The 57621-nt window shown below is 50.0% G+C and carries 56 protein-coding genes (1 of these 56 cut by a window edge); 30 read left to right on the top strand and 26 right to left on the bottom strand.

Features of this window, described 5'->3' with window-relative positions:
* Positions 1 to 231, bottom strand: partial view of a bifunctional glycosyl transferase/transpeptidase gene (gene mrcB / locus ACJHYO_RS19085; protein ID WP_000918171.1) — the start only. The gene continues 2304 nt to the left of window position 1, outside the view; only the first 231 of its 2535 coding nucleotides appear in the window; its start codon is at positions 229 to 231; its stop codon lies off the left edge, out of view.
* A gap of 93 nt (positions 232 to 324) precedes the next feature.
* A complete protein-coding gene (gene hrpB, locus ACJHYO_RS19090; RefSeq protein WP_085455684.1) occupies positions 325 to 2754 on the bottom strand; it encodes an ATP-dependent helicase HrpB in 2430 nt (809 codons plus the stop codon).
* 73 nt (positions 2755 to 2827) lie between these two features.
* Between hrpB and thpR the strand changes: the two genes are divergently transcribed.
* The 15 genes from thpR (at position 2828) to panC (ending at position 16941) form a co-directional block, all read left to right on the top strand.
* Positions 2828 to 3358, top strand: coding sequence for an RNA 2',3'-cyclic phosphodiesterase (gene thpR, locus ACJHYO_RS19095; RefSeq protein ID WP_001294702.1), 531 nt, complete (start codon positions 2828 to 2830; stop codon positions 3356 to 3358).
* A 14-nt stretch (positions 3359 to 3372) separates the two neighbouring features.
* On the top strand, positions 3373 to 4077 hold the full coding sequence (gene sfsA / locus ACJHYO_RS19100) for a DNA/RNA nuclease SfsA (protein ID WP_000396051.1): 705 nt from the start codon (positions 3373 to 3375) through the stop codon (positions 4075 to 4077).
* Positions 4078 to 4254: 177 nt separating this feature from the next.
* On the top strand, positions 4255 to 4710 hold the full coding sequence (dksA, locus tag ACJHYO_RS19105) for an RNA polymerase-binding protein DksA (RefSeq protein WP_001155227.1): 456 nt from the start codon (positions 4255 to 4257) through the stop codon (positions 4708 to 4710).
* A gap of 66 nt (positions 4711 to 4776) precedes the next feature.
* On the top strand, positions 4777 to 5673 hold the full coding sequence (gluQRS, locus tag ACJHYO_RS19110; RefSeq protein ID WP_011076177.1) for a tRNA glutamyl-Q(34) synthetase GluQRS: 897 nt from the start codon (positions 4777 to 4779) through the stop codon (positions 5671 to 5673).
* 59 nt (positions 5674 to 5732) lie between these two features.
* Positions 5733 to 7130: a polynucleotide adenylyltransferase PcnB gene (gene pcnB, locus ACJHYO_RS19115; RefSeq protein ID WP_010723084.1), complete on the top strand. Its 1398-nt coding sequence runs from the start codon at positions 5733 to 5735 to the stop codon at positions 7128 to 7130.
* Positions 7127 to 7606 (top strand): 2-amino-4-hydroxy-6-hydroxymethyldihydropteridine diphosphokinase, encoded by a 480-nt coding sequence (gene folK, locus ACJHYO_RS19120; protein ID WP_000215151.1) that lies wholly within the window; start codon positions 7127 to 7129, stop codon positions 7604 to 7606. The genes pcnB and folK overlap by 4 nt, the downstream gene beginning before the upstream one ends.
* A gap of 362 nt (positions 7607 to 7968) precedes the next feature.
* The gene (locus ACJHYO_RS19125) at positions 7969 to 8559 is read left to right on the top strand and encodes a fimbrial protein (protein ID WP_001314434.1); all 591 of its coding nucleotides are present in this window, start codon (positions 7969 to 7971) and stop codon (positions 8557 to 8559) included.
* 108 nt (positions 8560 to 8667) lie between these two features.
* Positions 8668 to 9408, top strand: coding sequence for a fimbrial chaperone (locus tag ACJHYO_RS19130; RefSeq protein ID WP_000465919.1), 741 nt, complete (start codon positions 8668 to 8670; stop codon positions 9406 to 9408).
* Between the two features lie 34 nt (positions 9409 to 9442).
* Positions 9443 to 12031, top strand: a complete 2589-nt coding sequence (locus ACJHYO_RS19135; RefSeq protein ID WP_000153320.1) for an outer membrane usher protein — start codon at positions 9443 to 9445, stop codon at positions 12029 to 12031.
* 16 nt (positions 12032 to 12047) lie between these two features.
* Positions 12048 to 12614 (top strand): fimbrial protein, encoded by a 567-nt coding sequence (locus ACJHYO_RS19140; RefSeq protein WP_000591068.1) that lies wholly within the window; start codon positions 12048 to 12050, stop codon positions 12612 to 12614.
* A gap of 11 nt (positions 12615 to 12625) precedes the next feature.
* Positions 12626 to 13234: a fimbrial-like protein YadL gene (gene yadL / locus ACJHYO_RS19145; protein ID WP_001534902.1), complete on the top strand. Its 609-nt coding sequence runs from the start codon at positions 12626 to 12628 to the stop codon at positions 13232 to 13234.
* A gap of 26 nt (positions 13235 to 13260) precedes the next feature.
* Positions 13261 to 13857: a fimbrial-like protein gene (locus ACJHYO_RS19150; protein WP_001247914.1), complete on the top strand. Its 597-nt coding sequence runs from the start codon at positions 13261 to 13263 to the stop codon at positions 13855 to 13857.
* A gap of 25 nt (positions 13858 to 13882) precedes the next feature.
* Positions 13883 to 15172 (top strand): fimbrial-like adhesin, encoded by a 1290-nt coding sequence (locus ACJHYO_RS19155; protein WP_071590001.1) that lies wholly within the window; start codon positions 13883 to 13885, stop codon positions 15170 to 15172.
* Positions 15173 to 15283: 111 nt separating this feature from the next.
* A complete protein-coding gene (gene panB / locus ACJHYO_RS19160) occupies positions 15284 to 16078 on the top strand; it encodes a 3-methyl-2-oxobutanoate hydroxymethyltransferase (RefSeq protein WP_000805462.1) in 795 nt (264 codons plus the stop codon).
* Positions 16079 to 16089: 11 nt separating this feature from the next.
* Positions 16090 to 16941, top strand: coding sequence for a pantoate--beta-alanine ligase (gene panC, locus ACJHYO_RS19165; protein WP_410232545.1), 852 nt, complete (start codon positions 16090 to 16092; stop codon positions 16939 to 16941).
* Between the two features lie 81 nt (positions 16942 to 17022).
* Here panC and ACJHYO_RS19170 read toward each other — a convergent pair whose 3' ends face one another.
* Together ACJHYO_RS19170 and ACJHYO_RS19175 are read right to left on the bottom strand one after the other, a co-directional pair.
* Positions 17023 to 17226, bottom strand: coding sequence for a hypothetical protein (locus ACJHYO_RS19170; protein WP_000404125.1), 204 nt, complete (start codon positions 17224 to 17226; stop codon positions 17023 to 17025).
* A 68-nt stretch (positions 17227 to 17294) separates the two neighbouring features.
* Positions 17295 to 18227 carry an Rpn family recombination-promoting nuclease/putative transposase gene (locus tag ACJHYO_RS19175; RefSeq protein WP_000339906.1) on the bottom strand — a complete coding sequence of 311 codons (933 nt, stop codon included), beginning with the start codon at positions 18225 to 18227 and terminating at the stop codon, positions 17295 to 17297.
* 273 nt (positions 18228 to 18500) lie between these two features.
* Between ACJHYO_RS19175 and panD the strand changes: the two genes are divergently transcribed.
* Complete coding sequence (panD, locus tag ACJHYO_RS19180; RefSeq protein ID WP_000621515.1) at positions 18501 to 18881, top strand: aspartate 1-decarboxylase; 381 nt, start codon at positions 18501 to 18503, stop codon at positions 18879 to 18881.
* Positions 18882 to 18884: 3 nt separating this feature from the next.
* On the opposite strand, the gene ACJHYO_RS19185 is transcribed toward panD, so the two are convergent.
* The 4 genes from ACJHYO_RS19185 to ACJHYO_RS19200 form a co-directional block, all read right to left on the bottom strand.
* The gene (locus ACJHYO_RS19185; RefSeq protein ID WP_000277933.1) at positions 18885 to 20114 is read right to left on the bottom strand and encodes a polysaccharide deacetylase family protein; all 1230 of its coding nucleotides are present in this window, start codon (positions 20112 to 20114) and stop codon (positions 18885 to 18887) included.
* 63 nt (positions 20115 to 20177) lie between these two features.
* Positions 20178 to 20618, bottom strand: a complete 441-nt coding sequence (locus tag ACJHYO_RS19190; RefSeq protein WP_000902003.1) for a PTS sugar transporter subunit IIA — start codon at positions 20616 to 20618, stop codon at positions 20178 to 20180.
* 104 nt (positions 20619 to 20722) lie between these two features.
* The gene (locus tag ACJHYO_RS19195) at positions 20723 to 21493 is read right to left on the bottom strand and encodes an ABC transporter permease (RefSeq protein WP_000972203.1); all 771 of its coding nucleotides are present in this window, start codon (positions 21491 to 21493) and stop codon (positions 20723 to 20725) included.
* Positions 21490 to 22416: an ABC transporter ATP-binding protein gene (locus ACJHYO_RS19200; protein ID WP_000150638.1), complete on the bottom strand. Its 927-nt coding sequence runs from the start codon at positions 22414 to 22416 to the stop codon at positions 21490 to 21492. Before ACJHYO_RS19200 ends, ACJHYO_RS19195 begins: the two co-directional genes overlap by 4 nt.
* A gap of 108 nt (positions 22417 to 22524) precedes the next feature.
* Between ACJHYO_RS19200 and can the strand changes: the two genes are divergently transcribed.
* Positions 22525 to 23187 (top strand): carbonate dehydratase, encoded by a 663-nt coding sequence (gene can / locus ACJHYO_RS19205; protein WP_000651600.1) that lies wholly within the window; start codon positions 22525 to 22527, stop codon positions 23185 to 23187.
* A 40-nt stretch (positions 23188 to 23227) separates the two neighbouring features.
* Here the strand turns inward: can and hpt are convergent, their stop codons facing one another.
* Positions 23228 to 23764: a hypoxanthine phosphoribosyltransferase gene (gene hpt, locus ACJHYO_RS19210; protein WP_000683335.1), complete on the bottom strand. Its 537-nt coding sequence runs from the start codon at positions 23762 to 23764 to the stop codon at positions 23228 to 23230.
* Between the two features lie 205 nt (positions 23765 to 23969).
* On the opposite strand from hpt, the gene gcd reads away from it, so the two are divergent.
* A complete protein-coding gene (gene gcd, locus ACJHYO_RS19215) occupies positions 23970 to 26360 on the top strand; it encodes a quinoprotein glucose dehydrogenase (protein WP_001314426.1) in 2391 nt (796 codons plus the stop codon).
* A gap of 264 nt (positions 26361 to 26624) precedes the next feature.
* On the opposite strand, the gene cueO is transcribed toward gcd, so the two are convergent.
* Positions 26625 to 28175: a multicopper oxidase CueO gene (gene cueO, locus ACJHYO_RS19220; protein ID WP_001189641.1), complete on the bottom strand. Its 1551-nt coding sequence runs from the start codon at positions 28173 to 28175 to the stop codon at positions 26625 to 26627.
* 165 nt (positions 28176 to 28340) lie between these two features.
* Here cueO and ACJHYO_RS19225 point away from each other — a divergent pair, with 165 nt between their 5' ends.
* The 3 genes from ACJHYO_RS19225 to speD all read left to right on the top strand — a co-directional run bounded on the left by ACJHYO_RS19225 (position 28341) and on the right by speD (position 30470).
* A complete protein-coding gene (locus ACJHYO_RS19225) occupies positions 28341 to 28688 on the top strand; it encodes a YacC family pilotin-like protein (protein WP_001295568.1) in 348 nt (115 codons plus the stop codon).
* Between the two features lie 105 nt (positions 28689 to 28793).
* Complete coding sequence (gene speE / locus ACJHYO_RS19230; protein WP_000818414.1) at positions 28794 to 29660, top strand: polyamine aminopropyltransferase; 867 nt, start codon at positions 28794 to 28796, stop codon at positions 29658 to 29660.
* A 15-nt stretch (positions 29661 to 29675) separates the two neighbouring features.
* Positions 29676 to 30470: an adenosylmethionine decarboxylase gene (speD, locus tag ACJHYO_RS19235; RefSeq protein WP_000734301.1), complete on the top strand. Its 795-nt coding sequence runs from the start codon at positions 29676 to 29678 to the stop codon at positions 30468 to 30470.
* 37 nt (positions 30471 to 30507) lie between these two features.
* Here speD and yacL read toward each other — a convergent pair whose 3' ends face one another.
* Together yacL and acnB are read right to left on the bottom strand one after the other, a co-directional pair.
* On the bottom strand, positions 30508 to 30870 hold the full coding sequence (yacL, locus tag ACJHYO_RS19240) for a protein YacL (protein ID WP_000384306.1): 363 nt from the start codon (positions 30868 to 30870) through the stop codon (positions 30508 to 30510).
* Between the two features lie 174 nt (positions 30871 to 31044).
* Complete coding sequence (gene acnB, locus ACJHYO_RS19245) at positions 31045 to 33642, bottom strand: bifunctional aconitate hydratase 2/2-methylisocitrate dehydratase (protein WP_001295775.1); 2598 nt, start codon at positions 33640 to 33642, stop codon at positions 31045 to 31047.
* Between the two features lie 354 nt (positions 33643 to 33996).
* Here acnB and ACJHYO_RS19250 point away from each other — a divergent pair, with 354 nt between their 5' ends.
* Positions 33997 to 35754, top strand: a complete 1758-nt coding sequence (locus ACJHYO_RS19250) for a DUF3300 domain-containing protein (RefSeq protein WP_042022827.1) — start codon at positions 33997 to 33999, stop codon at positions 35752 to 35754.
* Positions 35755 to 35995: 241 nt separating this feature from the next.
* Here the strand turns inward: ACJHYO_RS19250 and lpdA are convergent, their stop codons facing one another.
* The 10 genes from lpdA to tssD all read right to left on the bottom strand — a co-directional run bounded on the left by lpdA (position 35996) and on the right by tssD (position 47044).
* The gene (lpdA, locus tag ACJHYO_RS19255; protein WP_000102485.1) at positions 35996 to 37420 is read right to left on the bottom strand and encodes a dihydrolipoyl dehydrogenase; all 1425 of its coding nucleotides are present in this window, start codon (positions 37418 to 37420) and stop codon (positions 35996 to 35998) included.
* Between the two features lie 207 nt (positions 37421 to 37627).
* Positions 37628 to 39520 carry a pyruvate dehydrogenase complex dihydrolipoyllysine-residue acetyltransferase gene (gene aceF / locus ACJHYO_RS19260; protein ID WP_000963500.1) on the bottom strand — a complete coding sequence of 631 codons (1893 nt, stop codon included), beginning with the start codon at positions 39518 to 39520 and terminating at the stop codon, positions 37628 to 37630.
* A gap of 14 nt (positions 39521 to 39534) precedes the next feature.
* Complete coding sequence (gene aceE / locus ACJHYO_RS19265; RefSeq protein ID WP_001682569.1) at positions 39535 to 42198, bottom strand: pyruvate dehydrogenase (acetyl-transferring), homodimeric type; 2664 nt, start codon at positions 42196 to 42198, stop codon at positions 39535 to 39537.
* Between the two features lie 160 nt (positions 42199 to 42358).
* On the bottom strand, positions 42359 to 43123 hold the full coding sequence (gene pdhR, locus ACJHYO_RS19270) for a pyruvate dehydrogenase complex transcriptional repressor PdhR (RefSeq protein WP_000331776.1): 765 nt from the start codon (positions 43121 to 43123) through the stop codon (positions 42359 to 42361).
* Between the two features lie 455 nt (positions 43124 to 43578).
* Positions 43579 to 43869: a bacteriocin immunity protein gene (locus ACJHYO_RS19275; protein ID WP_000543774.1), complete on the bottom strand. Its 291-nt coding sequence runs from the start codon at positions 43867 to 43869 to the stop codon at positions 43579 to 43581.
* A 53-nt stretch (positions 43870 to 43922) separates the two neighbouring features.
* A complete protein-coding gene (locus ACJHYO_RS19280; protein WP_000085117.1) occupies positions 43923 to 44111 on the bottom strand; it encodes a hypothetical protein in 189 nt (62 codons plus the stop codon).
* A gap of 166 nt (positions 44112 to 44277) precedes the next feature.
* Positions 44278 to 44568 carry a bacteriocin immunity protein gene (locus ACJHYO_RS19285; protein ID WP_000282221.1) on the bottom strand — a complete coding sequence of 97 codons (291 nt, stop codon included), beginning with the start codon at positions 44566 to 44568 and terminating at the stop codon, positions 44278 to 44280.
* Positions 44569 to 44808: a hypothetical protein gene (locus tag ACJHYO_RS19290; protein ID WP_001311381.1), complete on the bottom strand. Its 240-nt coding sequence runs from the start codon at positions 44806 to 44808 to the stop codon at positions 44569 to 44571.
* A gap of 167 nt (positions 44809 to 44975) precedes the next feature.
* Complete coding sequence (locus ACJHYO_RS19295; protein WP_000471928.1) at positions 44976 to 45260, bottom strand: bacteriocin immunity protein; 285 nt, start codon at positions 45258 to 45260, stop codon at positions 44976 to 44978.
* A 2-nt stretch (positions 45261 to 45262) separates the two neighbouring features.
* Positions 45263 to 47044: a type VI secretion system tube protein TssD gene (gene tssD, locus ACJHYO_RS19300; RefSeq protein ID WP_085455683.1), complete on the bottom strand. Its 1782-nt coding sequence runs from the start codon at positions 47042 to 47044 to the stop codon at positions 45263 to 45265.
* A gap of 527 nt (positions 47045 to 47571) precedes the next feature.
* Between tssD and aroP the strand changes: the two genes are divergently transcribed.
* A complete protein-coding gene (gene aroP / locus ACJHYO_RS19305; protein ID WP_000399019.1) occupies positions 47572 to 48942 on the top strand; it encodes an aromatic amino acid transporter AroP in 1371 nt (456 codons plus the stop codon).
* 42 nt (positions 48943 to 48984) lie between these two features.
* On the opposite strand, the gene ampE is transcribed toward aroP, so the two are convergent.
* Together ampE and ampD are read right to left on the bottom strand one after the other, a co-directional pair.
* Positions 48985 to 49839, bottom strand: a complete 855-nt coding sequence (ampE, locus tag ACJHYO_RS19310; RefSeq protein WP_000172010.1) for a beta-lactamase regulator AmpE — start codon at positions 49837 to 49839, stop codon at positions 48985 to 48987.
* Positions 49836 to 50387, bottom strand: a complete 552-nt coding sequence (gene ampD, locus ACJHYO_RS19315; RefSeq protein ID WP_000923733.1) for a 1,6-anhydro-N-acetylmuramyl-L-alanine amidase AmpD — start codon at positions 50385 to 50387, stop codon at positions 49836 to 49838. The genes ampE and ampD overlap by 4 nt, the downstream gene beginning before the upstream one ends.
* Before the next feature lie 87 nt (positions 50388 to 50474).
* On the opposite strand from ampD, the gene nadC reads away from it, so the two are divergent.
* The 4 genes from nadC to hofC all read left to right on the top strand — a co-directional run bounded on the left by nadC (position 50475) and on the right by hofC (position 54599).
* Positions 50475 to 51368 carry a carboxylating nicotinate-nucleotide diphosphorylase gene (gene nadC, locus ACJHYO_RS19320; protein ID WP_001135168.1) on the top strand — a complete coding sequence of 298 codons (894 nt, stop codon included), beginning with the start codon at positions 50475 to 50477 and terminating at the stop codon, positions 51366 to 51368.
* Positions 51369 to 51571: 203 nt separating this feature from the next.
* Complete coding sequence (ppdD, locus tag ACJHYO_RS19325; RefSeq protein WP_000360914.1) at positions 51572 to 52012, top strand: prepilin peptidase-dependent pilin; 441 nt, start codon at positions 51572 to 51574, stop codon at positions 52010 to 52012.
* Between the two features lie 9 nt (positions 52013 to 52021).
* On the top strand, positions 52022 to 53407 hold the full coding sequence (gene gspE, locus ACJHYO_RS19330; RefSeq protein WP_001025178.1) for a type II secretion system protein GspE: 1386 nt from the start codon (positions 52022 to 52024) through the stop codon (positions 53405 to 53407).
* On the top strand, positions 53397 to 54599 hold the full coding sequence (gene hofC / locus ACJHYO_RS19335; RefSeq protein WP_000157241.1) for a protein transport protein HofC: 1203 nt from the start codon (positions 53397 to 53399) through the stop codon (positions 54597 to 54599). Before gspE ends, hofC begins: the two co-directional genes overlap by 11 nt.
* Before the next feature lie 34 nt (positions 54600 to 54633).
* Here hofC and guaC read toward each other — a convergent pair whose 3' ends face one another.
* Both guaC and ACJHYO_RS19345 read right to left on the bottom strand, forming a co-directional pair.
* Positions 54634 to 55677 (bottom strand): GMP reductase, encoded by a 1044-nt coding sequence (gene guaC, locus ACJHYO_RS19340; protein WP_001217338.1) that lies wholly within the window; start codon positions 55675 to 55677, stop codon positions 54634 to 54636.
* Between the two features lie 155 nt (positions 55678 to 55832).
* Positions 55833 to 55877 carry a protein YacM gene (locus ACJHYO_RS19345; RefSeq protein WP_120795372.1) on the bottom strand — a complete coding sequence of 15 codons (45 nt, stop codon included), beginning with the start codon at positions 55875 to 55877 and terminating at the stop codon, positions 55833 to 55835.
* A gap of 24 nt (positions 55878 to 55901) precedes the next feature.
* Here ACJHYO_RS19345 and coaE point away from each other — a divergent pair, with 24 nt between their 5' ends.
* The 3 genes from coaE to yacG are packed head-to-tail and all read left to right on the top strand — an operon-like array spanning position 55902 to position 57472.
* Entirely contained in the window at positions 55902 to 56522 is a 621-nt protein-coding gene (gene coaE / locus ACJHYO_RS19350) for a dephospho-CoA kinase (RefSeq protein ID WP_001269524.1), read from the top strand.
* The gene (gene zapD / locus ACJHYO_RS19355) at positions 56522 to 57265 is read left to right on the top strand and encodes a cell division protein ZapD (protein ID WP_001194731.1); all 744 of its coding nucleotides are present in this window, start codon (positions 56522 to 56524) and stop codon (positions 57263 to 57265) included. The genes coaE and zapD overlap by 1 nt, the downstream gene beginning before the upstream one ends.
* Positions 57266 to 57274: 9 nt before the next feature.
* Positions 57275 to 57472, top strand: coding sequence for a DNA gyrase inhibitor YacG (gene yacG, locus ACJHYO_RS19360; protein ID WP_000005044.1), 198 nt, complete (start codon positions 57275 to 57277; stop codon positions 57470 to 57472).
* Positions 57473 to 57621: the final 149 nt, after the last annotated feature.

Genomic DNA, 57621 nt, shown 5'->3' on the forward strand with positions numbered 1-57621 from the left:
GGCAAAAACGATAGCCAGTTTTAGCAGCAGCCATAGCCAGCCGCGTTTGCCACGAGGCTTACGCCCTTTGCCTTTGCCCTTACCTTTGCGCGGCATCGGTTCTTCATCCTCATAGTCATCATAATCGTCGTAATCATCGTCATCTTCGTAACGACGACGGCTTACCTTTTGTTTGACCGGACGCGTCGGTTTCCCTTTGCGTCCAATTGGCTCGCGGTCATTCCCGGCCATGCTTTTTCTCCGCAATATTCAGGCGCAAAAGCCCGATTTTCTGTTCTTCTGTTGCAAGACAGAAGAAGATATCTCTCAAATTTGCTTTGGTCTTCACGAATACTTTTTCGTTCGTCGCGTCGGTGCGGTGTTTGCCGGGTCGTCCGGCCAGACATGTTTGGGATAACGCCCTTTCATCTCTTTTTGCACCTCACGGTACGCTCCTTTCCAGAAGGCGCTCAAATCACGCGTGATTTGCAGCGGCCTTTGGGCAGGGGAAAGCAACTCCAGCACCAACGGTACGCGCCCCTGGGCGATAGTCGGATTAGTGGCCTCACCAAACATCTCCTGCATTCTCACCGCCAGCGCGGGCGGGTTATCTTCATGGTAACGAATGGCGATCCGGCTTCCCGTCGGCACAGTGTAATGCGCAGGCAATTCACTATCCAGACGTTGCTGCATTACCCAATCAAGTAATCCACGCAGTGCCTGATAAATATCGAGTGATTTCAGGCCGCGTAGCGAATGTACGCCTGTCATATGCGGCAGTAGCCACGTTTCCAGCGTCGCCAACAAACTTTCATCATCAACCGCTGGCCAGTCATATTCCGGCAACCACTTTGCGGCGCATAACAAACGCAAGCGTAGCTGTTCCGCTTCCGCCGTCCAGTTGAGCACGCTTAAACCTTTATCACGAATGCCGTTAAGCATCGCCTGATGCAACTCGTCTTCCGAGGGTTTCGCCAGCGGTTGCACTTTAACCATCAACTGACCAATTTGCAGCCGACGCCAGGCTTTCAGCGTACCTTGCGCGTCATCCCACTCCACAGTGTCAGACTGCTGTACCAGCTGCGGGCAGCGTTGTACTAACTCATCAATATCGACCGGCAGCGCCAGTAAAATCCGCGCATCCGGCGAGGCGCTGCCCTGCAATAATAACGGTGCGATCAACCATTCGTGGCGGCTTAGCGCATCGTCGGCATCGAGCATCGCCCCCATGCCGTTCGCCAGTTGATAGCGTTCATCTTGCCCACGGCGACGAGCAATGCGATCGGCATACGCTCTGGCAAGTAGCGGCGCGATAAGCGAACTGTCTGCCTCACCGCCGCGTACGTTTAAGCGTTTTAACAGTTGCTGACTACGTTGCTGCCAGGCGGGTTGATTGCGCGAAAACGCCACGCCCAGGTCACTATTGCCCATCCGTGGCGGCTCTTCGAGAATGGCGGCAATTTTTGCCGCGGTAGCAGCTTCGTCGTCGTTCTTCGCGCTAACCAGCATTGCCGCTAAACGCGGATCGTGACCCAGCGTTGCCATTTTTTGCCCTTGCGCACTAAGCCGTTCACCGTCCAGCGCCCCCAGCATCCGTAACAGGCGTTTCGCGGCCAGTAGATTCACCGTTGGCGGTTGATCCAGCCAGCTCATCTGCGCCGGATCGCTGCATCCCCATTGCAGTAATTCCATCAGCAAACCGGAAAGATCGCTTTGTAATATTTCCGGTTCACTTTGCGCGGCAGCGCGTTCTGCTTGTTCTTTGGCGATTAAATGCAGGCAGATACCCGGCTCCAGACGCCCGGCACGCCCGGCACGTTGCGTCATCGACGCCTGACTAACGCGTTGAGTAATCAACCGCGTAAGCCCTGTACGCGGATCAAAACGCGCCACCCTTTCCTGGGCACAATCCACCACCAGACGAATACCTTCGATGGTTAAACTTGTTTCAGCAATATTGGTCGCCAGCACCACTTTACGCATCCCTTGCGGTGCCGGGAGGATCGCTTTTCGCTGATCGTTCAGCGACAACGCGCCATACAGCGGGCAGAGCAACACATCACTGCCGATGCGTGAAGTCAGTTGTTCCTGCACACGCTGAATTTCTCCGACGCCAGGTAAAAATAACAGTAATGATCCACTTTCCTGACGCAGCATTTCGGCGGTGGCAACCGCGACGGCTTCGTCAAAACGCTGATGAGCGGGCAGCGGCAAATAACGGCGTTCAACCGGAAACGAGCGCCCTTCTGAGATGACGACGGGCGCTTCTGGCAGCATTTGCTGCAAGCGGTCGTTGTCCAGCGTAGCCGACATAATCAGCAGTTTAAGGTCATCACGCAGACCTTGTTGCACATCGAGTAACAGCGCCAACGCCAAATCCGCCTGCAAGCTGCGCTCATGAAATTCATCAAGGATCACCAATCCAACACCGCTCAGTTCCGGGTCACGCTGGATCATCCGCGTCAGCACGCCTTCGGTAACCACTTCCAGGCGGGTATTCGGCCCGACGCAGTTTTGCGCACGCATCCGGTAGCCAACGGTATCGCCTGGCTTTTCGTTAAGCAGCTCCGCCAGTCGTTGCGCAACGTTACGCGCCGCCAGACGACGCGGCTCCAGCAGGATAATTTTCCCGTTAATGCCGGGATGCGCCAGCAGTTGCAGCGGCAGCCAGGTTGATTTCCCGGCCCCGGTCGGCGCACTTAATAACACCTGCGATGCACCATCGAGGGCAGCAAGTAACTCAGGTAAGACGGCAGCAACGGGCAACGACGACACAAAACGCTCCAGAGGGTTAACATTCTTCGCGCCACATTGTAGCATCGCGGTAATTCATAACCGAGTGCCTCACATGTCTGAACCGCAACGGCTGTTCTTTGCTATCGACTTACCTGCAGAAATCCGCGAACAGATTATCCACTGGCGCGCCACACACTTCCCACCTGAGGCGGGACGTCCGGTCGCCGCCGATAATTTGCATCTGACTCTGGCATTTTTAGGCGAAGTGAGCGCAGAGAAAGAGAAGGCGCTTTCTCTTTTAGCCGGACGGATTCGTCAACCTGGTTTCACACTCACGCTTGATGACGCCGGTCAATGGCTGCGTTCGCGTGTGGTGTGGTTAGGGATGCGACAGCCACCACGCGGCTTAATCCAGCTGGCGAATATGCTCCGTTCACAGGCTGCCCGCAGCGGTTGTTTTCAAAGCAATCGTCCGTTTCATCCACATATTACCTTATTGCGCGACGCCAGCGAGGCGGTGACAATCCCGCCGCCAGGTTTTAACTGGTCGTATACGGTGACGGAGTTCACCCTTTACGCCTCCTCGTTTGCCCGTGGACGCACACGCTACACGCCGCTAAAACGCTGGGCGCTAACGCAATAACAAGGATTGTCGCAATGGAATTTTCTCCCCCTCTACAGCGCGCGACGCTAATTCAGCGTTACAAACGTTTTTTAGCCGATGTGATCACACCCGATGGTCGCGAATTAACGCTACACTGCCCGAATACGGGTGCGATGACCGGTTGTGCAACGCCTGGCGATACCGTCTGGTATTCGACTTCAGACAACACCAAACGGAAATACCCACACACCTGGGAATTAACTCAAAGCCAGAGCGGCGCAATTATTTGCGTCAATACGCTTTGGGCTAACAGGTTGACGAAAGAGGCTATCCTTAATGAATCAATTTCAGAGCTGTCAGGCTATAGCTCGCTGAAAAGCGAAGTAAAATACGGCGCCGAACGCAGCCGTATTGACTTTATGTTGCAGGCGGATTCGCGTCCAGACTGCTATATTGAAGTGAAATCGGTTACGTTAGCGGAGAACGAACAGGGATATTTTCCCGATGCGGTCACTGAACGAGGTCAGAAACACCTTCGGGAGTTGATGAGCGTAGCGGCTGAAGGCCAGCGTGCGGTTATCTTTTTCGCCGTGCTGCATTCAGCCATTACACGGTTTTCACCCGCGCGCCACATCGATGAGAAATACGCGCAACTATTGTCAGAAGCTCAACAGAGGGGGGTAGAAATTCTGGCTTACAAAGCGGAACTTTCTGCCAAAGGCATGGCTCTTAAAAAATCACTACCGGTTACATTGTAGTAGAGTAAGTAACTGGTTAATTTACATTCTGGTCGCGTGCGCAAATACGCTTTTCCTCACACAGTTGTCAAGTGTTACGTTTAGATAATTGCTATCCGGAAAAGCATCTGCTATTTATAGCGGCCTCATTTTTCCCCCGAACATGGGGATCGATAGTGCGTGTTAAGGAGAAGCAACATGCAAGAAGGGCAAAACCGTAAAACATCGTCCCTGAGTATTCTCGCCATCGCTGGGGTGGAACCATATCAGGAGAAGCCGGGCGAAGAGTATATGAATGAAGCCCAGCTGGCGCACTTCCGTCGTATTCTGGAAGCATGGCGTAATCAACTCAGGGATGAAGTCGATCGCACCGTTACACATATGCAGGATGAAGCAGCCAACTTCCCGGACCCGGTAGACCGTGCAGCCCAGGAAGAAGAGTTCAGCCTCGAACTGCGTAACCGCGATCGCGAGCGTAAGCTGATCAAAAAGATCGAGAAGACGCTGAAAAAAGTGGAAGACGAAGATTTCGGCTACTGCGAATCCTGCGGTGTTGAAATCGGTATTCGCCGTCTGGAAGCGCGCCCGACAGCCGATCTGTGCATCGACTGCAAAACGCTGGCTGAAATTCGCGAAAAACAGATGGCTGGCTAATTACAGCCGTTCCATCACGTTTACCACAGGCGGGAAATGCTCCCGCCTTATTTTTTGTTCAAAGAGATGACAGACACACACTATATTGGTCGCTTCGCCCCCTCTCCTTCCGGCGAGCTTCATTTTGGCTCTCTGATTGCTGCGCTTGGCAGCTATTTGCAGGCTCGCGCCCGGCAAGGTCGCTGGCTGGTACGCATTGAAGATATCGACCCGCCTCGTGAAGTTCCCGGTGCCGCAGAAACTATCCTGCGCCAGCTGGAACATTACGGCCTGTACTGGGACGGCGACGTTCTCTGGCAATCGCAACGTCACCACGCCTATCGCGAAGCACTCGCCTGGTTACATGAGCAAGGACTAAGTTATTACTGCACCTGCACGCGTGCGCGTATTCAAAGCATTGGCGGTATTTACGACGGTCATTGCCGGGATTTGCATCATGGACCAGACAACGCCGCAGTACGTATCCGCCAGCAGCATCCGGTCACCCAGTTTACTGATCTGCTGCGAGGCATTATTCACGCCGACGAAAAACTGGCACGGGAAGATTTTATTATTCATCGCCGTGATGGTTTGTTTGCCTATAACCTGGCGGTGGTGGTGGATGATCACTTCCAGGGCGTGAGCGAAATTGTCCGCGGGGCAGATTTGATCGAACCGACTGTGCGGCAAATCTCGCTGTACCAGCTTTTTGGCTGGAAAGTGCCAGATTACATCCATTTACCGCTGGCGCTTAATCCACAAGGCGCTAAACTTTCCAAGCAGAATCATGCGCCTGCGTTGCCGAAAGGCGATCCGCGCCCGGTGTTAATCGCGGCACTTCATTTTCTGGGTCAGCAGGTAGAAACACACTGGCAGGATTTCAGCGTCGAGCAAATCCTTCAGTCAGCCGTCAAAAACTGGACGCTGACCGCCGTGCCTGAGTCGGCAATTGTAAATTCAACATTCTCAAATGCGTCATGCTGAGCTATGATTAGCCGCTATTTTTTTGTCCTGAATGATGTTTGACACTACCGAGGTGTACTATTTTTACCCGAGTCGCTAATTTTTGCCGCAAGGTGCTAAGCCGCGAGGAAAGCGAGGCTGAACAGGCAGTCGCCCGTCCACAGGTGACGGTGATCCCGCGTGAGCAGCATGCTATTTCCCGCAAAGATATCAGTGAAAATGCCCTGAAGGTAATGTACAGGCTCAATAAAGCGGGATACGAAGCCTGGCTGGTTGGCGGCGGCGTGCGCGACCTGTTACTTGGCAAAAAGCCGAAAGATTTTGACGTGACCACCAACGCCACGCCAGAGCAGGTGCGCAAACTGTTCCGTAACTGCCGCCTGGTGGGTCGCCGTTTCCGTCTGGCTCATGTGATGTTTGGCCCGGAGATTATCGAAGTTGCGACCTTCCGTGGACATCACGAAGGTAACGTCAGCGACCGCACGACCTCCCAACGCGGGCAAAACGGTATGTTGCTGCGCGACAACATTTTCGGCTCCATCGAAGAAGACGCCCAGCGCCGCGATTTCACTATCAACAGCCTGTATTACAGCGTGGCAGATTTTACCGTCCGTGATTACGTTGGCGGCATGAAGGATCTGAAAGACGGCGTTATCCGTCTGATTGGTAACCCGGAAACGCGCTACCGTGAAGATCCGGTACGTATGCTCCGCGCGGTACGTTTTGCCGCCAAATTGGGCATGCGCATCAGCCCGGAAACCGCCGAGCCGATCCCACGCCTGGCAACCTTACTGAACGATATCCCACCGGCACGTCTGTTTGAAGAATCGCTGAAACTGTTGCAAGCGGGCTACGGTTACGAAACTTATAAGCTGCTGTGTGAATATCATCTGTTCCAGCCGCTGTTCCCGACCATTACCCGCTACTTCACGGAAAATGGCGACAGCCCGATGGAACGCATTATTGAGCAGGTACTGAAGAATACCGATACGCGTATCCATAACGATATGCGCGTGAACCCGGCGTTCCTGTTTGCCGCCATGTTCTGGTATCCACTGCTGGAGACGGCACAGAAGATCGCCCAGGAGAGCGGCCTGACCTATCACGACGCTTTCGCACTGGCGATGAACGACGTGCTGGACGAAGCCTGCCGTTCACTGGCGATCCCGAAACGGCTGACCACGCTAACCCGCGATATCTGGCAGTTGCAGTTGCGTATGTCCCGTCGTCAGGGTAAACGCGCATGGAAACTGCTGGAGCATCCTAAGTTCCGTGCGGCATACGACCTGTTGGCCTTACGAGCCGAAGTTGAGCGTAACGCTGAACTGCAACGTCTGGTGAAATGGTGGGGTGAGTTCCAGGTTTCCGCGCCGCCAGACCAAAAAGGGATGCTTAACGAACTGGATGAAGAACCGTCACCGCGTCGTCGTACTCGTCGTCCACGCAAACGCGCACCGCGTCGTGAGGGTACCGCATGACAGTGGCGTATATTGCCATAGGCAGCAATCTGGCCTCTCCGCTGGAGCAGGTCAATGCTGCCCTGAAAGCATTAGGCGATATTCCAGAAAGCCGCATTCTTGCCGTTTCTTCGTTTTACCGCACCCCACCGCTGGGGCCGCAAGATCAACCCGATTACTTAAATGCAGCCGTCGCGCTGAAAACCACTCTTGCCCCTGAAGAGCTACTCAATCACACACAGCGTATCGAATTGCAGCAAGGTCGCGTCCGTAAAGCTGAACGCTGGGGACCGCGCACGCTGGATCTCGACATCATGCTGTTTGGTAATGAAGTAATAAATACCGAACGTCTGACCGTTCCGCACTACGATATGAAAAATCGCGGCTTTATGCTGTGGCCACTGTTTGAAATTGCGCCGGAATTGGTATTTCCTGATGGCTTATCATTAGTTGAAGCTCTACAGGCAAAAGGCTTTAATGAATTAGATAAGTGGTAATTATTTTTTGCATGAATATAAATATATTCCGAAAATAATCTCGAGCTATTGCAAATAATAATATATTTAAGATAAATAAAAACACAGAAAATATAATATACCTTCCCGAAATTCTAATTCCATACACCACTCCCTTAATTTTTTAAAGTTAATTTTACTAATTTTCATATTTAGTAAAATTAAATTGCATATGTCATGGCATTATGCAAAATAGCTGTCCCAATGATGAATGAATGTAATACTTAGTAAAAAACAAACAAACATCATTAACAAAGTAACGTTCAGTTACATGGCATTGCATCAAAATCTCATCATCATGCAATGCTGTTATCTGCTTTATGGAATATTACTCAAGGATTTTTATGTCTAAAAAATTAGGTTTTGCGCTGTCCGGTATTATGTTGGCAATGGCTGCTGGTACTGCATTTGCTGCTAACGATATGGACGGCGGTCAATTAAATATTAGCGGTCTGGTCGTTGATAACACTTGTGAAGCTCGTGTTGATGGCGGTAACAAAGACGGTCTGATCCTGCTGCAAACCGCTACTGTTGCTGAAATTACTGATGGTGTACTGGATACCACTGTAGGCGCTAAAGCTAAACCATTCAGCATTACTATTGACTGCAGCAAAGCTAACCCGGCTCCGGGTACTACTGCAAAAATGACCTTCGGTTCTGTTTTCTTTGGTAACAGCAAAGGAACACTGAACAACGACATGTCTATTAACACCCCGTCTGACGGCGTAAATATCGCTCTGCACAATATTGAAGGTTCTACTATTAAACAGGTTCAGGTCAATAATCCGGGTGATGTTTACAGCAAAACTCTGGATTCAACGTCTAAATCTGCAACCTACGATTTTAAAGCATCCTATGTTCGTGCGGATGCAAGCAAAGCAGCTACTGCCGGTTATGTAAAAACCAACTCAGCATATACCATTACTTACCAGTAAATATCAACCGCTTAAATTGATCGGGTGAATATATACAGGGAATAACATCAAATATTTTTACTTTTGATAATTATTCCCTGTTTTAATTAATTCTGTAAGGAATGGTTTATGTTTTTTAATACTAAACATACCGCAGCATTGTGCTTAGCGAGCTGTATGGCTTTTAGCTCATCAGCTATTGCAGACATCGTAATTTCAGGTACACGCGTAGTTTATAAAAGCGAACAAAAAAGCGTCAATGTACGTCTGGAAAATAAAGGCAATAACCCATTGCTGGTTCAGAGTTGGTTAGATACTGGAGATGATAACGCTGAACCAGGCAGTATTACTGTCCCCTTTACCGCTACGCCGCCAGTATCACGTATTGATGCTAAACGTGGCCAAACAATCAAACTGATGTACACCGCCAGCAGTGCTCTGCCAAAAGACAGAGAAAGTGTGTTCTGGTTTAACGTACTGGAAGTACCTCCAAAACCAGATGCAGCAAAAGCAGCAAATCAAAGCCTGCTACAACTGGCATTTCGCACACGTATAAAACTGTTCTATCGCCCGGAAGGATTGAGTGGAATTTCATCTGATGCACCATTGGCTCTGAAGTGGTCCTGGGCAACATCTGAAGGCAAAGCAGCATTACGCGTTGATAACCCTACACCCTACTATGTCTCTTTTAGCAGTGGTGATTTAGAAGCCAACGGCAAACGCTACCCCCTGGATATGACAATGATTGCGCCGTTCAGTAACGACGTCATCAAGGTAAATGGGATGAGTGGCAGAACAAGCTCTGCAAAAGTGCATTTTTTCGCCATTAATGATTTTGGTGGATCTATTGAAGGCAACGCCAACCTTTAATCTGGCAAGGATATAACACAGCAGGAAGCAGAACGTGACTATTAAATCTACTAATCACCTTACCCACATCGCCACGTTTTGCGCTCTGCTGTATAGCAATAGTGCTTTATGCGCTGAACTCGTCGAATATGACCATACATTTCTGATGGGAAAGGATGCTTCAAATATCGACCTTAGTCGGTATACAGAAGGCAACCCGACACTACCTGGCATTTACGATGTCAGTGTGTATGTTAACGATCAACCCATCATGAGCCAAAGCATTGCTTTTACTGTTATTGAAGGTAAAAAGAACGCTCAGGCCTGCATTACGCAGAAAAATTTATTGCAATTTCATATCAGTTCACCAGACAAGAATAGCGAAAAAGCCATTTTGCTTAAGCGAGACGACGATCTTGGTGATTGCCTCAATCTGGCTGAAATGATCCCTCAATCATCCATTCGTTACGATGTTAACGATCAACGCCTGGATATCGACGTCCCCCAGGCATGGATTATGAAGAATTATCAAAACTATGTTGATCCCTCTTTGTGGGAAAATGGCATTAATGCAGCCATGCTTTCCTACAACCTCAACGGATATCACAGTGAAAGTCCAGGCAGAACAAATGACAGTATCTACGCGGCATTCAACGGTGGGATAAACTTAGGTGCCTGGCGGTTACGTGCCTCGGGTAACTACAACTGGATGACCAATGTCCATAGCGATTACGATTTTCAGAATCGCTATTTACAACGCGATCTTGCGTCACTACGTTCACAACTGGTTATTGGTGAATCTTACACGACCGGCGAGACCTTCGATTCAGTCAGCATTCGCGGTATTCGTTTATACAGTGACAGTCGAATGCTGCCTCCGGTATTAGCCAGTTTTGCGCCAATCATTCATGGCGTAGCGAATACCAATGCCAAAGTAACCGTTATGCAAAATGGTTATAAGATCTATGAAACGACGGTGCCGCCAGGAGCTTTTGCCATTGACGATCTTAGCCCGTCAGGTTATGGCAGCGATCTCATTGTGACTATCGAAGAAGCTGATGGCACAAAACGGACGTTCTCCCAGCCATTTTCATCTGTTGTGCAAATGCTGCGCCCTGGCGTTGGTCGCTGGGATATTAGCGCCGGTCAGGTTTTAAAAGACAGTATCCAGGATGAGCCTAATTTATTTCAAGCCAGCTACTACTATGGTTTGAATAACTACCTGACAGGATATACCGGTATTCAGCTAACTGATAATAACTATACCGCCGGATTGCTGGGGCTTGGTATGAATACCCCCGTGGGGGCTTTTTCTGTCGATGTTACTCACTCAAATGTCAGCATTCCGGACGATAAAACCTATCAAGGACAAAGCTACCGTATTTCCTGGAACAAGTTATTTGAAAATACCAGTACATCATTAAATATCGCGGCCTATCGCTACTCCACCCAGCATTATCTGGGCCTCAATGATGCGCTGACGCTGATTGATGAAGTAGAACATCCTGAGCAAGATCTTGAGCCTAAATCCATGCGCAATTACTCGCGCATGAAAAATCAGGTCACGGTCAGTATCAACCAACCGCTGAAATTTGAGAAAAAGGATTACGGTTCATTTTATCTCTCTGGAAGCTGGTCAGATTACTGGGCCTCCGGGCAAAACAGTACTAATTACTCTATTGGTTATAGCAATAGTGCGTCCTGGGGCAGTTACAGTATCAGTGCTCAACGTTCGTTGAATGAAGATGGTCAAACCGACGATAGCATTTATCTCAGCTTCACAATTCCAATAGAAAATTTACTGGGTACGGAACACCGCAGCTCCGGCTTCCAGAGTATTGATACACAATTAAACAGCGACTTTAAGGGTAATAACCAACTCAATATCAGCAGTAGTGGTTACAGCGATACCAATCGCATCAGCTACAGCGTAAACACGGGTTATATGATGAATAAATCCAGTGATGATTTGAGTTATATCGGCGGTTATGCCAGTTATGAATCGCCGTGGGGAACGCTGTCAGGTTCAGCCTCAGCAAGCAGTGATAATAGTCGCCAATTCTCACTCAATACTGATGGTGGATTTGTGTTACATAGCGGCGGGCTGACGTTCAGTAATGACAGTTTTAGTGATTCCGACACTCTGGCTGTCATTCAGGCGCCAGGAGCAAAAGGCGCTCGTATTAACTACGGAAACAGCACCGTAGACCGCTGGGGTTATGGTGTGACCAGCGCCCTTTCGCCATACCATGAAAATCGTATCGCACTGGACATTAACGATCTGGAAAACGATGTTGAATTGAAAAGCACCAGTACTGTCGCCGTCCCGCGCCAGGGAGCCGTCGTCTTTGCTGATTTTGAAACAGTTCAGGGACAATCGGCAATTATGAACATCGTGCGAAGCGATGGTAAAAATATTCCATTTGCAGCGGATATTTATGATGAGCAAAACAATATCATCGGCAACGTAGGTCAGGGTGGTCAGGCCTTTGTTCGCGGTATCGGGCAGGAAGGAAATATACGAATTACCTGGATTGAAGAGGGCAAACCGGTCAGTTGTTTTGCTCATTATCAACAAAACACGACATCAGAAAAAATAGCACAATCTATTATTCTGAACGGACTTCGTTGTCAGATACAGTAACCACAAGGGACTTCCAATGATAAAAATCACACCACATAAAATAACAATACTCATGGGACTATTGTTATCGCCTTCGGTATTTGCAACGGATGTTAATGTCGATTTTACCGCTACCGTGAAAGCAACAACCTGTAATATTACACTTACCGGAACTAATGTTACTGATAATGGAAATGATAAGTACACCTTAGTTATTCCCTCGATGGGAATGGATAAAATAGCCAATAAAACAGCACAATCTGAAGCTAACTTCAAATTGGTCGCCAATGGATGCAGCAGTGGAATTAGCTGGATTGATACAACCCTGACAGGAAATCAATCAGGAAGTTCACCCGCGCTAATTATCCCCCTGGCCAGTGATACAACCTCCACTACAAGCTATATCGGAATGGGATTTAAAAGGAAGGCGACCTCAGGCGATACATTTCTGAAACCCAATAGCACAGAATACATACGCTGGAGTGCATCAGAAATTAGCACCGATGGACTTGAGATGACTGTCGCACTGCGTGAAACAAGTGTAGGGCAAGGTGTTCCAGGCAAGTTTCGCGCACTGGCAACTTTTAACTTCAGCTATCAATAACAAGGATGACAATGATGATATTAAAAAAATTATGTTATGGATTATCGGGTAGTCTATTTCTGGCTTCATCACTGTTTACCATTCCTTCGCATGCAGCCACTGACAGTATTGGCCTGACTGTTACTACAGACATAGAAATGGGTACCTGTACATCAATGTTGACTGATGACGGTACAGCTAAACTGTCCACCATCAATTTCGGTGATGTATATATTTCTGAAATTAATGCCGAAACTAAAATTAAAACCTTCAAATTACAATTCAAAGACTGTGCGGGGATTCCCGGGAAAAAGGCCAAAATAAAATTGACTACACGAGCATTATGTGAAGGTAATTCTAATAATGGTCCAGGATTTGCTAACGCATCAACGGCAACAGCAAAAGCAGCGGCGGTCGCCGTTGAGGTCTGGAGCACATCTACGCCAGGTAAAAACGGCGCTAAACAATTCAGTTGTGTCACCCCCGCAACAGCAGAAGTCAGTATTGCTAATGCGACGGGCAGCAATGTTGTCGATTACCCAATGAGTGCGGTGTTGGTGGTCGCAAAAGATAAAACTGTCACAAATGTCACTGCGGGTGATTTCACTGCCCCGGCAACATTCACCGTGACTTATAACTAACAGGCAGACTGATTCAGGAACTAAATATGCGTCCCACTCAACGTAATCTGATGAAAAAATCAATTCTGATTCTGTCGTTGCTATTCAGCGCCACTTCCCCTGTGGTTGCAGGACAGGATGTTGACATTGTTGCAAATATAAAAAATAACACCTGCCAAAGTGGAATCAGCAACAACGGGAATATTGATTTAGGTGTCGTTGGCGTGGGCGATTTTACCGGAAACATTTCAGCCGAAAATTATCACCCCGGTGGAAAAGAGTTCACTATTACAGTACAGGACTGCACACTTCAGGGCACAGGGAATGTGTTAAATCAGTTACATATTAATTTTCGCGCACTTAGTGGCGTAATGGCGACAGGTTCCAGTCAAATATTCGCTAATGAAGACAACGCCGGGGCTAAAAATGTTGGGGTAGTTATATTTTCTATTCAGGACCCGGCAAATACCTTCAACGTTCTTAGTGCCACTGGTAGCTCACGTTCCGTTTATCCGGTCATGTCATCAGCACTAAATAATTCATCCTGGAAATTTAGCACCCGAATGCAAAAAATCGATCCAGCGCTGAATGTCACCTCTGGCCCACTGATAAGCCATGTGTTAGTGGATATTTACTACGAATAACAGACAAAGTGCTGCAAGCATTATCTTGCAGCATGACAATGGAGTAAAAATGAAGATATTCTTCAGATACTTTCTTTTTTTAGCACTGTGCTCTTGTTGTTATACAGCAAGTGCCGGTACCGATGATCACGTCGGCTATGTTGTTGGGAATAATTACGGTGTTGGTCCATCAGGCCAAAAATGGCGAGAGACAGGTCCTAATGGAGATGTTACCGTCAAATTCCGGTATGGCTCAGTCACCAATAATTTAGTTTTTTATAAACCAACCCAACTTGGCCCAACCGGGGTGTCATTAAAATGGGCGCAGTTAGATTCCGCTTCAGGTGGAGGTTTCCTTTACTGTAACAGGAGTGGTAGCACAAGCGGCGGGCCAATGCATATTGAAAATAAAATGGTTGATTCCGGTAAAAGTTATGGCGGACATAAACTCTTTAAGACATCTGTTCCAGGCCTGTATTACACGTTAGCAATATCAAACATTTGGTCAACATATACATATACTGATATCAACCCATCAGGCATGTATATTGGCGATTCTACGAGCCAATCTTTTAACTGGCGTGGCGAAAGCGAGCAAACACTATATTGGTCTTGCAACAATGCGAATACAAAAAATAAATATTGGGCCGTTGGCGGCGTTATGCAAACGCTCACGATTGAATTTTATACCGATACCGACTTTAACCCGACAACGAATCAACGGGTAACATTATCCAGAACAGATAATTACCTCTACTCATTCAAAGCATATGGTGCTGGCATTGGTATCAATGACTACAGCTATTTTCTTAAAATAGACTTTGACCTGACAGATATCGTATTAACAAACCCTACCTGTTTTACTGCGGCGCTTAGTGGCCCATCGGTAAGTGGTTCAACGGTTAAAATGGGTGATTATAGCCCTGCACAAATAAAAAATGGCGCAACAGCGGTTTCTTTTGATATCACGCTACAGAACTGTATTCGTGTTCGCAATATAGAAACAAAACTCAAGTCAAACAAGGTGGGTAGTGTAAGCAAAGAACTTCTGGCTAACACACTCACAGGAAATGACGCAGCAAAAGGCGTTGGTGTACTGATTGAAGGTTTAAAAAACACTAAAAGTGCACAAATGGTACTGAAACCAAATGATGCAACGTCTATTTATAAAGATTATGAAACAGAAGATGACACTACTGGAGGGATTTTCCCGGATCAAGGCAACGGGACCTCACAACCTCTTCATTTCCAGGCTACATTAAAACAAGACGGTAATATTGCTATAGAACCGGGGGATTTTAAAGCCACCAGCACTTTTCAGGTTACCTACCCCTGATAACACTATTGCACCGCCAGACAACGGCGGTGCGATACGGATAAATCATTGCCCCCACCAATGTGACTGATAAAATGCGAGACAGCACAACATCATTTATCAGGATACGCTATGAAACCAACCACGATTGCTTCATTGCAGAAATGCAAGCAGGACAAAAAACGTTTCGCAACCATCACCGCTTACGACTATAGCTTCGCAAAACTGTTTGCCGAAGAAGGACTTAACGTCATGCTGGTCGGCGATTCACTGGGCATGACGGTTCAGGGGCATGACTCCACGCTACCGGTTACCGTTGCCGATATCGCCTATCACACCGCCGCTGTGCGTCGCGGCGCGCCAAACTGCCTTCTGCTGGCTGACCTGCCATTTATGGCGTATGCCACGCCGGAACAAGCCTTTGAAAACGCCGCAACGGTAATGCGTGCCGGAGCCAACATGGTCAAAATTGAAGGCGGTGAGTGGCTGGTGGAAACCGTACAAATGCTGACCGAACGTGCCGTTCCAGTTTGTGGTCATTTAGGCCTAACCCCACAGTCAGTGAATATTTTCGGTGGCTACAAAGTCCAGGGGCGCGGCGATGAAGCGGGCGATCGACTGCTCAGCGATGCATTAGCCTTAGAAGCTGCTGGGGCACAACTGCTGGTACTGGAGTGCGTGCCGGTTGAACTGGCAAAACGCATTACCGAAGCACTGGCGATCCCGGTTATCGGTATTGGCGCAGGCAACGTCACTGACGGGCAAATCCTCGTGATGCACGACGCGTTCGGCATTACCGGCGGTCATATTCCTAAATTCGCCAAAAATTTCCTCGCCGAAACGGGCGACATCCGCGCGGCTGTGCGGCAGTATATGGCTGAAGTGGAGTCCGGCGTTTACCCGGGCGAAGAACACAGTTTCCATTAAGGAGTGACGTTGTGTTAATTATCGAAACCCTGCCGCTGCTGCGTCAGCAAATCCGCCGCCTGCGTATGGAAGGTAAGCGCGTGGCGCTGGTGCCCACCATGGGTAACCTGCACGACGGCCATATGAAGCTGGTCGACGAAGCCAAAGCCCGCGCCGATGTGGTCGTCGTCAGTATTTTCGTTAACCCAATGCAGTTTGACCGCCCGGAAGATCTGGCACGTTATCCACGGACCTTGCAAGAGGACTGCGAAAAGCTGAACAAACGTAAAGTGGATTTAGTTTTCGCGCCTTCGGTAAAAGAGATCTACCCGAACGGTACTGAAACCCACACCTATGTTGATGTTCCCGGTCTTTCCACCATGCTGGAAGGTGCCAGCCGTCCGGGACATTTTCGCGGCGTTTCGACTATTGTCAGCAAGCTGTTCAATCTGGTCCAGCCGGACATCGCCTGCTTCGGTGAAAAAGATTTTCAGCAACTGGCGCTGATCCACAAAATGGTTGCTGATATGGGCTTTGATATTGAGATTGTCGGTGTGCCGATTATGCGCGCGAAAGACGGTCTGGCGCTCAGTTCCCGTAACGGCTATCTGACGGCGGAACAACGCAAAATTGCGCCCGGTCTGTACAAGGTTTTAAGTTCGATTGCCGATAAATTACAGGCTGGTGAACGGGATCTCGATGAAATTATTGCTATTGCCGGGCAAGAACTGAATGAAAAAGGCTTCCGCGCCGATGATATTCAGATTCGCGATGCCGACACATTGCTGGAGGTCTCTGAAAACAGCAAACGCGCAGTGATTCTGGTAGCCGCCTGGCTTGGCGATGCTCGCCTGATCGACAACAAACTAGTCGAACTGGCGTAATGCTTAACTGGCGCTACGGCTGATGGCGCCAGTTATTCATTGCCACGTTATCTGTAGGCAATTATTCATATCGTAGACAACTTAGTTAGAGTTAATTAGCTTATCAATCTCTGCAAGAGATAAAGCTGTCACCTCTGCAACGTCTTCCCGAGACATTCCTTTACTCAGAAGACGCTGGGCCAGTCTTACCTTCTGGAGTCCCTCTTTATATCCCTTCTGAAATCCCTTCTCTTCAAACCACTGCGCCAACGTCTGCCTGGTTTCTCTCCGTGTCTTTATTTCCATATGTTCCCTTAATTATCTGGTCAGTTAACAATAACAATTATCTGGCTATAACTGATAATGCAGATAACTTAGCTAATCAGCTTATCAACCTCAGCAAGAGGTAAATTTGCCATCTCTGCAACGTCTTCCCGAGACATCCCTTTACTCAGAAAACGCAGGGCGTATTCCTGTCTTACTTCCTGTCTAACCTCTTGTATTACCTCCTGTCTTACCTCCTGTCTTACCTCCTGCCTTTCCTCCTGTCTTCCCTTCTCTTCAAACCACTGCGCCAGCGTCATCATAGACTCCCCTCCCGTTTCCCTGTCTCTCAGCACACCATAAAACAAATCCGCTTGTTCAGTATGACCGCGTTGCAGCATATAGTTTTGCATGGCAACTAACTGACTTCCGCTAGTGTACCCTTCGTCAATCAGCGTGACCAGTTGCTCCAGCAATAACATTAAGTCGCGCTGGCGAATATGTTTTTGCAGCAGTTCGAGAATCGCAATCCGCCGATGTTGCATGATTTCGTCATCCGGTGTGATAGTGATATCCACCAGCGGGAAAGGACTGTTATAGACGCGTCGCGCCAGTTCCGGTGAGTAAAACATATCAAACCAGCACATTGATAGCGGATAAGGTGTGGCCTCGCCCTGATAAAACAGAATTGGCACCACCAGCGGCAGCTTATCGTGGTCAGCCTCCAGATGCCGGTGCATGGCAGCAATAGAATAACGCATCATGCGAAAGGCCATTTTCTTATCCGGCTTGCTTTGATGTTCAATCACAACATGCAAATAACCGGGGTTGCCCTGCATTTGCACGGAATAAAGCACGTCAGTGCTGTGCCCTTTCAGGCTTTCTTCAATAAAACTCCCCGACTCAAGATGCAGCGTGTCGAGGTCACACAGTTCGCGTAGCTCCGCTGGCAAATGGATATCCAGAAAGTCGCGAGCCGTTTCCGCATGCATTAAAAATTGTTTAAACACCGCATCATGCGGTGTGGTACTCGGTGCATCCATCTTCCCTGCCTTCCGTGTGGTCTTGCGTGAAGGCAGTATCCAGTCAAGGTGTGCCGTCGTCAGCCGCCTCTTTAGTGTTTACCGAGCAGTGTTCAGATAAATTTCAATTGGTTACAGGCGTTACATGGCACGCTTCGGCACGGTACGCAAACTGCTGCTGCAAATGCCGTCAGATGAGTAGACACTAAACAAAAATCGGGCAATACTGCGTGAGAATTTCCTCAAAGCAGGCATCGCCTGCTTCGTTAACGACAGGGTAGAAAGGTAGAAGTTATGATTCGCACGATGCTGCAGGGCAAACTCCACCGCGTGAAAGTGACTCATGCGGACCTGCACTATGAAGGTTCTTGCGCCATTGATCAGGATTTTCTTGACGCAGCCGGTATTCTCGAAAACGAAGCCATTGATATCTGGAATGTCACCAACGGCAAGCGTTTCTCCACCTATGCCATCGCGGCAGAACGCGGTTCGAGAATTATTTCTGTTAACGGTGCGGCGGCCCACTGCGCCAGCGTCGGCGATATTGTCATCATCGCCAGCTTCGTTACCATGCCAGATGAAGAAGCTCGCACCTGGCGACCCAACGTCGCCTATTTTGAAGGCGACAACGAAATGAAACGTACCGCGAAAGCGATTCCGGTACAGGTTGCCTGATTGTTATCCCTGCGGCTGGTTACTCACCAGCCGCGACATCGTCTCCAGCGAATCCGTTCTTAAGATATAAAGTCGTTTTAGTAACAACGGATTATCCCCCGGTTTTACTTTGCCTTTCATGGTCGTCACCGCCAGGTGAAATCCGGCTTCTTTTGCTGCCTTCACGGCTTTGTCATTAAATCCGCCAAATGGATAAGAAAGATACAAAACATGTGGATTAAATTGCGCCAGAGCGCGGCGTGAACGTGCAAAATCAAACAGAATATTGTGCTCACTACGGCTCAGCAATATAGGCCGCCGATAACCATCTATCCGATGCAAAAAATGAGTATGTGACTGGAAATCAAATACATCGCGAATTTCGTTAAGTTCAGAAACGCTCATAAATTGCAGCGATTTTGGGTTCCATTTCTGCGGGTGACGTTTGATGCGCGAGGTAACAATAAACGCCGTCGCCTTCATACCATATTGTTTCAACACAGGATACGCATAGCGGCTCACCGACTTGAGGCCATCATCAAAGGTAATTACCACCGCTCGCGCAGGGAGATTGATCTTATTCTTCACGTAACCTTCCAGCTGCGCCATGCTCAGTGTCGCGTATCCCCTGTCGCGCAGCCAGGCCATCTGGTTATTGAAAGCGCGTACCGAGGTGGTCGTCGAAGTATGGCGAAAACGGGTGTTTTCTTCGTCGCGCAAAATATGGTGATAGGTTAGCACTGGCAGGCCATTATCGGGTTGGGCATCCAGCGCGCTGATATAGGCCAGTCGATCGCCAATACGGATCTGATACCAGGTTTGATTTAACCTGTCTTTCAGTTTATGCAAAATCGGGTAGCGCAAATTGTCCGCCAGTACTCCAAATGGCGCACTGCCCACACTCGGCGCGTTATAAACCGGCGTATCTTTCCAGGTTATTAAGTTCTGATTACTCAGCGGCTTGTTGAGGTCACCCAAACCATCTTCAACTTTTTGTCGCCCCTGAACCGGCTCGAGATGGCCTTTATCGATAAACCCTTTACCAAAGCCAAAATTAAATACGTAATAACTTGCGGCAGTGGGCTCCACGGCAATGATTTGTCCGGCCCGAATATTCCCTACCGTCACCATTTTGTCGCCAATTTGCGCCCAGACCGCGGCATTTTCGATGGTTTGCATATAACGGGCAGGTAACGCGGCACTGACACTTGCGGTAAACAGCATCAGCAGGAGAATAACAGCTTGTTTGTACATGAAAAAATAACCGAGGGTGAAACAACGCTTTTATTGTAGCAAAAGCGTCATCAGAATCGCGGGTTAATACTCATACAAATTATGTTTGAGGACGAAAGGCGGATTTTTTTGTTGTTGGTGCCAAAGACTACTCACCTCCGGCGCACCCAGTTCGACAATATGCTCGCGAAACGCTGAACTGGTCATGGTTTCACGGCAAGCCATCATCTGTTCAATTAACGGTAACGTGACACCAGAAATCACTTCGCAACGGGAGTGTTTGTGGCTTAATAATGAAGCCACGCGGTACGGTGGCGCTCCGGCTATATCGGTTAAAAAGATAACGCCCTCACCAGAGTCCGTTTCATGCAAGGCATCGCACATCATGCGGCTGAGCATATTAGAGCTTAATCCGCGCCAGAAATTCACGGCCCGGCACTGAAGAAGTGCCCCATGTTTTTTCTCCAGCGCATCCAGTAGCTCTTGCGCCCGGTCATCGTGACAGGTAATTACCCAACCTAACATCGCCTTCCTCCTTAGCCGAAAATCAGTCTACCCTGACCATTGTTGATAAAGGGTGATAGCCGTCAAAACTCCTCTCCCCCAAATCCAGAGGAGAGGAAATAGCCTTAGCTACGCAAACCACGTCCACGTTGGATCAGCGACCAACAGATCAAATAAAACGCCACAATAAAGACCACCAGTACGCCAAAGGTAGTGACCAGCGGAACATCATTGATACCGAGGAAGCCGTAGCGGAAACCACTGATCATATAAACGATTGGGTTCAGGTGCGACAGCCCTTGCCAGAACGGCGGCAACAAAGTCAGGGAGTAAAACACCCCGCCCAAATACGTGAGTGGCGTTAACACAAAGGTTGGCACCAGGCTGATGTCATCGAACGTTTTGGCAAACACGCCGTTCAGCAAACCCGCAAGGGAGAATAGCACCGCAGTGAGCACCAGGGTTAAGGCAACGAATACCCACGAATGCACCTGAAACGGCACAAAAAACAGTGAAATTGCCGTCACCAAAATACCAACAAACAGACCACGCGCCACGCCACCACCGACATATCCGGCAATAATGACATGAGTCGGAACCGGCGCTACCAGCAGCTCTTCAATATTACGCTGGAACTTGGCACCAAAAAATGATGACGCGACGTTAGCGTAGGCGTTGGTGATCACCGACATCATGATCAGCCCCGGTACGATGAACTGCATGTAGCTGAAGCCATGCATATCGCCAATACGCGAACCAATCAGGTTACCGAAGATAATAAAGTAAAGGGTCATGGTGATGACTGGCGGCACCAGCGTCTGCACCCAGATACGCATAAAGCGATGGATCTCTTTCGCCCAGATGCTTTTTAGCGCCACCCAGTAAAGATGCATCATGTGCGATCTCCTTGTTTTTCATTAACCAGTGAAACAAACAGCTCTTCCAGACGGTTAGCTTTGTTACGCATACTTAATACCTGAATGCCCTGCTCACTTAACTGCGTAAATACGCTGTTGATGCCCTGCTCACGCAGCACTTCAACTTCCAGCGTGGCGGTATCTACCAGTCGATACTGATAGCCATCGAGCTTCGGTAACGGACTTTTCGGTGCGAGATCGAGAATAAAGGTTTCTGATTTCAGCTTCGCCAGCAGCGCCTTCATCGAAGTATTTTCCACCAACTCACCGTGTTGAATAATGCCGATATTGCGGCACAGCATTTCTGCTTCTTCCAGGTAGTGTGTGGTGAGAATGATGGTGGTGCCTTTGTCGTTTAAATCCTTCAAAAAGCCCCACATTGAGCGGCGAAGTTCAATATCCACGCCTGCGGTCGGTTCGTCGAGAATCAGTAGTTTAGGTTCATGCATTAACGCACGGGCAATCATTAAACGGCGCTTCATCCCGCCAGATAACATACGCGCACGTTCGTTGCGTTTTCCCCATAGATCGAGTTGTTTAAGATACTTTTCGCTGCGAATGTACGCTTCTTTGCGCTCCACACCGTAGTACCCTGCCTGATTCACCACAATTTGCTGCACGGTTTCAAACGGGTTGAAGTTAAATTCCTGTGGCACCAGACCCAACTGACGTTTAGCGTTTACGACATCTTTCTCGAGATCGTAACCAAATACGCTGACCCGCCCGGAGGTTTTATTTACCAGAGAGCTGATAATACCGATAGTGGTCGATTTTCCGGCCCCGTTCGGCCCGAGAAGCGCATAAAAATCACCCGCTTCGACCTGCAAATCGATTCCACGAAGCGCCTGAACGCCGCCTGGATAGGTTTTTTTAAGCTGTTGAAGTTCCAGTGCAATGGTCATAAATTTTTACTTACCTTACGTTCTTACACTTTATCTGTGGTTTAAATCGTCCCGGAGTTGCCCTATATTAGCCAAACGTAATTATTTGGTTACAGGTCGTTAACCTCCATGAAAGACATAGATACACTCATCAGCAACAATGCACTATGGTCAAAAATGCTGGTGGAAGAGGATCCCGGGTTTTTTGAGAAACTGGCACAAGCGCAAAAACCGCGCTTTCTATGGATTGGATGTTCCGACAGTCGCGTTCCTGCAGAACGTTTAACCGGTCTTGAGCCGGGCGAACTCTTTGTTCACCGTAATGTTGCTAACCTGGTCATTCACACCGACCTGAACTGCCTTTCCGTGGTTCAGTATGCAGTGGATGTACTCGAAGTTGAACACATTATTATCTGTGGCCACTACGGTTGCGGCGGCGTACAAGCCGCAGTTGAAAACCCAGAACTGGGGCTTATCAACAACTGGCTGCTGCATATCCGCGATATCTGGTTCAAACATAGCTCATTGCTCGGCGAAATGCCGCAAGAGCGCCGTCTGGATACCTTGTGTGAACTGAACGTCATGGAACAGGTGTATAACCTGGGCCACTCCACCATTATGCAATCAGCGTGGAAACGCGGGCAGAAAGTTACCATTCACGGCTGGGCCTACGGCATTCACGACGGCTTGCTGCGTGATCTGGATGTCACAGCGACTAACCGCGAAACCCTTGAGCAACGTTACCGTCACGGGATCTCCAACCTCAAGCTGAAGCACATCAATCACAAATAAATTCGCCATGCCGGATGCAACACATCCGGCAACTTCACACTTACTCGTCCAGCAGAATCACTTTGCCGATATACGGCAGATGACGGTAACGCTGTGCGTAATCAATGCCGTAACCCACCACAAACTCATCCGGGATCGAGAAACCGATAAATTCTACCGGGACGTTCACTTCACGACGGGACGGTTTATCCAGCAGCGTACAAATCGCCAACGACTTCGGTTCGCGCAGGCTTAAGATCTCACGCACTTTCGACAGTGTATTCCCCGAGTCGATGATATCTTCAACAATCAGCACGTCCTTGCCACGGATATCTTCATCCAGGTCTTTGAGGATTTTCACATCACGGGTGGTGGACATGCCGCTACCGTAGCTGGAGGCGGTCATAAAGTCGACTTCATGAGATACCTGAACTTCACGGCACAGGTCCGCCATAAACATAAATGAGCCACGCAGCAGACCCACCAGCACCATATCGCTGCCGCTGTCTTTGTAACGCTCAGTAATCTGACGACCCAGTTCGGCGATACGCGCTTTAATCTCCGCTTCGGGGATCATTACTTCTACAGTATGTTTCATATCTATAACCATATGATTTAAAAACAAATCACTTCGCACGGGCAGGTTTTGGCACCGCAACAAAGCGCAAGACACGCAGTATACCAGTAAAACTATTCATTCGCGGAATCTGTTAATAAAGCTCGAATTGTGATGACGATCACACATGTTAAAACCTATAATTAATTGCTACTAAAATATTAATGAATTGAAATGGTGTCTCTTTATGGCAATTAACAATACCGGCTCGCGGCGATTACTCGTCACGCTAACAGCCCTTTTTGCAGCGCTTTGCGGGCTGTATCTACTCATTGGCGGAGGCTGGCTGGTCGCGATTGGCGGCTCCTGGTACTACCCTATCGCTGGCCTTGTGATGCTCGGCGTCGCCTGGATGCTGTGGCGCAGTAAACGCGCCGCGCTTTGGCTGTACGCAGCCCTGCTGCTCGGCACTATGATTTGGGGCGTCTGGGAAGTTGGTTTCGACTTCTGGGCGCTGACTCCGCGCAGCGACATTCTGGTCTTCTTCGGCATCTGGCTGATCCTGCCGTTTGTCTGGCGTCGCCTGGTCATTCCTGCCAGCGGCGCAGTTGCCGCACTGGTGGTCGCACTGCTGATTAGCGGTGGTATCCTGACCTGGGCCGGATTTAACGATCCGCAGGAAATCAGCGGCACCTTAAGCGCCGATACCACGCCAGCAGAAGCCATCTCCCCCGTTGCCGATCAGGACTGGCCTGCCTATGGTCGCAATCAGGAAGGTCAACGCTTTTCACCTCTGAAACAAATTAACGCTGATAACGTCCACAAGCTGAAAGAAGCCTGGGTGTTCCGTACTGGCGATGTGAAGCAGCCGAACGATCCGGGCGAAATCACCAATGAAGTGACGCCAATTAAAGTGGGCGACACCCTTTACCTGTGTACCGCGCACCAACGTCTGTTTGCGCTGGATGCCGCCAGCGGTGAAGAGAAATGGCATTACGATCCTGAGCTGAAAACCAACGAGTCCTTCCAGCATGTAACCTGCCGTGGCGTCTCTTATCATGAAGCCAAAGCAGAAACTGCTTCGCCGGAAGTGATGGCGGATTGCCCGCGTCGTATCATTCTTCCGGTCAATGATGGTCGTCTGATTGCAATTAACGCTGAAAACGGCAAGCTGTGCGAAACCTTCGCCAATAAAGGCGTGCTCAATCTGCAAAGCAATATGCCGGACACCAAACCGGGTCTGTATGAACCGACTTCGCCGCCGATTATCACCGATAAAACCATCGTGATGGCCGGTTCAGTCACCGACAACTTCTCAACCCGCGAAACGTCTGGCGTGATCCGTGGTTTTGATGTTAACACCGGGGAGCTGCTGTGGGCTTTTGATCCGGGCGCGAAAGATCCGAATGCGATCCCGTCTGACGAACACACCTTTACCTTTAACTCACCAAACTCGTGGGCACCAGCGGCCTATGACGCGAAGCTGGATCTGGTCTATCTGCCGATGGGCGTCACCACGCCAGATATTTGGGGTGGTAACCGCACACCGGAACAGGAACGTTATGCCAGCTCGATTCTGGCGCTGAATGCCACTACCGGGAAACTGGCGTGGAGCTATCAGACCGTTCACCACGACCTGTGGGATATGGATCTTCCGGCACAGCCGACGCTGGCGGACATCACCGTTAATGGTCAGAAAGTGCCGGTTATTTACGCTCCGGCGAAAACCGGCAACATTTTTGTGCTCGATCGTCGTAATGGTGAACTGGTGGTTCCGGCCCCGGAAAAACCGGTTCCCCAAGGTGCTGCCAAAGGCGATTACGTGACCCCTACTCAACCCTTCTCGGAACTGAGCTTCCGTCCGACGAAAGATTTGAGCGGTGCGGATATGTGGGGTGCCACCATGTTTGACCAGTTGGTGTGCCGCGTGATGTTCCACCAGATGCGCTATGAAGGCATTTTTACGCCGCCATCTGAACAGGGTACACTGGTCTTCCCGGGTAATCTGGGGATGTTCGAATGGGGCGGGATTTCCGTTGATCCGAATCGTGAAGTGGCGATTGCCAACCCAATGGCACTGCCGTTTGTTTCGAAACTGATCCCACGCGGTCCGGGTAACCCGATGGAACAGCCGAAAGATGCCAAAGGCACGGGTACGGAATCCGGCATCCAGCCGCAGTACGGTGTACCGTATGGCGTCACGCTCAACCCGTTCCTCTCACCGTTTGGTCTGCCATGTAAACAGCCAGCATGGGGCTATATCTCAGCATTGGATCTGAAAACCAATGAAGTGGTGTGGAAGAAACGTATTGGTACGCCGCAGGACAGTATGCCATTCCCGATGCCTGTACCGGTGCCGTTCAATATGGGTATGCCGATGCTTGGCGGGCCAATCTCCACGGCGGGTAACGTGCTGTTTATCGCCGCTACGGCAGATAACTACCTGCGCGCTTACAACATGAGCAACGGTGAAAAACTGTGGCAGGGTCGTTTACCAGCGGGTGGTCAGGCTACGCCAATGACCTATGAAGTGAATGGCAAGCAGTATGTGGTGATCTCCGCAGGCGGTCACGGTTCATTTGGTACGAAGATGGGCGACTATATTGTGGCTTATGCGCTGCCGGATGATGTGAAGTAAGGCTTGCTCAGATTGCTGACAACGTGCGATTTGTTCATGCCGGATGCGGCGTGAACGCCTTATCCGGCCTACAAAACTGACAACGTGCGCTTTGTTCGTGCCGGATGCGGCGTGAACGCCTTATCCGGCCTACAAAACTACAAAACATTTGCAAATTCAATACATTGCGCGTAGGCCTGATAAGCGTAGCGCATCAGGCAGTTTTGCGTTTGTCATCAGTTTCATGCCCGGAGAGATCCGGGCATATTTCCGAATACGGTCTTTTTATACCGTAAACCCTAACATCATCCCCGTATCTTCATGCTCCAGCAGATGGCAGTGCGCCATATAAGCATGTTCTTTCGGTGCATCGTGATTAAACTTCACCAGCACTTCGCTGACATTACCTTCTACCTTAACGGTATCTTTCCAGCCTGCGCGATGCGTCGCTGGCGGTTTGCCATTTTCTGACAAGATACGGAACTGCGTACCGTGGATATGGAACGGATGCAGCATCATGTCGCCCACGCCAGAGATAACCCAACGTTCGTACTGCCCTTTCGCCGCCGCAAACATCGGCTTATTCATATCAAACGCCTGACCGTTGATTTTGTTGGCATGGTGGAAATCAAACTTCCCGCTGTGGTTCATATGATTCATATTGCCGTGCCCCATATGGCCCATCATCTGGCTGTGATCCATCCCGGCCATCGCCTGATCGCCATATTTCTCCATCAGCATCTGCATCCCCATCATATCGAGCATTGGGTCCATAGAAAGTTGCAGCTTGCGTACCGTCAGCCCCTCCAGCGAAGGTAACGCAGGCAGGCTACTTAATGTGTCTGGCAAAGCACCAGAGGCACTAATGGCAATCGGCTGAATCCGCATTACCGGATGCGGCTTGTCAAACGGCGTAATCGCCATCCCCATCTGGCTGACCGGCAGCGTCACCAGGTCAAAGGGTTTGTTGTCGTTAACCTCCACCAGCACTTCAAAACGCTCGCCCATCAGCACTGGCAGCTCGTTCACCTTCACCGGTTCAGGTAGCAGACCGCCGTCGCTGGCAATCACATAAAGCGGGCGATTGTCGCTGGTGGCGAAATTGAGCGAGCGGGCATTACAGCCATTGAGCAAACGCAGGCGCAGCCAGCCACGCGGGGCAGCGTGTTGCGGGTAGATTACACCGTTGGTCAGCAACGTATCGCCAAACCAACCCACAGCGGCGGTCATCACATCCAGTTGATAATCAATCTGCCCGTCTGCGTTAAATTTTTTATCCTGAACAATCACCGGGACATCATCAATACCCCACTGTTTTGGCAGCATTAATTTCAGGATCTCGTCATCTTCAATTACCACCAGCCCAGCCAGCCCCATCGCCACCTGTCGCCCGGTCTTGCCATGTTGATGTGGATGGAACCAGCAGGTAGCGGCAGGTTGATCAACGTTCAACGTCACCGAGCGCTTGCCACCTGGCGGAATAATTCCCTGCGGGCCGCCGTCCACTTCACCCGGTACTTCCAGCCCGTGCCAGTGCAACGTCGTCTCTTCCGTCAGTTGGTTGTAGATATCAACCGTTACCGCTTTGCCGCGCTGTAATTTCACCGCCGGCCCCAGCAGATTGCCGTTATAGCCCCAGGTAGTTGCAGTTTTCCCGCCAAAGGTGGACTGGCCTGCGCCAATAGTTAACTGAATGCGATTACGGGCATCGGTCGTGAGCAAATCAGGGATTGGTAACGTTGGGCGTTCCGCCGCAAATACTGCGCGGCTCCACAGCGGCAAGGCTGAAGCCACACCCAGCGCGACGGAATATTTCAAGAAATCACGACGTTGCATAGTTATTTCCTTATTCTTAAGCAGGCGAAACAAAATCAAACGTTGAGCATAGTCCTTCCCCTTACGGGAAGGTCAAGCCGCAGACACAATTTAATCGACAATAATGGTCGTCGCCTCGCTCGCAGTGTGCTAACGTTTATCTTCTTTAAGCCCCTGGTAGAAGCAATGAAGACGTTTTTCAGAACAGTGTTATTCGGCAGCCTGATGGCCGTTTGCGCAAACAGTTACGCGCTCAGCGAGTCTGAAGCCGAAGATATGGCCGATTTAACGGCAGTTTTTGTTTTTCTGAAGAACGATTGTGGTTACCAGAACTTACCTAACGGGCAAATTCGTCGCGCGCTGGTCTTTTTCGCCCAGCAAAACCAGTGGGATCTCAGTAATTACGACACCTTCGACATGAAAGCCCTCGGTGAAGACAGCTACCGCGATCTCAGCGGCATTGGCATTCCCGTCGCTAAAAAGTGCAAAGCCCTGGCCCGCGATTCCTTAAGCCTGCTTGCCTACGTCAAATAATCCCTGATACCTTTTTGTAGAAATATTGACCGTGCATCCGCGGTCAATGTTAGCTATTATGTTGCGCCATTTTTTTACGGGTGTTAACAAAGGAGGTATCAACCCATGGCCGAAAAAAAACAGTGGCATGAAACGCTACACGACCAGTTTGGGCAGTACTTTGCGGTAGATAACGTTCTGTATCATGAAAAGACCGATCACCAGGATCTGATCATTTTTGAGAACGCCGCATTTGGTCGCGTAATGGCGCTGGATGGTGTAGTACAAACCACCGAGCGTGACGAGTTTATCTATCATGAGATGATGACCCATGTTCCGCTACTGGCCCACGGTCACGCGAAACATGTGCTGATTATCGGCGGCGGCGACGGTGCCATGCTGCGTGAAGTAACCCGACATAAAAACGTTGAGTCAATCACGATGGTGGAAATCGATGCGGGTGTCGTGTCGTTCTGCCGTCAGTATCTTCCCAACCATAACGCCGGTAGTTACGACGATCCGCGCTTTAAACTGGTGATCGACGATGGTGTCAATTTCGTTAATCAAACCAGCCAGACCTTTGATGTCATTATCTCCGACTGCACCGATCCTATCGGTCCCGGCGAAAGTCTGTTTACTTCTGCATTTTATGAAGGCTGCAAACGTTGCCTGAATCCTGGCGGTATCTTCGTCGCACAAAACGGCGTCTGCTTTTTACAGCAGGAAGAGGCCATCGACAGCCATCGCAAACTCAGCCATTACTTCAGCGATGTTGGCTTTTATCAGGCGGCGATCCCGACCTATTACGGCGGCATCATGACCTTTGCATGGGCGACAGATAACGACGCCTTACGCCATCTCTCAACCGAAATTATTCAGGCGCGTTTTCTCGCTTCTGGCCTGAAATGCCGTTATTACAATCCGGCAGTCCATACGGCAGCTTTTGCCTTACCCCAGTATCTGCAAGATGCACTGGCTTCACAGCCGTCCTAAGGAGAAGATAAGAAATTGAAAAAACTGAAACTGCATGGCTTTAATAATCTGACCAAAAGTCTGAGTTTTTGTATTTACGATATCTGCTACGCCAAAACTACCGAAGAGCGCGACGGTTATATTGCTTATATCGATGAACTCTATAATGCCAACCGTCTGACCGAAATCCTGTCAGAAACCTGTTCCATTATCGGGGCCAATATTCTTAACATCGCCCGCCAGGATTACGAGCCACAAGGTGCCAGCGTCACTATTCTGGTGAGTGAAGAACCGGTCGACCCGAAACTTATCGACAAAACAGAACACCCCGGCCCACTGCCAGAAACGGTCGTTGCCCATCTCGATAAAAGTCATATTTGCGTACATACCTACCCGGAAAGTCATCCTGAAGGCGGTTTATGTACCTTCCGCGCCGATATTGAAGTCTCTACCTGCGGCGTGATTTCTCCGCTGAAGGCGCTGAATTACCTGATCCACCAGCTTGAGTCCGATATTGTGACTATTGATTATCGCGTGCGCGGTTTTACCCGCGACATTAACGGTATGAAGCACTTTATCGACCATGAGATTAATTCGATTCAGAACTTTATGTCTGACGATATGAAGGCGCTGTATGACATGGTGGATGTAAACGTCTATCAGGAAAATATCTTCCATACCAAGATGTTGCTTAAAGAGTTCGACCTTAAGCACTACATGTTCCACACCAAACCGGAAGATTTAACCGACAGCGAGCGCCAGGAAATTACCACTGCGCTGTGGAAAGAAATGCGCGAGATTTATTACGGGCGCAATATGCCCGCTGTTTAACGTCTCAGGCGGAGCACGGAGGCTCCGCCTGATTTACTTACTTCTGCTGCACGAAATTACGGTAAGCCGCCACCACCTGAAGAAAATCCTCAACGCCGCACAGCGACAAGCTCTCTTCATCGTAGTAGTTCATCCCCTCTTCCATTTCATCGCCAGCGAATTCCAGTTGATTGGCGCGAACCATCACCTCTTCACCATCCATCCACAGAGTGTATTCATGCCCTGCCCGTTGCCAGGAACGTTCGCTACCTTTCAATGCGTGCGCCGCTTGTTCTACTTCATCAAGCAAGGCCAGGTTTTCTTTCACCTCTTCATTAAACCAGTGCCCGACCACTTCATGCCCCATGGACATGCGCACCTTTACCACTCCGGTAATATCGCGCAGAAATTCGTAATCCATAGTGTGTTCCTCTGCTCCTGGCAATGCGCCGAAATCGCATTGCGCCATTGATGTAATTATCGCAGCCTTACCGGAGAAAAACAGCGGAACGGCGATGGTTTAGAAATAAAAAATGCCCGGGAATCTCATTCACCGGGCATTGTGTCGTTTATGCGCAGCGCGTGCGCTTACTTATTAAACCGCAGTCTGGAAAATCACCCCGTCCGCTTTTTCGGTGTACTGAGAAAGCTGGTCGAAGTTCAGATAACGGTAAGTATCAACGGCTGTTTTATCTACCTGCGCCACGTAGGTCTGGTACTCTTCCGGCGTCGGCAGTTTGCCAATCAGCGCCGCAACAGCAGCCAGTTCCGCAGAAGCCAGGAAGACATTCGCGCCAGTACCCAAACGGTTCGGGAAGTTACGGGTAGAGGTGGAAACCACCGTCGCACCGTCTGCTACACGCGCCTGGTTACCCATACACAGGGAACAGCCAGGGATCTCGATACGAGCACCACTCTTACCGAAGACGCTGTAGTAGCCTTCTTCGGTCAGCTGCGCAGCGTCCATACGCGTTGGCGGTGCCACCCACAGGCGGGTCGGCAACTGACCTTTGTGCGCATCCAGCAGTTTACCAGCGGCACGGAAGTGACCGATGTTAGTCATGCAAGAACCGATAAATACTTCGTCAATCTTCTCGCCCTGTACCGCAGACAGCGGACGTGCGTCGTCCGGGTCATTCGGTGCACAGAGGATTGGCTCTTTGATATCCGCCAGATCGATGTCGATCACTGCCGCGTATTCCGCATCTGCATCGGCTTCCAGCAGCTCAGGATTCGCCAGCCATTTTTCCATGCCCTGAATACGACGCTCCAGGGTACGACGATCGCCGTAACCTTCCGCGATCATCCACTTCAGCAGGACGATGTTAGAGTTCAGGTATTCAATGATCGGTTCTTTGTTCAGCTTGATGGTACAACCGGCAGCAGAACGCTCGGCAGACGCATCTGTCAGCTCAAATGCCTGCTCAACTTTCAGATCCGGCAGACCTTCAATTTCCAGAATGCGGCCAGAGAAGATGTTTTTCTTACCTTTCTTCTCAACGGTCAGCAGACCTTGTTTGATTGCATACAGCGGAATGGCATGTACCAGATCGCGCAGGGTGATACCCGGCTGCATTTTGCCTTTGAAGCGTACCAGAACGGATTCTGGCATATCCAGCGGCATTACGCCTGTTGCGGCTGCAAATGCCACCAGACCAGAACCCGCCGGGAAAGAGATACCGATCGGGAAACGGGTATGGGAGTCACCACCGGTACCGACGGTATCCGGCAGCAGCATACGGTTCAGCCAGGAGTGGATTACGCCGTCACCCGGACGCAGCGACACACCGCCACGGTTCATAATGAAGTCCGGCAGCGTGTGGTGCGTGTTCACGTCAACTGGCTTCGGATACGCCGCGGTGTGGCAGAAAGACTGCATCACCAGGTCAGCCGAGAAGCCCAGGCACGCCAGGTCTTTCAGTTCATCACGGGTCATCGGGCCGGTGGTATCCTGAGAACCAACAGAAGTCATTTTCGGTTCACAGTACGCGCCCGGACGAATGCCTTTCACGCCACAGGCACGGCCCACCATTTTCTGCGCCAGCGAGAAGCCACGGTCGCTCTCAGCGACATCTTTCGCCTGACGGAACACATCGCTGTGCGGCAGGCCAAGTGCTTCACGCGCTTTGGTGGTCAGGCCACGCCCGATAATCAGCGGAATACGGCCGCCAGCACGCACTTCATCAATCAGCACGTCGGTTTTCAGTTCGAAGGTTGCCAGCAGTTCGCCGGTTTCGTGGTTACGCACTTCACCTTTGTACGGGTAAACGTCAATTACGTCGCCCATGTTCAGGTTAGAGACGTCGACTTCGATTGGCAGTGCACCCGCATCTTCCATCGTGTTAAAAAAGATTGGTGCAATTTTACCGCCGAGGCACAAACCACCGCCGCGTTTGTTCGGCACATGTGGAATATCATCGCCCATAAACCACAGAACGGAGTTCGTGGCGGATTTACGCGATGAACCCGTACCCACAACGTCACCGACGTACGCCAGCGGGAAACCTTTCTGTTGCAGAGCTTCAATCTGTTTGATCGGGCCAACAACACCAGGCTGATCTGGCTCAATACCTTCACGGGCGTTTTTCAGCATCGCCAGCGCGTGCAGTGGGATATCCGGGCGTGACCACGCATCTGGTGCCGGAGAGAGGTCATCGGTGTTGGTTTCGCCAGTGACTTTGAAGACGGTAACGGTCAGTTTTTCAGCCAGCGCCGGGCGATTCAGGAACCATTCGGCATCCGCCCAGGACTGCATTACCTGCTTCGCATATTCATTGCCTGCTTTGGCTTTCTCTTCTACGTCATAGAAGTTATCGAACATCAGCAGCGTGTGAGAAAGTGCTTTGGCAGCGATCGGTGCCAGTTTGGCATCATCCAGCGCGTCGATCAGCGGATGAATGTTGTAACCACCCTGCATAGTGCCCAGCAGTTCAATGGCTTTTTCCGGAGTCAGCAGCGGGGATTTGGCTTCGCCTTTCGCGACAGCAGCCAGGAAGCCTGCTTTGACATAGGCGGCTTCATCGACGCCAGGGGGAACACGGTTGGTTAACAGATCTAACAGGAATTCTTCTTCGCCCGCGGGCGGGTTTTTCAGCAGCTCTACAAGTGCGGCCATTTGGTTTGCATCCAGGGGTTTGGGCGCAATCCCCTCAGCGGCACGCTCAGCTACGTGCTTACGGTATTCTTCTAGCACGACGGTTCTCCTCGCTCTCATTGTCATAGTGCGGCAGGCGATTCTCTTCACGCTCCTGTGAGACAGCAGTTTGTAGGGTAAATGCCCAGTACCGCAACGGGCAGAATAGCAGGATTTTGACGATGTGTTAATCTGTTTACAAAAAAGCAACATAAAAAAGTGGCTGAATCGTTAAAGATAGTCTAGAGAATGTTTCCCTCCGTAAAAACTTCGTTAATTCGCATGGTGATAATCACCTTTCTCAACGAATCCCAAGATTAGTCAAAATTTAAACTACGGCCTCTTTATACTCGGATTCACAGCACCTGCGGGTGGCAGTTCGCCGACCATTGCGATTTCCTTGAGATCCGAATTATGAAAATGACTTTGCCGTTTAAACCCCATGTGCTGGCGCTAATTTGCAGTGCCGGGCTTTGTGCCGCCTCTGCCGGGCTATATATAAAAAGCCGCACAGTGGAAGCGCCTGTGGAAGCGCAATCGACACAACAGACTGCGCCTGACATCTCCGCAGTTACGCTTCCTGCAACGGTTTCCGCGCCTCCCGTAACGCCTGCCGTCGTCAAATCCGCATTCAGCACTGCTCAAATAGATCAATGGGTTGCACCTGTCGCGCTATACCCCGACTCTCTGCTTTCACAAGTGTTAATGGCATCAACCTATCCGGCAAACGTTGCTCAAGCAGTGCAATGGTCGCACGATAATCCACTTAAACAAGGCGATGCTGCTATTCAGGCTGTATCTGACCAGCCCTGGGACGCCAGCGTCAAATCACTGGTGGCCTTTCCACAGTTGATGGCATTGATGGGCGAAAACCCGCAATGGGTGCAAAACCTGGGCGATGCTTTTCTGGCGCAGCCGCAGGACGTGATGGACTCGGTACAGCGATTGCGGCAACTGGCGCAACAAACCGGCTCGCTGAAGTCATCAACTGAACAAAAGATCATCGCGACAACGAAAAAAGTCGTACCGGTAAATCAGCCCGCCAACGCCCCTGCCACACAATCAAATACCGTTTCTACGTCCAGCCCCGTCGTCGCAGAACCTGCACCGACCGTAATAACCATTGAGCCAGCCAATCCGGATGTGGTTTATATTCCGAACTACAACCCAAACGTGGTTTACGGCAGTTGGGCCAATACCGCTTATCCGCCAGTTTATCTGCCGCCGCCAGCCGGAGAACCGTTTGTTGACAGCTTTGTGCGCGGATTCGGCTATAGCATGGGCGTTGCTACCACATACGCACTATTCAGCAGCATCGACTGGGACGACGACGATCATGACCATCATCATCATGACGATGATGATTATCATCACCACGATGGCGGTCATCGTGACGGTAATGACTGGCAACACAACGGCGACAACATCAATATCGACGTCAACAATTTCAACCGTATCACCGGTGAGCATCTTACTGATAAGAATATGGCATGGCGGCACAATCCAAACTACCGTAATGGTGTGACCTATCATGATCAGGATATGGCAAAGCGGTTTCATCAAACCGATGTCAACGGCGGAATGAGCGCCACGCAGTTACCTGCTCCAACACGCGACAGCCAGCGTCATGCGGCAGCAAGTCAGTTTCAGCAACGAACACACGCAGCACCAGTCACTACGCGAGATACCCAGCGTCAGGCTGCGGCACAGCGGTTTAATGAAGCGGAACACTATGGCAATTATGACGACTTCCGCGACTTCAGCCACCACCAACCACTGACCCAGCAGCAAAAGGACGCCGCTCGTCAGCGTTATCAGTCGGCTTCTCCTGAGCAGCGCCAGGCAGTCCGCGAGAAAATTCAGGCTAACCCGCAGAATCAGCAGAGAAGAGAAGCGGCACGTCAGCGTATTCAGTCCGCGTCGCCTGAGCAGCGCCAGGCGGTTCGCGAGAAAATGCAGACTAACCCGCAGAATCAACAGCAAAGAGATGCAGCACGTCAGCGTATCCAGTCTGCCTCGCCTGAGCAGCGTCAGGTTTTTCGAGAGAAAGTTCAGGAGAGCCGCCCGCAGCGTCTAAACGACAGTAACCATACTGCCCGATTGAATAATGAGCAACGGTCAGCGGTACGCGAACGGTTGTCTGAGCGTGGAGCAAGGAGACTGGAAAGGTAAATTGCAGGCGTAAAAAAGCGGCGTTGTTAGCCGCTTAAGACTGATGACAAACATCGAATCGCCCGATGCGCAAGCTTATCGGGCCTACACAAGCCATGCAATATATTGAATTTGCATGATTTTGTAGGTCGGATAAGGCGTTTACGCCGCATCCGGCATCAACCACGAGCACTTTATCAACAATCTGAAGCGGCCAGAATAGCCGCTTCTTAATTTGCAGGATGTTCCGGCAAACGAAAAATTACTTCTTCTTCGCTTTCGGGTTCGGCAGGTCGGTAATGCTACCTTCGAACACTTCTGCCGCCAGGCCCACAGACTCGTGCAGAGTCGGGTGCGCATGGATGGTCAGTGCGATGTCTTCAGCGTCACAACCCATTTCGATTGCCAGGCCGATTTCACCCAGCAGCTCACCGCCGTTAGTACCGACAATTGCACCACCGATCACACGGTGAGATTCTTTGTCGAAAATCAGCTTGGTCATACCGTCTGCGCAGTCGGAAGCGATAGCACGACCAGAAGCAGCCCACGGGAAGGTGGCGGTTTCGTAGCTGATGCCTTTCTCTTTCGCTTCTTTCTCAGTCAGACCTACCCATGCAACTTCTGGTTCGGTATAGGCGATGGACGGGATAACTTTCGGATCGAAGTAATGTTTTTTACCGGCGATAACTTCAGCGGCAACGTGACCTTCGTGAACACCTTTGTGTGCCAGCATTGGCTGACCGACGATATCACCGATAGCAAAGATGTGCGGTACGTTGGTACGCAGCTGTTTGTCAACGCGGATGAAACCACGGTCGTCAACTTCCACGCCAGCTTTGCCTGCGTCGAGGTTTTTACCGTTCGGCACACGACCAATCGCTACCAGCACGGCGTCGTAACGCTGCGGTTCAGCGGGTGCTTTTTTGCCTTCCATCGTCACATAAATGCCGTCTTCTTTCGCTTCAACGGCGGTAACTTTGGTTTCCAGCATCAGGTTGAATTTCTTGCTGATACGCTTGGTAAAGACTTTAACGATGTCTTTATCAGCTGCCGGGATGACCTGGTCGAACATTTCAACCACGTCAATCTGTGAACCCAGCGCGTGGTATACGGTGCCCATTTCCAGACCGATGATACCGCCACCCATTACCAGCAGGCGTTCTGGTACTTCTTTCAGTTCCAGCGCGTCAGTGGAGTCCCAGATACGCGGATCTTCATGCGGAATAAACGGCAGTTGAATCGGGCGAGAACCCGCTGCAATGATCGCGTTGTCGAAGTTGATCACGGTTTTACCGTTCTCACCTTCAACTTCCAGGGTGTTAGCCCCGGTAAATTTACCCAGACCGTTGACCACTTTGACTTTGCGGCCTTTCGCCATACCAGCCAGACCACCGGTCAGCTGATTGATCACTTTCTCTTTCCAGGTACGAATCTTGTCGATATCGGTTTTCGGTTCGCCAAAGACGATACCGTGTTCAGCCAGCGCTTTGGCTTCTTCGATAACTTTTGCTACGTGCAGCAGTGCTTTAGAAGGGATACAGCCGACGTTCAGGCAAACACCGCCGAGGGTGTTGTAGCGTTCTACGATTACGGTTTCCAGACCTAAATCAGCGCAACGGAAGGCAGCGGAGTAACCTGCGGGGCCTGCCCCAAGTACCACGACCTGAGTTTTGATTTCAGTACTCATCATGACCTCTATATATTTATCTCCGGCGGGTCTGACGTTTTTTTTATGACGCCCATTATCCACCGGGTCGTTCTATCCGTCGGTATTTTACAAAATTGTTAATAATTTTTAAACAACAAACGGCAACCGATTTGTCTATTCGCTAATAATCTCAATACATTCATGAGATTACCAGAAAAGAGCCGGCCGTTGGGCCGGCTCTTTTATTTACATCACCAGACGGCGAATGTCAGACAGCGTGTTGTTAATGATGGTAATGAAACGGGCACCATCAGCACCGTCGATCACGCGGTGGTCGAAGGAGAGAGAAATCGGCAGCATCAGACGCGGCACGAACTCTTTACCATTCCACACCGGCTCCATCGCGGACTTGGAAACGCCGAGGATAGCCACTTCCGGCGCGTTCACAATCGGCGCGAAGTGGGTAGTACCCAGGCCGCCGATGCTGGAGATGGTGAAGCAACCGCCCTGCATTTCGCCCGCAGTCAGCTTACCGTCACGCGCTTTCTTAGAAATAGTCATCAGCTCGCGAGACAGCTCGATGATGCCTTTCTTGTTGACGTCTTTGAATACCGGGACAACCAGACCGTTCGGGGTATCCACCGCCACACCGATGTTGATGTATTTCTTCAGGGTCAGACGCTGACCGTCTTCCGACAGCGAACTGTTGAAGCGAGGCATCTGCTCAAGAGCTGCAGCAACGGCTTTCATGATGAAGACAACCGGGGTGATCTTCACATCCAGCTTACGTTTCGCCGCTTCTTCGTTCTGCTGTTTACGGAACGCTTCCAGCTCGGTGATATCGGTTTTGTCGAAGTGAGTAACATGCGGGATCATCACCCAGTTACGGCTCAGGTTCGCACCAGAGATTTTCTGGATGCGGCCCAGTTCCACTTCTTCGATTTCACCAAACTTGCTGAAGTCCACCTTCGGCCACGGCAGCATGCCTGGGATACCGCCGCCAGTTGCCGCCGGAGCTGCTTCTGCACGTTTGATAGCTTCTTTCACGTAAGCCTGAACGTCTTCGCGCAGGATACGACCTTTACGGCCGGTGCCCTTCACTTTCGCCAGGTTAACGCCAAACTCGCGTGCCAGACGGCGGATCAGCGGAGTCGCGTGAACGTAAGCGTCATTTTCAGCAAATTCAGATTTGCCTTCGGCTTTTGCAGCCGGAGCTGCTGCCGGGGCTTCAGCTTTTGCTGCCGGAGCCGGCGCTGCCGCTTCCTGTTTCGCAGGAGCTGCCGCAGGCGCTGCGCCTTCAACTTCGAAGATCATAATCAGCGAACCAGTTTTCACTTTATCGCCAACGTTGACTTTCAGTTCCTTCACGACGCCTGCAAACGGAGCCGGAACTTCCATAGAAGCTTTATCGCCTTCTACGGTGATCAGTGACTGTTCAGCGGCAACTTTGTCGCCCACTTTCACCATCACTTCGGTCACTTCAACTTCGTCACCGCCGATATCCGGAACGTTAACTTCTTTCACGCCAGCTGCTGGTGCAGGGGCCGCTGCCGGAGCCGCTTCCTGTTTAGCCGCCGGAGCTGCCGCGCCTGCTTCACCCGCGACTTCGAAGATCATAATCAGCGAGCCGGTAGACACTTTGTCACCCACGTTCACTTTGATCTCTTTCACGGTGCCTGCAAACGGAGCAGGAACTTCCATAGAAGCCTTGTCGCCTTCTACGGTGATCAGCGACTGTTCAGCTTCAACTTTATCGCCAACTTTCACCAGGATTTCGGTCACTTCAACTTCGTCGCTGCCAATATCCGGAACGTTAACGTCTTTTGCTGCCGCAGCCGCTGGTGCTGCTGCCGGAGCTGCTTCTTTCTTCTCTTCTGCCTGAGCAGGTGCAGCGTCTGCTGCACCGTCGGCGGAATCGAAAATCATAATCAGTGCGCCGGTCTGGGTTTTATCGCCAACAGAGACTTTGATCTCTTTAACGATACCCGCCTGCGGAGATGGTACTTCCATAGAGGCTTTGTCGCCTTCTACGGTGATCAGCGACTGTTCGGCTTCAACTTTGTCGCCCACTTTGACCAGGATCTCGGTGATTTCAACTTCATCAGCCCCGATGTCCGGTACTTTGATTTCGATAGCCATTATTCTTTTACCTCTTACGCCAGACGCGGGTTAACTTTATCTGCATCGATGTTGAATTTGGCGATTGCGTCAGCAACCACTTTCTTATCGATTTCGCCACGTTTAGCCAGTTCGCCCAGCGCCGCAACCACGACATAAGAAGCATCAACTTCAAAGTGGTGACGCAGGTTCTCACGGCTGTCGGAACGACCGAAGCCATCAGTACCCAGTACGCGGTAGTCGTCAGCCGGTACGTAAGTACGGACCTGCTCAGCGAACAGTTTCATATAGTCGGTAGATGCCACTGCCGGAGCGTCGTTCATCACCTGAGCGATATACGGAACGCGCGGAGTTTCCAGCGGGTGCAGCATGTTCCAGCGTTCACAATCCTGACCATCACGCGCCAGTTCGGTGAAGGAAGTCACGCTATAAACGTCAGAACCTACGCCGTAATCTTTCGCCAGGATCTCTGCCGCTTCACGGACGTGACGCAGGATAGAACCGGAGCCCAGCAGCTGAACTTTACCTTTGCTACCTTCAATGGTTTCGAGTTTGTAGATACCTTTACGGATACCTTCCTCAGCACCTTCCGGCATTGCCGGCATGTGGTAGTTTTCGTTCAGCGTAGTGATGTAGTAGTAAACGTTCTCTTGTTTTTCACCATACATACGCTCCAGACCGTCATGCATGATGACAGCAACTTCGTAAGCGTAAGCCGGGTCGTAAGAGATACAGTTCGGGATAGTCAGCGACTGAATATGGCTGTGACCATCTTCGTGCTGCAGACCTTCGCCGTTCAGGGTGGTACGACCGGAAGTACCGCCGATCAGGAAGCCACGCGCTTGCTGGTCGCCAGCCGCCCAGCACAGATCGCCGATACGCTGGAAACCGAACATCGAGTAATAGATGTAGAACGGGATCATCGGCAGATTGTTGGTGCTGTAAGAGGTCGCCGCTGCCAGCCAGGAACAACCTGCGCCCAGCTCGTTGATCCCTTCCTGCAGAATCTGACCTTTCTCGTCTTCTTTATAGTAAGCAACCTGCTCGCGGTCCTGCGGGGTGTACTGCTGACCGTTCGGGCTGTAAATACCAATCTGACGGAACAGACCTTCCATACCGAAAGTACGCGCTTCGTCGGCGATGATCGGTACCAGCCTGTCTTTGATCGACTTGTTCTTCAGCATTACGTTCAGGGCACGAACGAAAGCGATAGTGGTAGAGATCTCTTTGCTCTGCTCTTCCAGCAGCGCGCCGAAGTCTTGCAGGCTCGGCAGCTCAAGCTTCTCGGTGAAGTTCGGCTGACGGCTTGGCAGATAACCGTGCAGTTTCTGACGCTGAGCGTGCAGATAGGTATGCTCTTCAGAACCTTCCGGGAAGGTGATGTACGGCAGTTTTTCGATATCTGCATCAGACACCGGCACATTGAAACGGTCGCGGATATGACGCACGCCGTCCATGTTCATTTTCTTAACCTGGTGCGCGATGTTTTTACCTTCAGCCGCGTCGCCCATGCCATAACCTTTAATGGTATGAGCAAGGATTACCGTCGCTTTGCCTTTGGTTTCCTGCGCTTTCTTGAATGCAGCGTAGATTTTCTTCGGATCGTGACCACCACGGTTCAGTGCCCAGATCTGCTCGTCAGTCCAGTTTGCAACCAGTGCTGCGGTTTCAGGATATTTACCGAAGAAGTGTTCGCGAACATACGCACCATCTTTCGATTTGAAGGTCTGGTAATCGCCGTCAACGGTTTCGTTCATCAGCTGGATCAGTTTACCGCTGGTATCTTTACGCAGCAGTTCGTCCCAACGGCTACCCCACATCACTTTGATCACGTTCCAGCCAGCACCTTCGAAGATGCCTTCCAGTTCGTTGATGATCTTGCCGTTACCGGTGACCGGGCCGTCAAGACGCTGCAGGTTACAGTTGATAACGAAGACCAGATTATCCAGTTTTTCACGGGTAGCGATGGTGATCGCACCTTTGGATTCCGGTTCGTCCATTTCACCGTCGCCGAGGAACGCGTAAACGGTTTGTTTAGAGGTATCTTTCAGGCCACGGTGTTCCAGATATTTCAGGAATTTAGCCTGGTAAATAGCACCAATCGGACCCAGACCCATAGATACGGTCGGGAACTGCCAGAATTCCGGCATCAGTTTCGGGTGCGGATAGGAAGAGAGGCCATTGCCGTGAACTTCCTGACGGAAGTTATCCAGCTGCTCCTGAGTCAGACGACCTTCCAGGAAAGCACGAGCGTACACGCCCGGGGAGATGTGGCCCTGGAAGTAAACCAGGTCGCCGCCATCCTGCTCGTTGCGTGCACGGAAGAAGTGGTTAAAGCACACATCATAAATGGTTGCGGAAGACTGGAAGGACGCCATGTGGCCGCCCAGTTCGAGGTCTTTTTTCGACGCACGCAGCACCGTCATGATGGCGTTCCAGCGGATAGCTGAACGAATACGGCGTTCCAGTTCCAGATTACCCGGATACTCCGGTTGTTCTTCAACGGGGATGGTGTTGATGTAGTTGCTGATACCGGTGCCTGCAGCTACGTTGACTCCGCCTTTGCGGGCTTCAGCAAGCAGTTGGTCGATCAGATACTGAGCACGCTCAACACCTTCTTCACGGATGACCGATTCGATCGCCTGGAGCCAGTCGCGAGTTTCGATCGGATCCACGTCATTTGGGAAACGTTCTGACATGGGTTATTCCTTATCTATCTAATAACGTTGAGTTTTCTGGAACCTGTCCCATTGAACTCTCGCCGGAAAGCTCAATAAGACAGGTTCTACGTTTAGTTGCCGCGCTTTTATATGCGCTTGATTTACAACATCTTCTGGATAATTTTTACCAGAAAAATCACTAATTCTTTCGTTGCTCCAGACGACGCAGAGAACGCTCACGACGGCTCTCTTCACGGCTTCTGTCGAGCAAAATTTCTTCGATAAAGGCCAGATGGCGATGCGATGCTTCGCGCGCTTCTTCCGGCTTACCGGCCATAATCGCTTCAAATATGCGGGTGCGGTGACTACTCACCAGCGGCAGCATCTCGCGACGCGAATAGAGCAATTCGAAGTTCTGGCGGACATTCTGAGCCAACATCGGCTCCATACACCTTAGCAGATGAAGCAGAACCACATTGTGGGCCGCTTCGGTGACGGCAATCTGATACTGGAGTACGGCATTTGATTCCGCGTCCAGATCGCCAGACTGCTGCGCCAGCTCTATAGCGTGGTGGAGTTCACGGATGCGTTCCTTGTCTTCATCGGTACTACGCAGCGCGGCGTAATAAGCGGCGATACCTTCCAGGGCGTGTCGTGTTTCGAGCAAGTCATACTGTGATTCAGGATGGTCGGAGAGCAGCTCCACCAGCGGATCGCTGAAGCTTTGCCATAGGCTGCTCTGGACAAAAGTGCCGCCACCCTGGCGACGAAGCAACAAGCCCTTCGCTTCGAGACGTTGAATCGCCTCACGCAATGAGGGACGGGAGACGTCAAACTGTTTTGCCAGTTCGCGTTCCGGTGGGAGTTTTTCGCCCGGGCGGAGAGTGCCTTCGAGGATCAAAAACTCCAGTTGCTGCTCAATCACATCGGAGAGTTTTGGTTGGCGGATTTTGCTGTAGGCCATGAGTTCCTGTCTTAAGCCACTTGCCGAAGTCAATTGGTCTTACCAATTTCATGTCTGTGACGCTAAAGTAACAAAGTATTCACCTTATGTCCATACAGGTTTTGATTGAAATCATGAAACTGTGCACATTTTAACAACTTGACATATATAACGTTTCAAAGTTGTAACTATGCACAAATGTTAAATTTACCCATCAAGGGGTGACCTTAACAGAATTGAAACGAAAAAATATTTCCTCTGAACCGATTCACCAAGCAACAAAACGCATAACAATTCAATTATGTGAATTAATATGTAAAATGAATGTTCAGGGAAGGAGAGAAAGGTAGTATTTACCTATGTTTTCTTTTTACATTGCTTATTATCACTGCAATCGCCACCGTAACCTTCTCGTAGCGAAAATCATCACTTAACCAGAACGTGATGATTTTCAGGTGACAGATTCTGTTTAGAGTTCATTCTGAATCTTTGAACAAAGGCAATCCTTGCGAACGCCGCCATTCTTTGACGATTTTCAGGATGTTTTCAGGTTTACCATCTTCTGGGGAATTAGGATAGAAAATGAGATCTCCCTTTTTAGGATGTTCAGTAATTTTAATGAAATGATCCACTAAGGTATCGAGATATTTTTCTAATTTTTTCCCTTTTAGGGATTTATCTTTGCTAGTTGCATTTACTATCTCCTCAAGCATTTCAAGAAATTCACCTTCTGTGTAAAAATATATTTTATATTTTAAATCATGCATATACATTATCTCCTGTAGTGAATTTCATCATGTAGTCGAGGCGTAACAATCCTTTAATTATCAATATCATAAATTTCGCCACCACATTCAATCGCAACACTATGATATATATGGAATTCTTTAACAATTTCCTTAGAGCCATAATGCCAACCTTCAAGAGGCGCTTTTGCGATTAATCCTTGTTTTATACGTGTTTGGTTACCAGTTGAAAACTGCGCTATCAACTCCGGATACTGACTCACCTCCAGCCAAAGGGTATCGGTGAAAGCGGGAAATTGATAAAATAACCTAATGAAATTTCAGTATTTTACCTGTTTTTTAAGAGCACCCACATTATTATTTTATGTTATTAACATCATCGCATTAGCCAGACGCGATGATGTTCCATATATAGTTTTATTATCTACTTTATTTAGAGTCTTTAAACAAGGGTAGCCCCTGTGAACGCCGCCATTCTTTGACAATTTTCAGGATGTTTTCAGGTTCATCATCTCCCTTCTTTGCAGGATAGTAGATAAGATCGCTCATCAACGGATGTTGTGTAATTCTGGTAAGATGTTCTTCTAGATCATCCCAATATTTGTCAAGCTCTTCCCCTTTTAATTGAGCGTTATCCCCGGTTGGATTTGTAAACTCGCCAAGCAACTCAATGAATTCCCGCTCTGTGTAATCTTCTATTTCATCTTTAAAATTATACATTTAACTATCTCCTGTAATAAATTTCATCATGCAAATGAGGTGTGCCCTCCTTAAATTATCAATATCGTAAATTCCGCCACTATATTCAATCGCAACACGATGATACATGTGGAATTTTTTAACGATTTCTTTAGTGCCATAATGCCAACCTTCAAGTGGTGCTTTTGCGATTAATCCTTGTTTTATACGTGTTTGATTACCGCTTGAAAACTGCGCTATCAACTCCGGATACTGACTCACCTCCAGCCAAAGGGTATCGGTAAAAGCGGGAAAATGATAAAATAACCTAATGAGGCTTCAGTATTTTTACCTGTTTTTTAAGAGCAATCACATTATTATTTTATGTCATTAATATCATCGCATTAGCCAGATGCGATGATGTTCCATATATAGTTTTATTATCTACTTTATTTAGAGTCTTTAAACAAGGGTAACCCCTGTGAACGCCGCCATTCTTTGACAATTTTCAGGATGTTTTCAGGCTTATCATCTCCTTGACTTTTAGGGTAGAAAATTAGATCGCTCCCTGACGGATGCTGTGTAATTTCAATAAAATGATCTACTAATGAATCCCAGTACATTTCTAGCTCCTTACCTTTTAAGGATTTTCCATCTTTCATAGATGATCTCAATCCGCCTAAAAAATTAAGAAATTCATCCTCGGTATAATCCTGGAGCTTTTCTTTAAACATATTTATCTCCTGTAGTGAATCTCATCGTGTAGTCTGGGGGTAACAATTCGTAAATTATCAATATCGTATACGCTGCCGCCATATTCAACTGCAACACGATGATGTATCTGGAATTTTTTAACTATTTCTTTAGGGCCATAATACCAACCGTCAATAGGTGCTTTTGCGGTTAATCCTTGTTTTATACGTGTTTGGTTACCACTTGAAAACTGCGCTATCAACTCCGGATCCTGACTCACCTCCAGCCACAGCGCCTCGCGAAACTCATCAAAGGTTTTAAACTCCCGTCCGCGCAATTTATCAGCAATATGCGCCGGGATTGGTGCGCCGTTGCCGTTATTGGATACCGACATATCCAGCCAGCGAGTTCCTGGTGAAAGCAGGACGCCGCGCCCTGTTACAACACCAGGCAGCTTTCGCGGATCCTCCTTCAGGTAAACATAGATGGGCTTAATACCGGATCCCGCCGGAAAAACCAGAATATAATCGTTGAATTCTTTCGGATCAGGAACCGGGAATGGCGGCGTGGTATAGGTATCGGTGCCGTCCGGAATCGGCGTCACCAGAATGGTGGGCTGCTCCAGCGGCGGCCTGTCGTTACCGGTATGGCCCGGAACATACCCATGTTCCGGATTTTCCGGCGTCCAGGTAATCAGGGGGCCATCGACATCGTGAGCGGGGGTAAATTCATAACGCTGCGTCTGCTCGTTCCACTGCATGTTCGCCACGCGGACGTTTTCATACGGCGTACCTTCACCCGTATGAACACCATACACCTGAGGCTTGCCGTGAATGTCAGTTCCCCAGAAAAAACGTACCCGGGTGGTGGCGGTACTGCCTGCTAGTGCTTTCTGCCGCAGTTCTTCCTCATACCAGAACTCATCACGTCCGGGCACGCGAGCACTGCCCTCGCCCGCAGAGGGAATATACAAAGCAGATGCCAACGCACCGATGTAAGAGCCGCAGGTTGCACTGAGTATGCCACTGAGCGACCATTTTCCCCATATTTGAGCCGCCAACACACTACCCGGAAACAGTAGCATGGTTTGAGCTTCTGCGGGTTGCCCAACATCGTTAGCCTCCGGATGGTGGTATCCACAGCAGTCATCAACCACTGGCAGAGCAAAAATCGCTACTTGCCCGAAGTTTTCAGCGGGTTCTTCTGCCGTTCCGGCATCTGTACATCCCTTCTCCTTCAGACAGGATTTGGCATAGACCGGTTTAACCGCTGGTGGAGAGAGTGGAAGGTTAACAACTGGTAGCGGCTCAGGGTTAAGATTACTGGCAGGTGGGTTTTTAGGTGGAATAAATAAGCTATTATAGCCAGCAGGAAAGGCCAACCAGTCAAATTCCGTATTGGCTATTAGATGTTTGCATAATATGTAGTCATAATTAACATTTACACATTCGGTAGGAAGATTATTGTCAGAAATGTTTACATGAATAGCAGTTAATGAAGCATTTCTTAGCTGAATATAATAATACCGTTCCCCGCGCCCGCTTTTATTTATACGATACAAATCGATTTCAATAAATAACCGCTCATTCTGATTGATGGCATTAGACAGTAGCGGTGAGCTTTTATCAATGAGTTTGCAAAATTGTAGCCCCTGTAGATTAACGCCTTTACCAGTACTGGTAATGGCGTTGGTGAGTGCAAAGGCAAAAATTTCATCTTCATGGCCAACCTGCCAGCGATTACCAACCGACGCATACGTCCCACAGCCTGAAGAAATATCGCCCTGCTTCTCACCGATTATTCTCAGGTAAACAATATCGCCCACTTTATTTCATTCCCGTTTATCCTTAACTTTTTTGCATTAAATAGAAAACTTATTTCTCGATCAATAAGAAACGCTTTTAATGAAAAATTATTTCAATTACTTAACGTTTTCACTTAGCTCGCAATATTATATTTAAATACTCGCGTTACAACCCCATTGTATTATTAACATCTATTTATTCTTATATGACCTTTTGTAAGATTATTGTGCTGGTGGCTAAGGCATGGTGTTCAGCAGGCAGACAAATCCGACATATAGCTAGTTAAAACAGTATGTTATCAGACTTAAAGTATCTATTAAATGTGATGAAAAACTTACAATTGCTTTTTTTTTATCCAGAAAATCAACACATCTACATAAAGCAGGTGCATTCTCGCGCATATACCATTATCTTGTGATAGTTGAAAGTACTATCATCATAATTCAGTTACATAAAATGTAAAGAAACCAATACAACAAACGGAATTACAAAATTACACACGCATTGCTGCGTAGTTCAAAAAAACAACACAACACGAGGTTTCATAATGGAAGGTCAACAGCACGGCGAGCAGCTAAAGCGCGGCCTTAAAAACCGCCATATTCAGCTTATCGCGCTGGGTGGCGCGATAGGGACAGGGCTATTCCTAGGTAGCGCCTCCGTAATACAGTCCGCAGGGCCAGGGATTATCCTGGGTTACGCCATTGCTGGTTTTATCGCCTTTCTGATCATGCGTCAGCTAGGTGAAATGGTGGTCGAAGAACCTGTCGCAGGCTCCTTTAGCCACTTTGCTTATAAATACTGGGGCAGTTTTGCCGGTTTCGCCTCTGGCTGGAACTACTGGGTACTGTACGTTTTAGTTGCCATGGCAGAGCTGACTGCCGTGGGTAAATACATTCAGTTCTGGTATCCGGAAATCCCAACCTGGGTTTCTGCCGCCGTGTTCTTTGTGGTGATCAACGCCATCAACCTGACAAACGTAAAAGTGTTTGGCGAGATGGAGTTCTGGTTTGCCATTATCAAAGTTATCGCGGTGGTAGCGATGATCATCTTCGGCGCCTGGCTGCTATTCAGCGGCAACGGCGGCCCGCAGGCGAGCGTTAGCAACCTGTGGGATCAGGGTGGTTTCCTGCCACACGGCTTCACCGGTCTGGTGATGATGATGGCGATTATCATGTTCTCTTTCGGTGGTCTGGAACTGGTGGGGATCACCGCAGCAGAAGCTGATAACCCGGAGCAAAGTATCCCGAAAGCAACTAACCAGGTTATCTACCGCATCCTGATTTTCTATATTGGCTCGTTAGCCGTTCTGCTCTCACTAATGCCGTGGACCCGCGTTACCGCCGATACCAGTCCGTTTGTGCTGATCTTCCACGAGTTAGGCGATACCTTTGTAGCGAATGCGCTGAATATCGTGGTACTGACTGCTGCGCTCTCCGTGTACAACAGCTGCGTATATTGCAACAGCCGTATGCTGTTCGGTCTGGCACAACAAGGGAACGCGCCAAAAGCGCTGGCGTCTGTCGATAAACGCGGCGTACCGGTTAACACTATTCTGGTGTCTGCGCTGGTTACGGCATTGTGCGTACTGATTAACTACCTTGCCCCAGAGTCCGCTTTCGGACTGTTAATGGCGCTGGTGGTATCTGCACTGGTCATCAACTGGGCGATGATCAGTCTGGCGCATATGAAATTCCGTCGAGCCAAACAAGAACAAGGCGTGGTAACTCGCTTCCCTGCCCTGCTTTATCCGCTGGGTAACTGGGTCTGCCTGCTGTTTATGGCGGCGGTACTGGTGATTATGCTGATGACCCCAGGAATGGCGATTTCGGTATACCTGATCCCGGTATGGCTGATCGTGTTAGGTATCGGCTATCTGTTTAAAGAGAAAACCGCCAAAGCCGTAAAAGCGCATTAATCTCTCTACGCCCTCACCCGTGCAGGGTGAGGGCAATAATCTTTACACCAACGCCCCGTAAATCGTCAGTAGCGCAATTACCACCACGACCACGAACGAGGTTTTCTTCGCCATTGAAACCGCTGCCTTTGGCGTCTCCACCTTATCGACATGCGGTTCACGCGCCAGAGAGAACTGTGCCAGACGCGTTAATACCTGATATTGCGAAGTATGGAAATCACCCAGCGAAGCAAACCAGGCCGGTAACGCTTTCTCACCATGACCGATCAAGGCATATACCACACCCGCAAGACGAACCGGCACCCAATCCAGTACATGAAGCACGCCATCAATGCCGGACTGTAAACGATGATGCGGCGTCTGGTATCGCGCCAGCCAGTATTGCCATGCACGCAAAAACGCATACCCCATCAGCGTAACGGGTCCCCAGGTTCCCCCCACAATCAGCCAGAACAGCGGAGCAAGATAAAAACGAAAGTTAATCCACAGCAATGCATTTTGCAGCTCACGCAAATACTCACGTTCATCGCAGCCTGCCGGGACGCCGTGAATCATGGTGAGTTCGCCAGCCATCGTGGCACGGGCATGGCTATCATTACGTGAAGCAGCTGTCAGATAAGCATGATAATGAAGACGAACTTTACCTGCGCCAATACACAGCAAACCAATCAGCAGCCACACCAGCAGCGTGGGAACGTTGAACAATACTCCCTGCAATGCGCGTAACAGTAAAAAAGTCACGCCCATCGCAATAATGGTCATGCCTAATGTGCGCCCGAGAGAAAAATGTTTCACCCGCCGAAAGAACGCTTCAAGACGATGATCAAGCTGCCAGTGCTCGCCCAACTTAAACAGGCGCTCGAAAATTAACACCAGTAAGGTTGTAAATAGCGTCATGTTGTCTCCTTGCTGACCAGTGCACGAAACCGTGCCCAATCAAATGCAGGGCCGGGATCGGTTTTCCGATCCGGCGCAATATCACAATGGCCCGTCATGTTATTAGCGATATCTGGATAGCGATCAATCAGTGCCCGCGTAACCGCCGCAAGCTGTTGATACTGCGCATCGGTATACGCCAGCGTATCGGTGCCTTCCAGCTCAATCCCAATAGAAAAATCATTGCAGCGTTCACGCCCCTGATACTGAGAGACTCCCGCATGCCAGGCACGTTTATCGAAAGGAACATACTGGACTATTTCACCATCGCGGCGAATCAAACAGTGAGCGGAGACGCGCAAATGGGCGATCTCAGCAAAGAAAGAATGTGCCTGCGGATCAATAGTTCCAGTGAATAATGCGTCGATCCACGGACCGCCAAACTCGCCTGGCGGCAGGCTAATATTGTGCACCACCAGCAGGGTGGGTGTTTCGTCATCCGGGCGGCAATCGTAATGTGGTGAGGGAACGCGGCGCGCGCCAACCAGCCACCCCTGTTCTAACAACATGCAGGATCTCCTTATATGTGGTGCTAATACCCGGTTCAGAGTAGCATGTTTCTACCTTATGATTCGTTAGCTATCTGGAGTTTTAACATGCCGCCTCGCCGCTATAACCCTGACACCCGACGTGACGAGCTGCTGGAACGCATTAATCTCGATATCCCCGGCGCGGTGGCCCAGGCGCTACGGGAAGATTTAGGCGGAACAGTCGATGCCAACAATGACATTACGGCAAAACTTTTACCGGAAAACTCTCGCTCTCATGCCACAGTGATCACCCGCGAGAATGGCGTATTTTGCGGCAAACGCTGGGTTGAAGAGGTGTTTATTCAACTGGCAGGCGACGATGTCACCATTATCTGGCATGTGGATGACGGCGATGTCATCAACGCCAATCAACCCTTGTTCGAACTTGAAGGCCCATCTCGCGTGCTGTTAACGGGCGAACGCACTGCGCTTAATTTTGTGCAAACTCTTTCAGGAGTTGCCAGTAAGGTACGCCACTATGTCGAATTACTGGAAGGCACCAACACGCAACTGTTGGATACGCGTAAAACCTTGCCCGGCCTGCGTTCAGCTCTGAAATACGCGGTACTTTGCGGCGGCGGAGCGAATCACCGCCTGGGGCTTTCTGATGCCTTCCTGATCAAAGAAAACCATATTATTGCCTCCGGCTCAGTGCGGCAGGCGGTCGAAAAAGCATCCTGGTTGCACCCGGATGCGCCAGTAGAAGTCGAAGTAGAGAATCTGGAAGAACTTGATGAAGCTCTGAAAGCAGGTGCCGATATCATCATGCTGGATAACTTCGAAACAGAACAGATGCGCGAAGCCGTCAAACGCACCAACGGCAAGGCGCTACTGGAAGTGTCTGGCAACGTCACTGACAAAACACTGCGCGAATTTGCCGAAACGGGCGTGGACTTTATCTCCGTTGGTGCGCTAACTAAACACGTACAGGCACTCGACCTTTCAATGCGTTTTCGCTAATTGCTAACAGATTTATCCGCTCCATCGCGGGCGGATAAATCTCCCCTTCCCCAACTTTCTTCGTAACGCCTCGCAAATTTCTTGTCTTTCGCTGCAACGAAATAAAAAACCTCGGAAGCTGCTTTCCCGTTTCGTTTTTTGCCCCTCGCTTGTGCTGATGGCGTTTGCCAAAGTAGCGCCAACCAAATCAAGGAGCGAAACAGATGGACAAGCAACGCGGTTTTACACTTATCGAACTGATGGTGGTTATTGGCATCATTGCCATTTTAAGCGCCATTGGTATTCCCGCTTATCAAAACTACCTGCGCAAAGCCGCACTCACCGACATGCTACAAACCTTTGTGCCTTACCGTACCGCCGTAGAGTTGTGCGCGCTGGAACATGGTGGATTAAATACCTGCGACGGTGGCAGCAATGGCATTCCCTCGCCTACCACCACCCGCTATGTTTCAGCCATGAGTGTGGCAAAGGGCGTGGTGTCGCTGACCGGGCAAGAAAGTCTCAATGGACTAAGCGTCGTCATGACGCCGGGTTGGGATAACGCAAACGGCGTCACCGGTTGGACGCGCAACTGCAATATTCAAAGTGACAGCGCATTGCAGCAAGCCTGCGAAGATGTCTTCCGCTTTGATGACGCCAACTAAGGAGCGGCAATGAATATTCCACAGCTCACCGCCCTGTGTCTGCGTTATCAGGGAGTCTTGCTGGATGCCAGCGAAGAGGTGGTTCATGTTGCGGTAGTCGATGCACCTTCGCATGAGCTACTGGACGCATTGCATTTCGCTACCACCAAACGTATTGAGATCACCTGCTGGACACGCCAACAAATGGAAGGTCACGCCAGTCGCACACAACAGACATTGCCCGTAGCTGTTCAGGAGAAGCATCAGCCCAAAGCAGAGTTGCTGACTCGAACGTTACAATCTGCGCTGGAACAACGCGCGTCTGATATTCATATCGAACCAGCGGACAATGCCTACCGCATCCGCTTGCGTATCGACGGCGTATTGCATCCTTTACCGGACGTTTCACCGGATGCCGGAGTCGCATTAACCGCCAGATTAAAAGTGCTGGGAAACCTGGATATTGCGGAACATCGCCTGCCGCAGGACGGGCAATTCACTGTCGAACTGGCAGGAAACGCCGTCTCATTTCGTATTGCGACCTTAGCATGTCGGGGTGGTGAAAAGGTGGTATTAAGGTTGTTACAGCAGGTGAACCAGGCACTGGATGTTAACACGCTTGGAATGCAGCCGTCACAACTGGTGGACTTTGCTCATGCCTTGCAACAACCACAGGGACTGGTGCTGGTAACTGGCCCTACAGGCAGCGGCAAAACGGTCACGCTTTATAGTGCCCTGCAAATGCTGAATACCGCTGACATTAATATTTGTAGCGTCGAAGATCCGGTTGAGATCCCCATAGCCGGACTAAACCAGACGCAAATCCATTCGCGTGCCGGACTCACCTTTCAGGGCGTTTTGCGTGCGTTATTGCGCCAGGATCCTGACGTCATCATGATCGGAGAGATCCGCGATGGCGAAACGGCAGAAATTGCCATTAAAGCCGCGCAAACCGGTCACCTGGTGTTGTCTACCCTACACACTAATTCCACCTGCGAAACGCTGGTACGTTTACAGCAAATGGGAGTCGCCCGCTGGATGCTATCATCGGCGCTTACGCTGGTAATAGCCCAGCGTCTGGTACGCAAACTTTGCCCGCATTGTCGCCGGCAGCAAGGGGAGCCCATCCATATTCCAGACAATGTATGGCCGTCGCCGCTGCCCCACTGGCAGGCACCCGGTTGTGTACATTGCTACCACGGTTTTTATGGTCGCACGGCCTTATTTGAAGTTCTGCCCATAACACCGGTCATACGTCAGCTTATTTCCGCTAATACCGACGTTGAATCGCTGGAAACGCACGCCCGACAGGCGGGTATGCGAACGCTTTTTGAAAACGGCTGCCTGGCCGTGGAGCAAGGCTTAACCACCTTTGAAGAGTTAATCCGCGTATTGGGGATGCCGCATGGCGAGTAAGCAACTCTGGCGCTGGCATGGCATAACCGGCGACGGCAATGCGCAAGATGGGATGCTATGGGCAGAGAGCCGTGCTTTGCTGCTCATGGCACTACAGCAACAGATGGTTACCCCACTAAGCCTGAAGCGAATCGCCATCAATTCTGCGCAGTGGCGAGGAGATAAAAGCGCGGAAGTCATTCATCAACTGGCGACGCTACTCAAAGCCGGGTTAACGCTTTCTGAAGGGCTGGCTCTGCTGGCGGAACAGCATCCCAGTAAGCAGTGGCAAGCGTTGCTGCAATCACTGGCGCACGATCTTGAACAGGGCGTTGCCTTTTCCAATGCCTTATTACCCTGGTCAGAGGTATTTCCGCCGCTCTATCAGGCGATGATCCGCACGGGTGAACTGACCGGTAAGCTGGATGAATGCTGCTTTGAACTGGCGCGTCAGCAAAAAGCCCAGCGTCAGTTGATCGACAAAGTGAAATCAGCGTTACGTTATCCCATTATCATTTTAGCGATGGCAATCATGGTGGTTGTGGCAATGCTGCATTTTGTACTGCCGGAGTTTGCCGCTATCTATAAGACCTTTAACACTCCGCTACCGGCGCTAACGCAGGGGATCATGACGCTGGCAAGTTTTAGTGGCGAATGGGGTTGGTTACTGGTGCTATTCGGCTTTCTGCTGGCGATAGCCAATAAGCTGCTGATGCGCCACCCAACCAGGCTTATCGCACGGCAGAAATTGCTGTTACGCATCCCGATTATGGGTTCACTGATGCGGGGACAAAAACTCACGCAGATCTTTACGATTCTGACACTGACACAAAGTGCAGGCATTTCTTTTTTACAGGGCGTTGAGAGCGTCAGAGAAACAATGCGCTGCCCGTACTGGGTGCAACTTCTGACACAAATCCAGCACGATATCAGTAACGGTCACCCCATCTGGCTGGCGCTAAAAAATGCCGGTGAGTTTAGCCCGCTCTGTTTGCAATTAGTGAGAACAGGAGAGGCATCCGGCTCGCTGGATCTCATGTTAGACAACCTCGCCCATCATCATCGGGATAACACAATGGCGCTGGCGGATAACCTCGCAGCCTTACTGGAACCGGCGTTGCTGATCATAACGGGAGGAATTATCGGTACGCTGGTGGTGGCAATGTATCTGCCAATTTTCCATTTAGGCGATGCGATGAGTGGAATGGGATAACGCTGGCGTGTTGCTCCACGCCAGCGTTGGTATATTACAGGTTGTTGAAGATGCGGTTTTCTTGTTCCTGCACACGGATAAACGTGGTGCGCTTGGTCAGTTCTTTCAGGCGTGAAGCCCCAACGTATGTACAAGCTGAACGCAGGCCGCCCAAAATATCACGCGCGGTATTTTCAACCGGGCCTCGCAGCGGCAGCTTAACGGTTTTACCTTCTGCTGCGCGATATTCCGCAACGCCGCCAACGTGACGTTTCATCGCAGACTCTGAGCTCATGCCGTAGAACAACATAAATTTCTCGCCGTTCTCCTCAACGATGCGACCGCCGCTCTCTTCGTGGCCCGCCAGCATGCCGCCAAGCATTACGAAATCGGCACCGCCGCCAAAGGCTTTCGCGACATCGCCCGGCGTGGTGCAGCCGCCATCGCTGACGATCATTCCGCCCAGACCGTGCGCAGCATCGGCGCATTCGATCACCGCAGAAAGTTGCGGATAACCGACGCCTGTTTTGACGCGAGTTGTACAAACAGAACCTGGGCCAATGCCAACTTTAACGATATCGGCACCGGAGAGGATAAGCTCCTCACACATTTCACCAGTCACTACGTTGCCTGCACAAATGGTTTTGGTCGGCCACGCTTCACGCGCTTTCGCAACGAACTGCACGAAGTGTTCGGAATAACCATTCGCCACGTCAATACAAACGAAATTTAATGCCGGGTTCAGGTCGAGAATCTGTTTAGTTTTTTCGAAATCCGCATCAGACGTGCCGGTAGAAACCATCACATGTTTCAGCACATCAGCGGAAGAATTGTTGATAAACGCTTGCCACTCTTCGACAGAATAGTGTTTATGCACAGCAGTCAGAATATCAAAAGAAGCCAGCGCAGAGGCCATAGAAAATGTGCCTACGGTGTCCATATTGGCGGCGATAATCGGCACGCCGGACCAGCTCTGACCTGAATGTTTGAAGGTGAATTGACGTTCCAGTTCAACATCGGAACGGCTTTTAAGAGTGGAGCGTTTAGGGCGGATGAGAACGTCTTTAAAACCTAACTTCAGATCTTCTTCAATACGCATGTGCGGATTCCTGGGGTTAATGGCTATAAGGGTAAGAGCGCAACTCCAGTGACGTTATCATACGCACTAATCAATGCGGCGCAAGACTGCGAAATTGTCTTTTTTTACGCTACAATCCCATAAATTTACCTGGTAAATAGTGAGCGAACGTTTCATCAATTTCGCTTTCGTGCGCTCATTTTTAACGTTTTGATAATCATGATGAATTCCCGGGAATATAAATTATGAGGTATATAGTTGCCTTAACGGGAGGCATTGGCAGTGGCAAGAGTACCGTTGCCAATGCGTTTGCTGATCTCGGAATTAACGTCATTGATGCCGATATTATTGCGCGTCAGGTGGTTGAACCAGGTGCACCTGCGCTACATGCCATTGCTGATCACTTTGGCGCTAACATGATTGCTGCTGATGGAACATTGCAGCGCCGGGCCTTGCGCGAGCGGATCTTCGCCAACCCGGAAGAGAAAAACTGGCTTAACGCCCTGCTGCATCCGCTGATTCAGCAAGAGACGCAACACCAGATCCAGCGAGCTACTTCCCCCTATGTACTATGGGTTGTGCCATTGCTGGTAGAAAACTCACTGTATAAAAAAGCGAATCGAGTGCTGGTGGTGGATGTCAGCCCAGAAACGCAACTTAAGCGCACCATGCAGCGCGACGATGTAACTCGCGAGCATGTCGAACAAATCCTTGCTGCTCAGGCAACGCGCGAAGCTCGCCTTGCCGTGGCAGATGACGTCATTGATAATAACGGCGCACCGGATGCTATCGCATCGGATGTTGCCCGCCTGCACGCACACTATTTGCAGCTTGCGTCGCAGTTTGTCTCACAGGAAAAACCGTAATGCAGACCCAGGTCCTTTTTGAACATCCACTAAATGAAAAAATGCGTACATGGCTGCGCATTGAGTTTTTGATTCAGCAACTCACCGTTAATTTACCCATCGTTGACCACGCTGGCGCGCTGCATTTCTTCCGTAATGTCAGCGAATTACTGGATGTTTTCGAGCGCGGCGAAGTCCGCACTGAGCTGTTGAAAGAACTTGACCGGCAGCAACGTAAACTCCAGACCTGGATTGGCGTGCCCGGCGTGGACCAGAGCCGTATTGAGGCATTAATTCAGCAGTTAAAAGCGGCGGGGAGCGTATTAATCTCCGCGCCGCGTATCGGGCAATTTCTACGTGAAGATCGTTTGATTGCTCTGGTGCGTCAGCGACTGAGCATCCCGGGCGGCTGTTGCAGCTTTGATTTACCTACATTGCACATTTGGCTGCATCTACCCCAGGCGCAGCGCGACAGCCAGGTAGAAACCTGGATTGCCAGCCTGAACCCGCTTACCCAGGCACTTACCATGGTGCTGGATTTAATTCGCCAGTCGGCCCCCTTCCGTAAACAAACCAGCCTGAATGGTTTTTATCAGGATAACGGTGGCGATGCCGACTTGCTGCGCCTGAATCTGTCGCTCGATTCACAGCTTTATCCGCAAATTTCCGGTCATAAGAGCCGTTTTGCCATTCGTTTTATGCCGCTGGACAGTGAAAACGGACAGGTACCAGAACGTCTGGATTTCGAACTGGCCTGTTGCTAAGGAGTAAAAATGTCAGAAACTATTACGGTGAATTGCCCAACCTGCGGGAAAACGGTGGTGTGGGGTGAAATCAGCCCGTTTCGGCCATTTTGCTCCAAACGTTGTCAGCTGATTGACCTCGGAGAATGGGCTGCTGAAGAAAAACGAATCCCCAGCAGTAGCGATCTTTCCGAAAGCGATGACTGGAGCGAAGAGCCAAAGCAGTGACATTCTATCTGATGCGACGCTGGCCTGATAAAACGCGCCATGAACTGAACCCCAAAACCTGGACAGTTTCAGTTAACCGGCTTTTTGATACTCAGTCCGGTATTCTACCGGGCTGAGTCCCCCAAGACTGAGTTTTATTCTTTTTTGAT

This window comes from Escherichia sp. WS1118 (assembly GCF_046487695.1).
Lineage (GTDB): Bacteria > Pseudomonadota > Gammaproteobacteria > Enterobacterales > Enterobacteriaceae > Escherichia > Escherichia coli.

Bases quoted from the DNA above. Each gene is read 5' to 3' on its own strand.
- thpR (WP_001294702.1), top strand. From the start codon at position 2,828: ATGTCTGAACCGCAACGGCTGTTCTTTGCTATCGACTTACCTGCAGAA.
- sfsA (WP_000396051.1), top strand. From the start codon at position 3,373: ATGGAATTTTCTCCCCCTCTACAGCGCGCGACGCTAATTCAGCGTTAC.
- dksA (WP_001155227.1), top strand. From the start codon at position 4,255: ATGCAAGAAGGGCAAAACCGTAAAACATCGTCCCTGAGTATTCTCGCC.
- gluQRS (WP_011076177.1), top strand. From the start codon at position 4,777: ATGACAGACACACACTATATTGGTCGCTTCGCCCCCTCTCCTTCCGGC.
- folK (WP_000215151.1), top strand. From the start codon at position 7,127: ATGACAGTGGCGTATATTGCCATAGGCAGCAATCTGGCCTCTCCGCTG.
- ACJHYO_RS19125 (WP_001314434.1), top strand. From the start codon at position 7,969: ATGTCTAAAAAATTAGGTTTTGCGCTGTCCGGTATTATGTTGGCAATG.
- ACJHYO_RS19130 (WP_000465919.1), top strand. From the start codon at position 8,668: ATGTTTTTTAATACTAAACATACCGCAGCATTGTGCTTAGCGAGCTGT.
- ACJHYO_RS19140 (WP_000591068.1), top strand. From the start codon at position 12,048: ATGATAAAAATCACACCACATAAAATAACAATACTCATGGGACTATTG.
- yadL (WP_001534902.1), top strand. From the start codon at position 12,626: ATGATGATATTAAAAAAATTATGTTATGGATTATCGGGTAGTCTATTT.
- ACJHYO_RS19150 (WP_001247914.1), top strand. From the start codon at position 13,261: ATGCGTCCCACTCAACGTAATCTGATGAAAAAATCAATTCTGATTCTG.
- panB (WP_000805462.1), top strand. From the start codon at position 15,284: ATGAAACCAACCACGATTGCTTCATTGCAGAAATGCAAGCAGGACAAA.
- ACJHYO_RS19170 (WP_000404125.1), bottom strand. From the start codon at position 17,226: ATGGAAATAAAGACACGGAGAGAAACCAGGCAGACGTTGGCGCAGTGG.
- ACJHYO_RS19175 (WP_000339906.1), bottom strand. From the start codon at position 18,227: ATGGATGCACCGAGTACCACACCGCATGATGCGGTGTTTAAACAATTT.
- panD (WP_000621515.1), top strand. From the start codon at position 18,501: ATGATTCGCACGATGCTGCAGGGCAAACTCCACCGCGTGAAAGTGACT.
- ACJHYO_RS19185 (WP_000277933.1), bottom strand. From the start codon at position 20,114: ATGTACAAACAAGCTGTTATTCTCCTGCTGATGCTGTTTACCGCAAGT.
- ACJHYO_RS19190 (WP_000902003.1), bottom strand. From the start codon at position 20,618: ATGTTAGGTTGGGTAATTACCTGTCACGATGACCGGGCGCAAGAGCTA.
- ACJHYO_RS19195 (WP_000972203.1), bottom strand. From the start codon at position 21,493: ATGATGCATCTTTACTGGGTGGCGCTAAAAAGCATCTGGGCGAAAGAG.
- ACJHYO_RS19200 (WP_000150638.1), bottom strand. From the start codon at position 22,416: ATGACCATTGCACTGGAACTTCAACAGCTTAAAAAAACCTATCCAGGC.
- can (WP_000651600.1), top strand. From the start codon at position 22,525: ATGAAAGACATAGATACACTCATCAGCAACAATGCACTATGGTCAAAA.
- hpt (WP_000683335.1), bottom strand. From the start codon at position 23,764: ATGAAACATACTGTAGAAGTAATGATCCCCGAAGCGGAGATTAAAGCG.
- gcd (WP_001314426.1), top strand. From the start codon at position 23,970: ATGGCAATTAACAATACCGGCTCGCGGCGATTACTCGTCACGCTAACA.
- cueO (WP_001189641.1), bottom strand. From the start codon at position 28,175: ATGCAACGTCGTGATTTCTTGAAATATTCCGTCGCGCTGGGTGTGGCT.
- ACJHYO_RS19225 (WP_001295568.1), top strand. From the start codon at position 28,341: ATGAAGACGTTTTTCAGAACAGTGTTATTCGGCAGCCTGATGGCCGTT.
- speE (WP_000818414.1), top strand. From the start codon at position 28,794: ATGGCCGAAAAAAAACAGTGGCATGAAACGCTACACGACCAGTTTGGG.
- yacL (WP_000384306.1), bottom strand. From the start codon at position 30,870: ATGGATTACGAATTTCTGCGCGATATTACCGGAGTGGTAAAGGTGCGC.
- ACJHYO_RS19250 (WP_042022827.1), top strand. From the start codon at position 33,997: ATGAAAATGACTTTGCCGTTTAAACCCCATGTGCTGGCGCTAATTTGC.
- lpdA (WP_000102485.1), bottom strand. From the start codon at position 37,420: ATGAGTACTGAAATCAAAACTCAGGTCGTGGTACTTGGGGCAGGCCCC.
- aceF (WP_000963500.1), bottom strand. From the start codon at position 39,520: ATGGCTATCGAAATCAAAGTACCGGACATCGGGGCTGATGAAGTTGAA.
- aceE (WP_001682569.1), bottom strand. From the start codon at position 42,198: ATGTCAGAACGTTTCCCAAATGACGTGGATCCGATCGAAACTCGCGAC.
- pdhR (WP_000331776.1), bottom strand. From the start codon at position 43,123: ATGGCCTACAGCAAAATCCGCCAACCAAAACTCTCCGATGTGATTGAG.
- ACJHYO_RS19275 (WP_000543774.1), bottom strand. From the start codon at position 43,869: ATGCATGATTTAAAATATAAAATATATTTTTACACAGAAGGTGAATTT.
- ACJHYO_RS19285 (WP_000282221.1), bottom strand. From the start codon at position 44,568: ATGTATAATTTTAAAGATGAAATAGAAGATTACACAGAGCGGGAATTC.
- ACJHYO_RS19295 (WP_000471928.1), bottom strand. From the start codon at position 45,260: ATGTTTAAAGAAAAGCTCCAGGATTATACCGAGGATGAATTTCTTAAT.
- aroP (WP_000399019.1), top strand. From the start codon at position 47,572: ATGGAAGGTCAACAGCACGGCGAGCAGCTAAAGCGCGGCCTTAAAAAC.
- ampE (WP_000172010.1), bottom strand. From the start codon at position 49,839: ATGACGCTATTTACAACCTTACTGGTGTTAATTTTCGAGCGCCTGTTT.
- ampD (WP_000923733.1), bottom strand. From the start codon at position 50,387: ATGTTGTTAGAACAGGGGTGGCTGGTTGGCGCGCGCCGCGTTCCCTCA.
- nadC (WP_001135168.1), top strand. From the start codon at position 50,475: ATGCCGCCTCGCCGCTATAACCCTGACACCCGACGTGACGAGCTGCTG.
- ppdD (WP_000360914.1), top strand. From the start codon at position 51,572: ATGGACAAGCAACGCGGTTTTACACTTATCGAACTGATGGTGGTTATT.
- gspE (WP_001025178.1), top strand. From the start codon at position 52,022: ATGAATATTCCACAGCTCACCGCCCTGTGTCTGCGTTATCAGGGAGTC.
- hofC (WP_000157241.1), top strand. From the start codon at position 53,397: ATGGCGAGTAAGCAACTCTGGCGCTGGCATGGCATAACCGGCGACGGC.
- guaC (WP_001217338.1), bottom strand. From the start codon at position 55,677: ATGCGTATTGAAGAAGATCTGAAGTTAGGTTTTAAAGACGTTCTCATC.
- coaE (WP_001269524.1), top strand. From the start codon at position 55,902: ATGAGGTATATAGTTGCCTTAACGGGAGGCATTGGCAGTGGCAAGAGT.
- zapD (WP_001194731.1), top strand. From the start codon at position 56,522: ATGCAGACCCAGGTCCTTTTTGAACATCCACTAAATGAAAAAATGCGT.
- yacG (WP_000005044.1), top strand. From the start codon at position 57,275: ATGTCAGAAACTATTACGGTGAATTGCCCAACCTGCGGGAAAACGGTG.